General features: G+C 44.1%; 44 protein-coding genes and 1 tRNA gene (1 of these 45 cut by a window edge). 27 read left to right on the forward strand and 18 right to left on the reverse strand.

Annotation, left to right across the window (positions count from 1 at the left end; genetic code table 11):
* The 4 genes in view from trpS to V513_RS13505 are tightly spaced (at most 2 nt apart) and all read left to right on the forward strand, a layout consistent with a single transcriptional unit that may run on beyond the window.
* On the forward strand, positions 1 to 565 hold the 3' portion of the coding sequence (trpS, locus tag V513_RS13490; protein ID WP_099773137.1) for a tryptophan--tRNA ligase. The gene continues 419 nt to the left of window position 1, outside the view; 565 of the gene's 984 nt are visible here — the last part of the coding sequence; its start codon lies beyond the left edge, outside the window; the stop codon is at positions 563 to 565.
* Positions 566 to 567: 2 nt separating this feature from the next.
* Entirely contained in the window at positions 568 to 1260 is a 693-nt protein-coding gene (locus V513_RS13495; RefSeq protein WP_014731350.1) for a segregation and condensation protein A, read from the forward strand.
* Positions 1257 to 1895, forward strand: coding sequence for an SMC-Scp complex subunit ScpB (gene scpB / locus V513_RS13500; RefSeq protein WP_014731351.1), 639 nt, complete (start codon positions 1257 to 1259; stop codon positions 1893 to 1895). The genes V513_RS13495 and scpB overlap by 4 nt, the downstream gene beginning before the upstream one ends.
* Complete coding sequence (locus V513_RS13505; protein WP_257212153.1) at positions 1777 to 2553, forward strand: pseudouridine synthase; 777 nt, start codon at positions 1777 to 1779, stop codon at positions 2551 to 2553. Before scpB ends, V513_RS13505 begins: the two co-directional genes overlap by 119 nt.
* Before the next feature lie 9 nt (positions 2554 to 2562).
* On the opposite strand, the gene V513_RS13510 is transcribed toward V513_RS13505, so the two are convergent.
* Genes V513_RS13510 through V513_RS13535 form a run of 6 tightly spaced genes read right to left on the reverse strand, consistent with a single transcriptional unit; the run spans position 2563 to position 8369 of the window.
* Complete coding sequence (locus V513_RS13510) at positions 2563 to 3513, reverse strand: glycoside hydrolase family 130 protein (RefSeq protein WP_099773139.1); 951 nt, start codon at positions 3511 to 3513, stop codon at positions 2563 to 2565.
* Positions 3514 to 3517: 4 nt separating this feature from the next.
* Positions 3518 to 4399 (reverse strand): glycoside hydrolase family 130 protein, encoded by an 882-nt coding sequence (locus V513_RS13515; protein WP_099773140.1) that lies wholly within the window; start codon positions 4397 to 4399, stop codon positions 3518 to 3520.
* Positions 4400 to 4411: 12 nt separating this feature from the next.
* A complete protein-coding gene (locus tag V513_RS13520) occupies positions 4412 to 5230 on the reverse strand; it encodes a carbohydrate ABC transporter permease (RefSeq protein WP_099773141.1) in 819 nt (272 codons plus the stop codon).
* Positions 5227 to 6111 carry a carbohydrate ABC transporter permease gene (locus V513_RS13525; protein ID WP_014731356.1) on the reverse strand — a complete coding sequence of 295 codons (885 nt, stop codon included), beginning with the start codon at positions 6109 to 6111 and terminating at the stop codon, positions 5227 to 5229. Before V513_RS13525 ends, V513_RS13520 begins: the two co-directional genes overlap by 4 nt.
* 12 nt (positions 6112 to 6123) lie before the next feature.
* Positions 6124 to 7374 (reverse strand): extracellular solute-binding protein, encoded by a 1251-nt coding sequence (locus V513_RS13530; protein ID WP_014731357.1) that lies wholly within the window; start codon positions 7372 to 7374, stop codon positions 6124 to 6126.
* A 17-nt stretch (positions 7375 to 7391) separates the two neighbouring features.
* Positions 7392 to 8369, reverse strand: coding sequence for a LacI family DNA-binding transcriptional regulator (locus V513_RS13535; RefSeq protein WP_099773142.1), 978 nt, complete (start codon positions 8367 to 8369; stop codon positions 7392 to 7394).
* Positions 8370 to 8725: 356 nt separating this feature from the next.
* Here V513_RS13535 and V513_RS13540 point away from each other — a divergent pair, with 356 nt between their 5' ends.
* From V513_RS13540 to V513_RS13550, 3 genes are all read left to right on the forward strand, one after another.
* A complete protein-coding gene (locus V513_RS13540) occupies positions 8726 to 10051 on the forward strand; it encodes a hypothetical protein (protein WP_014731359.1) in 1326 nt (441 codons plus the stop codon).
* 57 nt (positions 10052 to 10108) lie between these two features.
* Positions 10109 to 12424, forward strand: a complete 2316-nt coding sequence (locus tag V513_RS13545; RefSeq protein WP_099773143.1) for a hypothetical protein — start codon at positions 10109 to 10111, stop codon at positions 12422 to 12424.
* Positions 12425 to 13030: 606 nt separating this feature from the next.
* Positions 13031 to 13105 (forward strand) — tRNA-Val (locus tag V513_RS13550).
* Between the two features lie 15 nt (positions 13106 to 13120).
* Here V513_RS13550 and V513_RS13555 read toward each other — a convergent pair.
* From V513_RS13555 to V513_RS13565, 3 genes are all read right to left on the reverse strand, one after another.
* A complete protein-coding gene (locus V513_RS13555) occupies positions 13121 to 14593 on the reverse strand; it encodes an Rne/Rng family ribonuclease (protein ID WP_014731361.1) in 1473 nt (490 codons plus the stop codon).
* 101 nt (positions 14594 to 14694) lie between these two features.
* On the reverse strand, positions 14695 to 15228 hold the full coding sequence (gene hpf / locus V513_RS13560; RefSeq protein WP_099773144.1) for a ribosome hibernation-promoting factor, HPF/YfiA family: 534 nt from the start codon (positions 15226 to 15228) through the stop codon (positions 14695 to 14697).
* A gap of 95 nt (positions 15229 to 15323) precedes the next feature.
* Positions 15324 to 15785 (reverse strand): NUDIX domain-containing protein, encoded by a 462-nt coding sequence (locus V513_RS13565; RefSeq protein ID WP_014731363.1) that lies wholly within the window; start codon positions 15783 to 15785, stop codon positions 15324 to 15326.
* 88 nt (positions 15786 to 15873) lie between these two features.
* Here V513_RS13565 and V513_RS13570 point away from each other — a divergent pair, with 88 nt between their 5' ends.
* Positions 15874 to 17385 carry a YifB family Mg chelatase-like AAA ATPase gene (locus V513_RS13570; RefSeq protein ID WP_014731364.1) on the forward strand — a complete coding sequence of 504 codons (1512 nt, stop codon included), beginning with the start codon at positions 15874 to 15876 and terminating at the stop codon, positions 17383 to 17385.
* Positions 17386 to 17416: 31 nt separating this feature from the next.
* Here the strand turns inward: V513_RS13570 and V513_RS13575 are convergent, their stop codons facing one another.
* Together V513_RS13575 and V513_RS13580 are read right to left on the reverse strand one after the other, a co-directional pair.
* Positions 17417 to 18082: a hypothetical protein gene (locus V513_RS13575; protein ID WP_143752439.1), complete on the reverse strand. Its 666-nt coding sequence runs from the start codon at positions 18080 to 18082 to the stop codon at positions 17417 to 17419.
* Between the two features lie 4 nt (positions 18083 to 18086).
* Positions 18087 to 18290, reverse strand: coding sequence for a helix-turn-helix transcriptional regulator (locus tag V513_RS13580; RefSeq protein WP_014731366.1), 204 nt, complete (start codon positions 18288 to 18290; stop codon positions 18087 to 18089).
* Positions 18291 to 18491: 201 nt separating this feature from the next.
* On the opposite strand from V513_RS13580, the gene V513_RS13585 reads away from it, so the two are divergent.
* Positions 18492 to 18794, forward strand: a complete 303-nt coding sequence (locus V513_RS13585; protein WP_014731367.1) for a hypothetical protein — start codon at positions 18492 to 18494, stop codon at positions 18792 to 18794.
* A gap of 448 nt (positions 18795 to 19242) precedes the next feature.
* Here V513_RS13585 and V513_RS13590 read toward each other — a convergent pair whose 3' ends face one another.
* The 3 genes from V513_RS13590 to V513_RS13600 all read right to left on the reverse strand — a co-directional run bounded on the left by V513_RS13590 (position 19243) and on the right by V513_RS13600 (position 22260).
* Entirely contained in the window at positions 19243 to 19713 is a 471-nt protein-coding gene (locus V513_RS13590) for a hypothetical protein (RefSeq protein ID WP_014731368.1), read from the reverse strand.
* A gap of 106 nt (positions 19714 to 19819) precedes the next feature.
* Positions 19820 to 21061: a hypothetical protein gene (locus tag V513_RS13595; protein WP_014731369.1), complete on the reverse strand. Its 1242-nt coding sequence runs from the start codon at positions 21059 to 21061 to the stop codon at positions 19820 to 19822.
* 305 nt (positions 21062 to 21366) lie between these two features.
* Entirely contained in the window at positions 21367 to 22260 is an 894-nt protein-coding gene (locus V513_RS13600; protein WP_014731370.1) for an RHS repeat domain-containing protein, read from the reverse strand.
* An 88-nt stretch (positions 22261 to 22348) separates the two neighbouring features.
* Here V513_RS13600 and V513_RS13605 point away from each other — a divergent pair, with 88 nt between their 5' ends.
* The 4 genes from V513_RS13605 to V513_RS13620 all read left to right on the forward strand — a co-directional run bounded on the left by V513_RS13605 (position 22349) and on the right by V513_RS13620 (position 25347).
* Positions 22349 to 23263 carry a GNAT family N-acetyltransferase gene (locus tag V513_RS13605; RefSeq protein WP_014731371.1) on the forward strand — a complete coding sequence of 305 codons (915 nt, stop codon included), beginning with the start codon at positions 22349 to 22351 and terminating at the stop codon, positions 23261 to 23263.
* 139 nt (positions 23264 to 23402) lie between these two features.
* Complete coding sequence (locus V513_RS13610; RefSeq protein ID WP_014731372.1) at positions 23403 to 24581, forward strand: MFS transporter; 1179 nt, start codon at positions 23403 to 23405, stop codon at positions 24579 to 24581.
* Positions 24582 to 24691: 110 nt separating this feature from the next.
* Positions 24692 to 25042: a DUF3147 family protein gene (locus tag V513_RS13615; protein ID WP_014731373.1), complete on the forward strand. Its 351-nt coding sequence runs from the start codon at positions 24692 to 24694 to the stop codon at positions 25040 to 25042.
* A gap of 56 nt (positions 25043 to 25098) precedes the next feature.
* Positions 25099 to 25347 (forward strand): hypothetical protein, encoded by a 249-nt coding sequence (locus V513_RS13620; RefSeq protein ID WP_143752440.1) that lies wholly within the window; start codon positions 25099 to 25101, stop codon positions 25345 to 25347.
* 600 nt (positions 25348 to 25947) lie between these two features.
* Here the strand turns inward: V513_RS13620 and V513_RS13630 are convergent.
* A complete protein-coding gene (locus tag V513_RS13630; protein ID WP_014731374.1) occupies positions 25948 to 26718 on the reverse strand; it encodes a metallophosphoesterase family protein in 771 nt (256 codons plus the stop codon).
* A gap of 134 nt (positions 26719 to 26852) precedes the next feature.
* Here V513_RS13630 and V513_RS13635 point away from each other — a divergent pair, with 134 nt between their 5' ends.
* The 7 genes from V513_RS13635 (at position 26853) to V513_RS13665 (ending at position 30931) form a co-directional block, all read left to right on the forward strand.
* Entirely contained in the window at positions 26853 to 27140 is a 288-nt protein-coding gene (locus V513_RS13635; RefSeq protein ID WP_014731375.1) for an ArsR/SmtB family transcription factor, read from the forward strand.
* Entirely contained in the window at positions 27141 to 27626 is a 486-nt protein-coding gene (locus V513_RS13640; protein WP_081484626.1) for a permease, read from the forward strand.
* On the forward strand, positions 27623 to 28156 hold the full coding sequence (locus tag V513_RS13645; RefSeq protein WP_014731377.1) for a permease: 534 nt from the start codon (positions 27623 to 27625) through the stop codon (positions 28154 to 28156). The genes V513_RS13640 and V513_RS13645 overlap by 4 nt, the downstream gene beginning before the upstream one ends.
* A 14-nt stretch (positions 28157 to 28170) precedes the next feature.
* The gene (locus V513_RS13650) at positions 28171 to 29286 is read left to right on the forward strand and encodes a permease (RefSeq protein ID WP_014731378.1); all 1116 of its coding nucleotides are present in this window, start codon (positions 28171 to 28173) and stop codon (positions 29284 to 29286) included.
* Positions 29287 to 29304: 18 nt separating this feature from the next.
* Positions 29305 to 29538 carry a thioredoxin family protein gene (locus V513_RS13655; protein WP_014731379.1) on the forward strand — a complete coding sequence of 78 codons (234 nt, stop codon included), beginning with the start codon at positions 29305 to 29307 and terminating at the stop codon, positions 29536 to 29538.
* 77 nt (positions 29539 to 29615) lie between these two features.
* The gene (locus V513_RS13660) at positions 29616 to 30191 is read left to right on the forward strand and encodes a flavodoxin family protein (protein ID WP_014731380.1); all 576 of its coding nucleotides are present in this window, start codon (positions 29616 to 29618) and stop codon (positions 30189 to 30191) included.
* Between the two features lie 320 nt (positions 30192 to 30511).
* Positions 30512 to 30931, forward strand: coding sequence for a hypothetical protein (locus tag V513_RS13665; protein ID WP_014731381.1), 420 nt, complete (start codon positions 30512 to 30514; stop codon positions 30929 to 30931).
* Here V513_RS13665 and V513_RS13670 read toward each other — a convergent pair.
* Complete coding sequence (locus V513_RS13670; protein ID WP_014731382.1) at positions 30928 to 31887, reverse strand: alpha/beta fold hydrolase; 960 nt, start codon at positions 31885 to 31887, stop codon at positions 30928 to 30930. The genes V513_RS13665 and V513_RS13670 overlap by 4 nt on opposite strands.
* Before the next feature lie 2 nt (positions 31888 to 31889).
* Positions 31890 to 32678: a GGDEF domain-containing protein gene (locus tag V513_RS13675; RefSeq protein ID WP_041928200.1), complete on the reverse strand. Its 789-nt coding sequence runs from the start codon at positions 32676 to 32678 to the stop codon at positions 31890 to 31892.
* A 166-nt stretch (positions 32679 to 32844) separates the two neighbouring features.
* On the opposite strand from V513_RS13675, the gene V513_RS13680 reads away from it, so the two are divergent.
* From V513_RS13680 to V513_RS13710, 7 genes are all read left to right on the forward strand, one after another.
* A complete protein-coding gene (locus V513_RS13680; protein ID WP_099773146.1) occupies positions 32845 to 33666 on the forward strand; it encodes a thermonuclease family protein in 822 nt (273 codons plus the stop codon).
* A 116-nt stretch (positions 33667 to 33782) separates the two neighbouring features.
* Positions 33783 to 34187, forward strand: coding sequence for a Fur family transcriptional regulator (locus tag V513_RS13685; RefSeq protein ID WP_014731384.1), 405 nt, complete (start codon positions 33783 to 33785; stop codon positions 34185 to 34187).
* Positions 34184 to 35068, forward strand: coding sequence for a metal ABC transporter substrate-binding protein (locus tag V513_RS13690; RefSeq protein WP_014731385.1), 885 nt, complete (start codon positions 34184 to 34186; stop codon positions 35066 to 35068). The genes V513_RS13685 and V513_RS13690 overlap by 4 nt, the downstream gene beginning before the upstream one ends.
* A complete protein-coding gene (locus V513_RS13695) occupies positions 35058 to 35798 on the forward strand; it encodes a metal ABC transporter ATP-binding protein (protein WP_014731386.1) in 741 nt (246 codons plus the stop codon). The genes V513_RS13690 and V513_RS13695 overlap by 11 nt, the downstream gene beginning before the upstream one ends.
* Entirely contained in the window at positions 35795 to 36622 is an 828-nt protein-coding gene (locus V513_RS13700) for a metal ABC transporter permease (RefSeq protein WP_014731387.1), read from the forward strand. The genes V513_RS13695 and V513_RS13700 overlap by 4 nt, the downstream gene beginning before the upstream one ends.
* Positions 36623 to 36769: 147 nt before the next feature.
* Entirely contained in the window at positions 36770 to 37570 is an 801-nt protein-coding gene (locus tag V513_RS13705) for an MBL fold metallo-hydrolase (RefSeq protein ID WP_041928464.1), read from the forward strand.
* Positions 37571 to 37636: 66 nt separating this feature from the next.
* Positions 37637 to 38809 carry an iron-containing alcohol dehydrogenase gene (locus V513_RS13710; RefSeq protein WP_014731389.1) on the forward strand — a complete coding sequence of 391 codons (1173 nt, stop codon included), beginning with the start codon at positions 37637 to 37639 and terminating at the stop codon, positions 38807 to 38809.
* A 1773-nt stretch (positions 38810 to 40582) separates the two neighbouring features.
* Here the strand turns inward: V513_RS13710 and V513_RS13720 are convergent.
* The coding region (locus V513_RS13720; RefSeq protein WP_099773149.1) for an ABC transporter ATP-binding protein at positions 40583 to 41553 on the reverse strand (971 nt) is incomplete at its 5' end.

The raw sequence follows: 41553 nt of genomic DNA on the forward strand, positions 1-41553 counted from the left end.
TGCCACAGGAGTTCCAGTCGGTGAGGATCAGATATATCACGTGGAGTTGACGAGGGAGATCGCCAGAAAATTCAACAATCAGTTTGCCGAGGTCTTCCCTGAGCCGGAACCGATTCTCGCAAAGGTTCCAAAGCTTCCCGGAACGGATGGCAGGAAGATGTCTAAGAGCTACGGAAACTATATCCTAATAGACACAGATGAGAAAGAGCTATGGAAAATGATAGCTCCAATGATGACCGATCCGGCAAGAATGAGAAGGACTGATCCGGGAGACCCTGAAAAATGCCCGGTCTGGGATTACCACAAAGCATTCACTACCTCTGATGAAGAAAAGAGATGGGTTGTTGAGGGTTGCAAGACGGCGGGAATCGGTTGCATCGAGTGCAAGAGACTTCTTCATAAGAATCTAGTTCAAAGGCTTTCTCCCGTCTGGGAAAAACTCGCTTATCTCAAAGAGAATTCAGATGAGCTTTTCGAAATAATCGAAAATGGCAATAAGAAAGCTAGAGAGGTTGCAAAAGGGACAATGAAAAGGGTTATTGAAGCAACGAAGTTGGGGTGGTGAAGATGGAACAACTCGAACTGGTCTTCAGTTTCCCGGAATTTGAAGGACCGCTTGATCTACTGGTTTTTCTTGTTAGAAAACATCGGGTGGATATACGCTCAATTCCAATCACTGTCATAGCAGATGAGTTCATAACACACGTCAACAAGATGAAATCTCTGGACATGGTCGTCACATCTGATTTCCTCGTCATGGCTTCAACCCTTATGGAAATGAAGTCTAAAGCGCTTCTCCCAAGAATGAGTGGCGGCGAAGCCGAAACATTTGACAATCAGAGAAAGGAACTTTACAGGAGAGTAGAAGAGTATAAAGCTCTCAAGGACCTTTCCAAAGAATTTCGGGTCAAGCTCTACGATGCTTACAGCTACGAAAGAGCTACGGCAAAACCGACGGTCGATCAGAAAAGGAAGGAAGATCTCCCCGAGGAACTGACGGAGGCCTTCAAGGCTATCCTCAAAGAGACGGTTCTGAGAGATAGAGTCTATACGATTGTCTCGGAAAGCATCAACGTCGAAGATCGAATGCTTCAGATAGAGCAGCTATACGAGACGATAGAGCTATACAAATTTCTAATGAGTCTCGAAAGCAGGTCGGAAATCATCGTCTCCTTTCTTGCAGTACTTGAGCTGTTGAAATTGAACAGATACTATCTTGACACGGTAGAACCTCTAACTCTCAGGAGGAAGGCTTCGTGAGCGAGGAACTGACAAAAAAGGCGATAATTGAAGCGCTGATATTCTCAGCAAGAAGCGGAATCGAGCCATCGAGAATCGCTGCGATCACGGGCATGAAACTAAACCAGGTAATGCTTCTCCTGGAGGAGCTGGAAAGAGAATACGGAGGTCATGAACACGGAGTTATGATCAAATCCGTCAACGGCAAACTCAGGTTCTATACTAAAGCCTCAATTCAGTCATTTGTAAGTCAGATATCTGTAAGACCTTTAGTAAGCATCACAGATACCCAGATGGAGTCCCTTGCGATAGTCGCGGTTAAGGGCCCGCTTACAAGAAACGATGTAGAACTTATAAGAGGTCGTTCCTCTCAGGGACAGCTCCTGGAGTTATCAAAAATGGGGCTCATAAGCAAGAGAAAATCTAGGCTACCTGGAAGGCCTTATCTCTACAAAGTTACCTCCCGTTTCTACGAGTTGTTCCAGGTCGATGATCTTAAGGAGATAGTAAACGGTTTGGCCTTCAGCAAGGAGGAAGATGATCTTGAAACTTCACGAGATAATCTCTCAGATAACGAACATGTCGAGGAGAAAGTCGACTCAAGCGATTCTGGACGGGAGAGTGAAAGTGAACGGCCGGATCGAGACTTACCCTAGGCTTGACGTCTTTCCCGAGAGTTCGGAGATTCTTCTTGACGGAAATAGACTGATTTTCTCTAGTGAAGAGAAAGTGGTTTATCTCGTCAATAAGCCAATAGGATACCTGAGTGCCATGAGTGATGATCGCGGAAGAAAGACGCTCTCCGATCTAGTCTCAGATCGAATAAAAGAAAGGGTATTTCATGTCGGAAGACTCGATCAGGACAGCTGCGGTCTGATACTCATGACGAATGACGGTGATCTTTCCAATCTTGTTTCCCATCCGGCATCGGAGATCGAGAAAACCTATGTAGTAGGAATAAAGGGAAAATTGACCGATCGCGATCTTGAAGCTGTGAAGGGTGGGTTAACGCTCGGGGATGGATTCAAGACGTCGCCTGCAAAGATAAGGCTTGTGAGAAGCGACGGCGACTTTTCGAAGTATGCGATTACCATTCATGAGGGTCATAAGAGAGAGATTCGGGAGATCTTTAGGGTATTAAACAAGTCTGTATCGAGCCTTGTTAGAGTATCCATAGGTCCTTTGAGCATATCTCTCGTTCCCAATCCCGGCGACATCAAACGTTTGAGCCGCAAAGAGATCGCATTACTGGAAAACGGGGCCCATCGCAAGGCCCCGAAGAAAGCTCAGAGAAAGAATAATTTTGGGAGTTAGAGTTAAAGACTAGTCGGTTAGATCGACGACGAAAGCCCCTATATATGTATCGGCCGCGCCGTAGTATAGTATGAGTCTATCTTCTTCAATCACAGCCCCTTCTATGAATATTACGTTTGGAACCTGCCCTTGTTTCTCCCAAGAAAGTTTCGGTTCTGCAAGAGGTTTGTCGGTTCTCTTGATAATCTTTCTGGGATTCTCGATATCAAACAACGCAGCTCCAGGTCTATAAATCGTGGAGAAATCAGCACTGTTATATATCAACAGAATCCCTTCGTCAGTAATGATTGGCGTTGGCCCCGGTTCAATCAACCTGCTATCGAAACTTCCTTGTCTTGGTTCCATGACGGGTCTGGGGAAAATTGTCCAGTTCTTCAGGTCTGTGGAGTAAGCGAGTTTTATTGAGGAATCACCAAAATACATGTAGTACTTGTTGTCGATCTTCGCAGGTACTATAGCACCGGACTTTGACCAAGTGTCATCTTTGAATACCGGTCCCAGCTTTTCCCATTCTGCAAAGTCCTTTGAAGTTGCGATGCAAAGCCTAGCCTTTCCTCCATCGTATCCCGTGTAAGTAAGGATGTACAGGTCGTCAATCTTAACGATACGGGGATCCTCGCATCCACCTGGGATTTCATATGGTTCTGTTGGGTATATAAGGGGGGAAGGCTCTCTTGTAAATTCAAGCCCATCTGTGGACTTCGCAAGGCCGATTCTGGATGTGCCGTTCCATCTACCCGTGCCACTCCAGTCTTCCGATCTGTAGAGAAGGTAAATTGTAGAGTCTATCATTATGGCGGCCGGATTAAAAACCGCTTTGCTTTCCCATTCGATCCCCTGTGGCATAAGAAGCGGAAAATCAGAAGCTCTCTCCATGGTGTATAGAGATTCGAAATCTATCGAAACGGCAACGCCAATTACACATGAGAAAAGCAGCACAATTACCAAAGATCTTTTCATCAAATCAACTCCTTATCCAGTTCACCACCGTCTCTTTGTCAATTGTGGCAAGAGCGATATGGTTATCGGCTGCGCCATAGTAGACAAAGTACTTTTCTTCATGTTCCACCATCGCATCGGAGAACACAACGTTGGGGACACCTCCGAAAATCTCCCACTCTTCTTCCGGTTCAAGGATCGGTTCATCACTCCTCTTTACAACTTTCTCGGGATTCTCCAGATCAAGGAGCATAAATCCAAGTCTATAAGTTGGACTTGCAGTATTCTCTACTCCGTGATAAAGGACTAGCCAACCATATTCAGTCTCTATTGGCGGGGCCCCCACGCCGATTTTAAGGTTGTCCCACTTACCAGATCTTGGACCGGCTATCGGGGTGAATTCCGTCCAGGTCCTCAGATCTTCCGAATACGCCAGATACATGTCGGGTTCGATCCTATGGAACATGAGATATCGACCTTTCACTTTCGCCGGGAATAGCGCAGCATCTTTGTTATCTACATCCGGGATTATCACTCCGTGACGTTCCCACCTGAGAAAGTCGGTAGTCGAAGCCATAGATATTCGTACGCCTTTTGGAGAGTAGGCCGTGTACTGCATATAGACTTTTCCTTCAATTTCTGTAAGCCTTGGATCTTCTACACCATAAAGCTCCCACTGACTCCCTGGAGTGAAGATCGGTTTTTCGAGGCGGTTGAATCTAACACCATCTAATGAAACGGCGTATCCCATTCTCGAAACCATATCTTCGCCCTGAGCCCTATAAATCATGTGAAACAATCCTTGGCGTTTTATAACGGCGCAGTTGAAAACATACTTGGATTCCCAATGATGTTGCGAGATCGGAGAAAATAGGGGATTTAACGGATGTCTTTCTAGTTTGATCACAACTCTCACTCCTCATTTCAATGACATAGAGATTCCCTGAAGAAAGTACTTTCTGAACACCAGAAATATTACGACCATCGGCATTGTTTGCAATACAGAACCGGCCAGGACTGGACCCAGATAACTCCCGTACTGCATATTAAAACTTGCAAGTAGTACAGAGAGAGGCATCTTCGAATAGTCGCTTACCACAATCAGTGGCCACATGAAATTATCCCATATTCCTATGAAAGTGAAGAGACCTACGATCGATACGGTTGAGCTTGTCAGTGGAACCAATACCTTGGTGATTATCCATAGATCATTGGCTCCATCCATTCTGGCCGCTTCCAGGTATTCGTTGGGAACTGCTCTGAACGACTGTGTAAACATGAAGACTCCCCAAGCAGAGACGAGTGAAGGTAGAATCAATGCCGTTCTAGTGTCTATAAGACCCAGATTTTTAATAAGAACGTACAGTGGAACTATGAATAAAAATCCCGGAAAGATCATCTGAAAGATTATGAAGTTGAATACGGCGTTTCTTCCCTTGAAGTTAAGCCTTGAAAGGGCGAAGCCAACAAGCGCTGAAGATACTAGGACACCGAGGGTAACTGTAACCGAAATGAAGATTGAATTGCCAAGAGCCTGAATAAATGGTCTCTCCATCTTGTCTGCGGCCTCAAGAATGAATCTGTAATTGTCCAGAGTAAACTGACTTGGAAGAAAACCTGAATAAATCTCATTGGTTGGTTTGAACGATGAGAGAAGCATCCATACATAAGGATAAATCCAAAGTAATGAGGCGGCAAAAAGAAATACATAAAGGATTATTGTCGGGACCTTCTTCATACGATCTCCACCTCCCTCTCGATCAGCTTCCTTGTAAGCAATACACAGCCATAGCTAAGTAATGCAACAACTATAGCCAGTGTTGAAGCGTACCCCGGGTTGATCTTCTGGAAGGCTGTCGTATAAATCAGCATTTGAAATGTGTATGTAGTTCTCATTGGTCCCCCTCCAGTAATCAAGAAAGGTTCCGTGAATATTCCGAAAGTCAGAGTAAGAGAGAGAACCAGTACCATGACAATCGATGGGTTTATCAAAGGTAGAGTTATCCTGAAGAACTTTGTCATCTTTCCGGCCCCATCAAGTTCTGCGGCCTCGTAAAGGCTCTCCGGGATTGCCTGAAGACCGGAAAAGAGTATTAGACCGTAGTATCCTATGAATTTCCATGTGACCATGATCGCTATTGAAAGAGTGGCCAGTTGAGGACTGCTGAACCAGGGAACCGTAATTCCAAAAATTGCTCTTGTTAATCCGTTCAAGGGGCCGTTTATCGCGAAGAGCTTCTGAAAAATTATGGAATATGCCACTCCCGATGAGACATTTGCTACAAGAAATGCGAGTATGAAAAACGTTCGGAATAGCTTGACTCTCTTCAATCCAAGGGCAAAGAGTAAGGAAAGACCGAGAACCATGGGGATGAAGTACAGCATGAAGTTAAATGTATTGAAGAAAACTCTCCAGAACATTTCGTCCTGAAATAGTTCTATGAAGTTGTCAAACCAGATGAACTTCCTTGGGGTGAAGTAGTTCCATTTTGACAAAGCAAGTATAACAAGCCACACAAATGGGTAACCCCAGAATATTGCCGTGTATACCAAATATCCCCCAGACAGAGACCAGCCCTTTATTGCATCGATGGTTTTCAGTCTCTTCCTCACTCTCAATCACCCCTTCTCCTAGAAGAGTTCTCTCCTTACTCTCGTAGCAGAGTCTTTAAGTGCATCTAGCGGAGTTGATTTTCCATACATTATTTGCTCTATCAAAAATGTTGTGAGAATTTCCTGAACTTCAACAGTCTTCGTAGTCAAAGCCGGTGGAACGGCGTAGGCAACGTGGCTCGCATAAGCAGCGAACTTCGGATTGTCCTCCATATACTCCTGGAAGATGGGATTCGTCAACAGGTCTTCCCTTGCCGGAGGAAGATTGGTGAACTCCATCCACTTTCTGTCTTTTTCAATATCCGAATAGACCCACTTAATGAATTTCCATGCAGCCTCTCTGTGCTTTGTGGTGGCGAACATTACAAGCCCCTTGGTATCTGCGAAAGTGTAGATCGGTTTGTCCTCCGGATAATCATCGGGAACCGGAGGGGGAACGATTGTTATATGATCGAAGACATCGGGGAAGAGATTTCTCGCCTGGTTTATCTCCCACGGGCCGAAGATCCCTCCAAGGACAACACCGAAATAGAAAGGATTGCTTCCTAGATCAACTGCCGTCCAGTTGTTTCTGAACATGGTATCCATGAATGTGACGACTTTCTCGCCAGTCTCATTGTTGAAAAGCGCTCTGGCTTTTTCAACATCTAGATATGGAGCTCCTTCACTCGCGGCATAGTAGTAGGTTATGAAGTCGTACCATCGGTCGTACCAGTTTCTTCCCATTACCACAAGTGCTCCGTACTTCTCGTACGGCACGGAATACTTCTCGCTTATCTCGTAGATCTCAGAGTAGGTTCTCGGCGGTCTGTCATACCCAAGTTCCTTCAAGATGTCTGATCTCCACCACATCATTATAGGGTTAGAATAGATCGGGAGTACGTAATAATTATCTCCGAACTTCCAGTTTTCAACGATGGAGGTCATCTTTCTTTGCTCCATGAGTTCCCAGAAATCAGGGAAAGAGTTGAGGGGAATAAGTATATCTGCTTCGATGAGTTGTGCGGCGAATCCCGAAAATATGTTCGTACAGATATCTGGCATTCTTCCGGAAGCGATTGAAGTAAGGATAGCCTCTTCTGAGGTTCCCGCAGCGGGAATAGTCGACCACTTGATCTGGATATCGGGGTTGTTTTCATTCCACTCAGCCACTACTTCCTTCCAGAAGCTTTCTTGGAGAGGATTGGGCGCTGTCCAGAAGACAAGTTCAACGGCGAACAATCCCACAAAGAGACACGAAAACAAAGTTAACAGAATCAATCTTTTCATGTGATTTACCTCCCTTTCTATAAAGTGCTTTCTCTCTGGACAAATTCAGTGAATAGGGAAATCTTTGTTGGACGCGGTTCATTACCAATTAGCAGACTTTGTAGCCTCCTAGATCCAACTACTCCCATCTCATGCTTGAATATCTTGAAAGTAGTCAGCGAAGGAGTAGTGGCCGAGGAGTTGACGATATCATCGAAACCCAAAATCGACACCTCCTCCGGTATCTTTATTCCTCTGGCTTGTAGCTCTTCCATCGCTCTTATCGCGGCTGTGTCGTTGCATCCAAATACGGCATCGGGAAGTCCATATCTAGAAAGCAACAGATCGATGATTGCGCTCATATTATCATTATCTTCATCGTATTCATAAGCTTTGGGAAGATATCCGGCGCCTTCCATTGCAGAAATGTAGCCATCAAAGCGATCCTTGAACCCAAAGTGCGAAAGTGGTCCGTGGATATTTACAATCTTCTTGAGTCCTTTTGAAATTAGTTTCTTCATTCCGTAAATTGCACCGTCATAACCGTCAGATACAACGCAGTCGACCTTTACGCCAGCGAGATACTGATCAATCAGAACAACCGGTTTCTTAGTCTCCTTTGCTTTTTTTATATCCTCTTCAGTAATCTCTCCACCTATCAGCAGGTATCCATCGTAGTCTTCCGAAAAATCATTTGAAGGAACAAGACTTCCTCGCATGTTGTTCCCCGCGAAAAACTCTTCTATTCCTTTGAGGACAATTGTGTAAAACTGATCGGATTGATCCGACAGGACGCGAAATAATCTCTTTCCTGCAACAATTCCAATATTGAACGCGAGCTTTCGACTTGCCAGAAAACTCGCGACTTTTGAAGGCTTGTATTCAAGTTCCTCGACGGCCAGCATAACCTTTTCTCTTGACTTCTTGGAGACATACCCACTTTTATTGAGCACTCGGGAGACGGTTGCTGTAGATACTTCGGCCAATTTAGCAACATCAGAAAGCTTAGCGGACAAAATTATCACCTCAGTATATGTAAACGCTTACATCTCTAGGATAAATATACCCTTATTTCGACTAGATAATCATGTCTATTCTAGATCCTTCTGGGACCTTTAGAAGCTTTTAAACATTGTAGAGCTTAAATTTCGCAATATTGCTTTTATTTTCCGCCTTGATGGCTGCCAGGTAGCAATTTTGGTCAAGAGATAAAGATAAACTTCACTAGAGGAAGATTAAATAATACAACAGCTTACTATAATATGTGGATGATCAAAGCAGCTCTAAAGACTTTTAGAACAAGAACGCAATTAGATTCTATAATTTGAACAATATGTAAGCGATTTCATATCGACCTTAGGGAGGTGTTAATATGAAAAGGTTCTTGGTTCTTTTCTTCATAGTATTCTCAGTTTTTTCTGTTGCTGAAACAGTGAGAGTTCCGGTGTCTGTCAGCTCCTTCACTGGAGAACCCATTGCGGTAACGATATCGATGAGCGAGATCCTTGATCTTGTTGGAGTTGACTTTGACGCTAACTGGGATTCGCTGAGAGTAGTTCAGGATGGGGAGGAGCTTCCTTATCAAATTGACGATACCGATCTTAATGGCAAACTGTCGTCCGGGGATGTTATGGCCTTTCTGATTACAGGACCGGCAGAAATCACGGTTACCGACGATTTCGATATTCTTCCACCGGAGTTCGATGCAGTGGGAAAGGTTGTGGAGGAAGAAGGACAGTGGCTTATCGAGATTGGAGAAATAACTGCAGTAGCGAATAGCAAGGGTCTAGTAAAGGTTACAGGCTTTGGAGATGTAGAGGGCACGATAGTAGACGAACTGGGAATTGTGAGAATGTCCGGCTACGTTGGATCTACATACTACGTAGATGGTGAATACGGGCGACATGAGGAAAAGACAAGTGGAGACTTCATAGTAAAGGAAGCTACAGTTCTTCCGGCAGGCCCCGTAGGAATAACAGTAGTCAGCACGCTTGAAGCCCAACCGTTCCTCGGAATAACCCAAAAGATAATCACAACATTATTCAGCAATGGAGATATCATTTCTCATAACACCTTCGAATTTGCGACATACGCCGAACTAATGAAACTGCAAATAATGGCAACAAGAGTATTGACTGACGCAGCCGAAGACACGGTCCATACACTCCCGGTATTCAGAAGACTTCTTTGGGCCGATCAGCTGAATATTACGCCGCTAGAATATTGGCTTGATAGAAATGCGATCATGTTTTCCGGAAACAAACCTTACATAGTTTTTCCGGCTGTCGATTCGATGAGACCTCTCTGGTGGGGTGCAACATACATTTTTGCCTCCCAGGAGAGCTGGAGAGCCAACTACTCGCAGTCGTTGAAGACTGGTGTAGCAGAGATAAATCCAGAGGTCCCAGTCGTGGTCGCCGACTATGAAGAGTGGATGGGTGGCCTTACCTGGGTATATGAGAGCAGAGAATTCAGAGACGGATACTTCGAATGGATGCCAGGTGAGATCGATATCTTCGAGAGTACGAAAGACTACGTATCATCGAATTGGGAAGACTATGTAAAGCACTTTGTGGCAGGAGATGTTGTCAGTTTCAAGAGGGTTTACTCGATATACAGTGCCGACTCGATAGAGGACTCAATAGAGTTCGTTGAAATGAAGAAGTCAGAGATTCAATCACTCAAAATCGGAGAATAACTGATCCTTAATGAAGGGTGAGAGGCTTCCTCTCACCCTTTTCTTTTGGAGGTGCTTATGAAGAGAGCGTTGATCATTCTAGTACTTCTTATTTCGTTGATGCTTTTAGGAATTGAAGTTCAGATTGATCTGGATCATCTTGAGTTTCTCAGAGATCATTTTGTCGTTGAGGGAGAAAGTGTAATCGGTTACTGGATCTATGCAGACAGGCTTCCTGACGGCAATTACAGGCATGCCGACGCTCAGGGCGAAGGAGTGACATGCGTCGACGATGTAGCAAGGGCTGCAGTTCTATATTTGAGGCTTTTTGAAATCTCTGGAATGGAACAACACTACGATCGCGCTAAAGAAGCTCTCGAATTTGTTCTTTCCATGCAGGACAGTGATGGAGATTTCTATAATTTTGTCTTCGAGGATGGTAGCATCAACAGAAACGGTCCCACATCAAGAAAAGGAGGCAACTGGTGGGCGGCGAGAGCTCTGTATGCTCTTGCGAAAGGGGCTCGGGTTTCTCAGAATCTTGATCCAGAGTTTTCGATGCGCTTGGCAGATGCGGCCCAACGTTGTTTTCGAAAAATCATCGGTTTTGAGCGCGACGGTCTTATCCAGGGATACACCGATCTTTCCTCAGTAGTTCTTCTTGGAGCGGCAGAGTTGTATTCCATGAGCAACGATGTGCTATTGGGAGGTTTCATAAAGAGATGCGCAGCCGCTCTGCAGAGCAAAGTCATTCAGAATGAGGACTCGATTTTCAATGGTCTTGTCGACGAATCATCGCCTTCAGAACCGAGATACTTCTGGCACGGGTGGGGTTCAAGACAGCTGGAAGCGTTGGCAGTGGCGGGAGAGATTCTGGGAGACGACAGCCTTCTTGAAATCTCGACAGAATCATTCAAGCAAAGCTCTTTGCTCCTTATAAACGCGGGGCCCCTTTACTCAATTTCGAGCTATTTACAGCTCTTCCCGCAGATCGCCTATGCAGCTGAATCGGCAATTTCAGCGGGCTTCAGACTATATCACTTAACCGGCGATAGGGATATTGCGGCCATAACGGCTCTTCTTGGGAGTTGGTTCCTTGGGGTCAACAAATTGAATCAGTCAATGGTAGGAAAGAACGGGGAGGGATTTGACGGACTTGAGTTCTCACATGTGAACAAAAATGCGGGAGCGGAATCAACAATTTCCATGCTTCTTTCTCTGGAAAGAATCAAGAGACTTCCCGAAGAGTACGGAGATCTGTTCTCAGCAGCGATAGAGGTTCTCACCCCGGTAGTGGTTTTGGAAGCTGAATCTATGAGGGCGGGCCTTTCAGAATCGGAGATTATTCAGAGTACTGGAGTCTCAGGAAGTGCGGTGACCAAAATTTCCGGAGCATTTAGCTTACGTCAACCAGTCACCCTCGTAGAGGCTTCCTATTCAGTCTTTGCAGCTATAAATGAAGCAAGAACGAATGAAGTGGTTTTCACCTTGAGACTCGGAGAATCAAAATCGGAAAAGACGGTAAAAATCGAAGAGAAAACAGTGCAGAAGCTAGGAGTCCTCAAGGGAAATGGAAAAGAGACAACGCTTACGGTCGGAGGAAAACTGAGCGAAGGAAGCTTTGACATCGATCAGATCATTCTAGTGCCAGACATCGTTGCAGTTTATCTCGTTGAAGATGACGTATCGATTGTTTTCAATTTCAAAGGGTGCAGTGAATTTGACGAGGGAGTATCCGTAATCGATGGCAGGGTGTTTGAGAGAGAAAAGAGCGTTTTACAAGTACCGGTGCTTCCAGTAAGCCTTATTGAGATGAATGGTTTTGTCCATCTAGATCTGCTCAAGTATTTCGATAACAACGGAATTGCTACCTCTGACGAAAGGAAAACAGCAAACTTCGATAATCCTCAGGGACTATTCGGAGCTTCCTACATATCCTCAGAGCTTGAGAAAGCTATCGATTCCGGTTCTCTTGCTGTAGAAGACACCGAATTCATGGTTAATGTAGACGGAAACGACAACTTCAGGCTTACAGGACAGGCGCTGACATTTTCGGCAGAAATGTTCGACAAGATCTGCATTCTTGGTGCGGCGAATCACGGTGATTACACAGGCGAAGCTCTTCTAATTTATGAAGACGACTCTCAGCAAGTGATTCCATTGTCTTTTTCCGACTGGTGTGGAGGTCCCTCTACAGGGGAGAAGATCGCCTTCGAGTTTTCAGGTAGATATGATAATACAGGCAACACGGAGAGAATAAAATGCATGTTGTATTACCGTTGTGTCGATCTTCTTGAGAAGCCTTTGAAGGGAATAGTATTACCTCAAATGCCTAATGTTCATGTTTTCGCAATTTCTCTTTCTAGAGCTGAACCCGGTTCTCAGGAAGAGTAACTGCGGATTTTAGAACATAAATTTTGATGTGGAAGACCGATTGCATGATAAGAACATATGCCCTTTAGAAAACTAGATCCCAAAATGAATTCGGGATGACACTGAACGAGATCCCGAAAGAGAAGTCTCAAACAGGAGAGCTTTGGGGCAGACTCCACGGGATGACAGCGAATGGTTATTCGAAAATTCGCTGAGGGTTGAATATGTAGAGATCTTTCAAAGGCCACTGTAGGGATTACATCCTCAGCAGCACTGAAAGCCGTGAATGGGTCAACTGCTTTCGTTATCGAGACCCCAGACCCTATACTCTATACCCTGCTCCTAATTCCATGCCGAACTTCTTTCAGCATCTTGATCTTGGCTTTTGAAATTGACCAAGAACGAAGAACAGATCCTCGCTCTTGAACGAATAACAGGTTTCCCTCGGCGAACGGCGAACCAATTTCTTTGCTCTTTCCAACGCCTTGACAGCAACCTCCGCCCCCGACTTTTTTGGCAACTTGGAACTGATCCTTTATTCTTTCAGACCATCAGCACCATATGCCACCACGAAGCCAGGTGTCAAACCTTGACACTGTATCTGGCCAGTGATAGAATCTACTATACGGATGCGTAGCTCAGCGGAAGAGCGCTTCCTTCACACGGAAGAGGCCACAGGTTCAATCCCTGTCGCATCCACCAGAATAGATAAGGGAGTCAACTGGACTCCTTTTTCGTTTTCCTTCGTGTTCTCTTTGGTTTGTCTTGCTTCTTTGCGAACTTGATCTCATATGAGGTAGGAATAGGCCACGTAAAGCCCACCGAGACTTCTCTTTTCAGAGATTTGGCAAGATTCTTCTGGTTTTCTGGAGTAAGGATTCCCGACATGTTCTGATAAACCTGAACGGTTGCCGAGCTGATAGTTTCATCTTCAAAGCCTCTCGCGAGATCCTTCAGCAACCTCTGATAAACTGCTCTCGGGGACTCGATTCTCCCGGTTCCCTTGCAAATCGGGCAAGAAGAGTATAACTTGGATCCAATGGCTGCAGACGATCTCTTCCTTGTCATTTCTAGAAGTCCCAACCTCGTGAATCCCATGATCATTGTCCTGGCCTTATCTTTCTTGAATTCACCTGTTAGACTTGAAATGATCTTTTGACGATCTTCATCGCTTTTCATGTCAATGAAGTCGATTACAACGATTCCGCCTATGTTCCGGAGTTTGAGCTGTCTTGCTATTTCTGAAGCTGCCTCCAGGTTTGTATTTAGAGAGGTTTCGGAAACGTCGTTGCCGGAAACATTGCTTGCCGAATTGACGTCGATTACCGTCATGGCTTCAGTTCTGTCTATGTAGATGTTTCCTCCGCCGGGTAGAGAGACCATTCTCGTGTAAAGGATCTTCATCTTCTCGTACACTTCTTCGCTTGCGAAGGCGTCGCCCTCGACATATCTTACGACTGGTTTGAAGCCCGATTTGAACTTGCTGATTCCGGCCACTACGTCGTGCCAAAGCTCTTCCGAGTCAACCACTATTTCTTTCGTGTTTTCTGTAAGTCTCTCTCTAAGAATGTACTCGACAAAGGATGGTTCCTCGTATAAAATCTTTGGTTTTCTGCTTCTCCTGAACGTCTCGCAGATCTGATTCCAGTTGGTACGCAGACTCTCAAGCTCTTCTTTTATTGTCTCGTCGCCAACACCGAAAGCGGCTGTGCGGAATATCACACCTTCCTTGTTTTCTAAAGTGGACTTCGCAACTGCGGTAAGTCTTTGTCTTTCTTGCTGGTCCGTAATCTTCTTAGAGATTCCGATATGTTTTGAAAAGGGAGTGTACACCAGACTCCTTCCGGGGATGCTGACTTTCAGAGTTATCTGAGGTCCCTTCGAGCCGATAGGATCCTTGCTGACCTGTACGAGAACCTTGTTATTCTTTTCAAGTTTTGGTTGTCCCGATGCATCCTTGAATCTTAGAAAAGCATTTCTTCCAATTCCAATATTTACAAAAGCCGCTTCCAGACTGGGAACAACATTCTCTACCTTACCCAGATAGATATTTCCAGTGACACTTTCGCTGTCCATATCTTCAAAGAATATCTCTTCGAGTTGATCACCGTCAAGCGAAGCAATTCTGACCTCGTCTTCGATTCGACTGAAGACTATAGTCTGTGTTCTGTTATTCTGTATTCTTGCCACCGCCCTTTCATTTCTATAGACAGAACTAGATTTCAGTTTTTCTACAACCAGTATATCTCATCGGATAATAAAAAAGCGGGCCACCTTCAGGTGGCCTTTCGCTATTCAGTCATTTCAATTATTCCTATGGATCCATTCTTTCTGGTATAGAGAACATTCACTTCATCTGTGTCAATATTTCTGTAAACGAAAAAAGTGTGGCCTAACATCTCCATTTGAAGCACGGCCTCTTCCTCGGTCATAGGTTTAATAGTGAACTTCTTGCGTCTTGTTATCATTGTGGAGTGGTCTTCCTCAAACTTGGAGGGAATTGAATCGAGGTTTTCCTTAAGGCCGTTTTTGTGTTTGTAGCGAGTTCTCTCCTTGAATCTCTTAATCCTTCTCTCAAAGGCATCCGATGATGAATCAACGACCGTATAGAAGTCACTGCCCTTCTCCTCGACACGAACCATGACACCTGGCAGGTGGGCGGTCGCTTCGATCTTGTAAAAAGCTCTTTCCTTCGAGAGCCTGAGATCCATCGAGATTAGCTTCTCCTCGTTGACAACTTTCGACACTTTCGAGAACCTCTTGTCGATGTAGTCTTTCATGGAGTCTGTTACAGTTACGTCTTTAGAGTAGATGTTGTAATCCATGATAACCCTCCTCTCGCGTGATGTGACTCAAGTTGCGTTATTACATGTTATCACAATATCAAAGACCGTTACAGTGCATGGGGATCATGGTCCTTCTAGGGAACCTCTCTCATGGTTTCGATCTGGAACAGTTCTACTGAGCACAGATTATCCCAGCTGTTCTTGAAAAGAGAAGCGAGTTGAACTGGAAGTATTTTGAACCTGTCAAGTTCATCAATTCTTACCCACTTCGCATCGACCAGAGTTGGGATTCCCGGATTATCTGGATCTGATCCCAGCTTCAACTTTCCTGAGACATAATCGCAGGAGAATATCACCTCCAGAAGGCTTTCTCTTTTGAATTCCTGAAGTGCAATGACAGAGCGTGGGGAAACCACTACTTCAGTCTCCTCCCTTATCTCTCTCTTGATTGCACTGAAAAGATCTTCGTCTGATTCGACAAAGCCGCCAGGGAAACACCAGAAGGGAGGTCTGTCGTGATGCTCATGACGAACAAGAAGGACAGATTCGTCTTTAACAATGAGAGCTCTCACTTTAATACGATGTGTATTCTTCATATGCACACCTCGACCATACCTCAACTTAAGTATATCACCTCTCCGCTCGTTGATTGATATAATGTGAGATGAGATAGGAGGTTATGGGATGCGCTATTCAAGAGTTAGAACGGTTACAACTGTTGGTTTGAAAGTTCTGGATGTTCTTGTTGAGCTGGATATTGACAGCAGGGCAGTCATCCAGGAAATGGATATTGTAGGTCTAGGAGACACCGTTATTAAGGAGAGCAAGAAGAGGGTGAAGAGTGCCGTCAAGAATTCTGGGATTGAGCTTCCAAATGGAAGGATAACTGTGAACCTCGCTCCTAGCGATGTGAAGAAGGAGGGTTCTTATCTTGATCTCCCGATAGCTGTAGGACTTCTAAAAGCCACTTCAAAGATTAACGCCGACCTATCAGACTTTGTCTTCTTTGGAGAGCTAGGTCTCGATGGAAGCTTGAGAAGAGTAAGGGGAGTATTGCCGATTTTGCTTTCACTTTCAAGAAGGGCAAAGGGTATGAAGATAGTGCTACCTGCTCCTAACAGACAGGAGGCTTCAATAGTAGACAATTTGACAATATTTACGGCCGATAATCTGAACGATCTGGTCGGTTTTCTAAACGGGTATATAGAGAAGTCTCCCATCGCTTATTCGCAGCCAGAACTTGGTAATGTTAGTGGGCCGGACATGTCTGAGATCAAAGGTCAGGAGTTTGCCAAAAGAGCTTCCGAAGTTGCTGCTGCAGGTGGTCACAACATCTCTCTTCGAGGTTCACCAGGATGCGGCAAGACAATGCTTGCACGCAGGATTCCGTCAATTCTTCCTCCTCTGACTATGGAAGAGGCTATTGAGACAACGATGATTTACAGTGTTGCGGGCCTCCTTGGAGAGAAAGGACTAATAAAGGAGAGGCCTTTTAGATCGCCGCATCATACTGCATCGACAACGTCCATTGTCGGAGGAGGCAATGACGCAAAGCCGGGCGAGATTAGTCTGGCTCATAATGGAGTATTGTTCATGGACGAGTTTCCGGAATTCAGAAGAGATGTTATCGAGGCTCTCAGACAGCCGCTAGAGGATGGAGTGATAACAGTGGCCAGGGCGAAGCTAACTGCGACATATCCAGCAAGGTTCATGATGGTTGCTGCTCAGAATCCCTGTCCCTGCGGGTGGTACGGAGATAAAACTAGAGAGTGTACATGCTCTTGGTATGACATACAGAGGTACAACAGAAAGATCTCGGGTCCAATGGAAGATAGAATAGACATCTTTGTGGATATGCCAAGACTAGATTTCGACAAGTATATGGAAAACTCGACGACAGAAAGCTCGGACGAAATTCGGAAGAGGGTCATTGCGGCAAGAAAGAGACAGTCGGAGAGATATGAGGGAATGAGCATATTTTCGAATAGTCAGCTCGGTCATGCCTTGCTGAAAGAATACGTCCCACTCGATACTGCATCGAGATCACTTCTTTCGGCGGCCATGGATAAGATGAAATTAACCGCAAGGGCCATTGATAGAGTTCTAAAAGTAGCACTTACAGTTGCCGATCTCGAAGAAAGCAAAGTCGAGGCCAGGCACATTGCAGAGGCTTTGCAGTATCGAAGAAAGACCTAGAGTTCATAGTTCAAGGTCTTCATAAGAGATCTTACCAGAAGAAAACTAAACGGAATGACGAACAATGAGTAAACAAGCACCGAAGAGATCTTACCAGAAGAACACTGAACGGAATCACGAACAATGAGTAGACAAGCACCGACGTGATTCTTCCAAAGTTTGGTAAATAGACCCATGTTGCAATACCTATTAAGAACAGATAACTGAGACCGAACCATCTGTATCTGGGAGAAAGCTCCGTGCAAATAATAATAACGATACCGGGCAGCATTTCTATCAAAGCGACCGTAGAAAAACCGTGGGAAAAAAGAGCGAATCCTACAAATATCAAGCCCACCGATCTTCCAATGATTGAAACCAACTGCCTTCTCTCAAGAGTGAATCCGGAGAAAAAGACGGCCTTTGCAACAAAAGGAATAAGGATGAAAGAGATCGCGGCGTCGATCGTAAGGGTGTAACTCATACCAATATAAAAGATGGCTAAAACGAAGCTTATTCCTAAAGCCATATTAGATGAAAGGCTGTCGATTGTCTTCTCCCTTTCGTCAAATCCGGGGATTAATCGGAGCATCCTCAGTGAAGGAAAGAGGTAGAGGCCCAGCAAGAGTAGAGAATACCAGCCTACCGCCGTCTTAATGAGAGAAACTGATAGGATAATTATGAAGACATCAAATATCAAGATACCCGTTTTAAGCAACAACCTAATCACCCTCTTCCAGTTCAAAGAGTTCTTCGACAGTACAGTGAAGAATATTTGCGAGCTTAAGAGCAAGTTTAACTGAAGGTTTGAATTTCCCTTTTTCGACCGCGATTATTGTCTGCCGGCTTACTCCGGCCATTCTTGCTATATTGTCCTGTGTCATTTCTCCATTCTTGAATCTAAATTCCTTCATTCTGTTCTTCATAGCCATCACCTGGGTCAAGTGTACATAATACTTTACATAATGTCAAGTATTATAAACATTTCATTTTTGTAGCTCAGCCTACTCAAGTAAAGATATAACGTTTGAAGAAAGGAGTAAAGAGTTTCTTTTGTCATAACGCATAAGTCACACTATAAGACTAAAAGACTAGATTGTTTTTGAGATGTTCCGGGAGGTGGATACATGAAATCGGGAATCTTAGAAAAGATTGATCTTGCTTTCAAGTCTGTGAATCCTCGTCTGTCGAAGGTCTTTCTGCCATGGACAGTGAGAAATCCAAGATACATTCGTGGTTCTGCCAAGCTCTTGGAAGCATTCAAAGAATCTGAATCGTTGAGAGACTCTCTCCTTAAGGAAGGATTAGTGGTTCCTCCAATAATGATACTGGGTATCACTAACAGGTGTAATCTCAAGTGCAAGGGATGCTTCGCAAGTGCTCTCGGCAACTCCGGAAGGGAAGGGCTACCTACGGTAAAGGGATTATAGACAGCGAAGATTGGGACAAAGTGATTGATCAGGGCAGAGGGCTCGGGATTTTTACTTTTCTTGTCGCGAGGGGCGAATTATTCGTGAATCCACACGGGTCACATTTTTTGAGTGGTTTGTTTCTTCGGTAATTCTGTCTTTCAGAAAATAGATAATCTCTAATGCGTAAAGAGGTTATGAATAGAGCTTTTGGTCGACATACTCTTTCTGATTGTGCTACGAAGGAGAACAGGACTGGAGATATTTATATCTAACTTCGTCACAGAAGAATTCTTCGAGTAATTCATCAGTCGATATTCTTTCGGCTACACCAGATAGGTGCTTGTCGTCCAAATTGTAGCTCTACTGATAAATCATGTCTAGCCATTCCAGTTTATCAGTTTCAGTCTCTAGAGAAGGAACTCAGTTGAAATACTCCTGATGGTTTATTGGTCCTTAAACGCTGGCTTCATTTACCATCTAAGCGCTTTCCACTGAAGAAAGCAACCTGTCTTTCAAGATGTGAGCATATTGCTTCTATGTCTTCTAGATCTACTCTGTTTTCATCTTCTCGCTCGGGATGAAAGGCAAAACGCGGATCCATGTGAACGATCACTCGATCACGACGATTCTTTAGTTTCTTAATTCGTTCTGCAAGGAGGGCTTCCTCTCTATCAAAATCGTCCATTATTCGATATAATTCGCGTCGAAAGTGTTTTGGGCAGCCTTGTCGGATATACTCTCGAAAAGTCTTCATGGTGAAGCCGCTGTTGCGTACCAGTTTGGACGCCCTTATTATAGAGGCATCGAAAAGTGAATCCCTTATCACGGGGTGGGTTGAAGTTTTGTAGAGCTCGATGTCGACCCTGAGAAGATCTGTCTCGTCTTTAAGAACCTTCAGTCTTACAAGGTAACCCTTTTGCTTTTCCGGTTTGACCATAGAAAGAACATCCATATTTCAATTATAGCTATTTGCGAAGAACAAAGCTAGGAGAAAAATAAAGAGCGGGAATCACCCGCTCTTCACTTACTTTTCAATAATAACCTTAAGGTGTCCACTTCGTGTATATCATAGGTTGCTGAACAGGGCCTGCCACAAAACGCTCTGTCAAAGTCCATGACGTAGTCGAAGGACTTCCACCCTTTATTGCCGTGTAACACTTGTACAACAATGCGGGCAGGGTGTCTATGGATTTGCTAGAGGCGTAGGATGTGACTTCTGACCAGCCTGTGCCGGTAAAGGAAGAGAGTTTCTGCAGGAAGTCACCCGACCACTCAACATACATGTCTGAAGGATTGTAATCCGCCGCGCCACCTGCGCTGTCCCAGTCGGGATAAGCCCCCTTGGTAGCGGTAGTTGTAGTTATTATTATTTCGACATTTGGAGGGATAACGCCGGCGGATTTCAGACCCTCAAGCCAGCTACCAGAATGGCAGGATTCGATGATTATGCAGAACTTCACGCCAGAGTGTTCGAGTATATAAGTTCTCAACTGATTTGCGAAGAAAGTCGTTCCCCCGAGATTCATGAGGTTCGTGTTTCCATGCGCAATAAAGTACAAAGTCATATAGTTTACCTTTTCAGTTGTCAGTAGCTCATCCATTGCGGCTAGAACGGCAATCCAGTTCGGAGCAGCTGCGCCCGAAACATACTTCACGTCACGCACTCTGTCAGTTCCCATTATTGTCTTGAAAGCGTTGGACATAAGATCCCGTACATCTCGAGCCTCCGCGTAAAGATTCTGTGTGGGAGTGAGTCCACTGGTAATTACGGCCCCCTTTATCCTGAAAAACACTTGTGTCCAGTCAACAACAGTTCCAGTGATTATTTCCCTGACATATTTCCACTTGTCCCAAATAACTGCTTTAGCATAGAGATTCCGATCGCTCAAAGGTGAAACAATGTTTCCGTTAATCGTTGGCCAGCCTTCGGTGTCTTCTTCGAAGATAATCTCGTTTGTCTTTGACACAACGACGAGTTTCCCAGGGTGATCGTAGAATGCACCGGGAGCTTCATCCAGATAGAAGAAATAACCTGATTCATTTATGCCTTGCAACTGATACTGGAGTTCCTGGCCTCCAGCCGACTCGGATCCGATGATATCGTCCTGATCGACTTCTCCCAGATATAGGCCGGTAAATGGGCCTTCCGGTTCTCCTTCCTCCTCTATGAACTGAATGAACTTTCTTGTGGCAGCTACAACAGGGTCTTTTGGAATACAGGAAGATATCATGAGCATTGCAACGAGAGCCGCAACAATAACTATTGATACTCTTTTCAGCCGCATAATATCACCTTCCCGTCATGCGGAGCTTTCCTGTTCATATTCGAGCTGTATGTCAATAAGTCATTGTGCACGCAGATTATAGTATTGAAAGAAAGATATTTAAGTTTATATTGACTCAACGATCGATTACGTTATAAATTCGATTGTTAGAGTTTTTAGCGTAAGATTCTGTGTTTAATGTGAGTATCGTAGTAATGGCACAACAAAAAGACAGAAGTAAATCGGCAGCGGTACTTTTAAGAGAAAGCAGATATTTCAAAATGAAAAAGAGGGTGTTTCCACCCTCTTATGATTATGCATTTTGATCAGTAATACTCAATCTCGCGAGTTTCTTCTTCTTCAACAGTTGCAGTCTCTTTCCAGGTTTCTTTTTCGAGATCAGCAGCGTTCATTACATAATAGCCTACTTTATGCATATAGTTTCCCATTGAATCATATTCATACTCGTATACAACGGCCTCTTTCTCTTCACCAAACGCGCTGTCGGATATTCTCAGAACAACATCGCCCATCTCGTTGTATTCAAGAATAGATTCAATAGGTTCCGGTTCGCTTCCGGGTTCTGCGAACATATACATGTACTCCAGTTCTCTAATGCTCTGATTCTTAGCGTTATATTCGAAGACTGTTTTTGTCATTACCATGCCCATCATTCCGAATGACTCTTCAATTAGATTTCCGTTGTCATCGTACTTCATCGAGATAGTCATTTCAATTTTCTGGCCTTCGCTCATTCCAGATATCTTCTGGGCGATCAGTCTTCCTGCCTCATCATATTCCATGATCAAATTAGAGTCGCCTTCGGAGTCTTCAACAACTATTCCAGCAATTCTTCCGTTTTCGACCTTTATTTCGTCGACGTTTTCCTCAACACCATTCTCTCTCCCCGATACAGAAAGAAGTTTCCCATTACTGTCGTAATTGAAGAGTATTGCACTCTGTTCATTACCGTCTTTGTCATATTCAATCTGCGAAACAAGACTGCCATTCTCGTTGAAGAAAAGAACACTGTATCCAGAGAGGACGAGCTCCTCGTCGACTCCCAGATCCATTTCGTTCTCCGGGTATAATATTTTTGCTGACTTAACGGGTCCCCTCAATCCGAAATCCTCGGTGCTCATAGGAATCATAAACTCCGATTGTCCAAGAGCAATCACAGAGAAAACGAGCAAAACCAAAAATAGAGAGATTCTTTTCACTGCTACACCTCCATGTGCAAAGTTACTATAATCATACAGGAGTTGGATAAAAACGGTATCATTTATCTCTCCTATAGGCGGTATTATGATGAAAGATTTCTATGTTGATAAGCCCTCTTTTGAGGAGTCAAGACGGATTATGGAGAAGATGTATCACTCGATTCCCGAATCGAGTAATGGTAGGTATTCGCTTTCAGAACTCAGGCCAATTGAGGAAGTCTACTTTGATTTTTTTAAGAGAGGCGATAAATTGCTTGTTTTGAGAGGCCAAGGAGAGATAATTGGGCATATCCACTTTGGGCCACAGAGGGACGAACGGTTTTCTTCCAATTTATCTGGACACATCTATGATCTATATGTCAAGAAAGGGTACAGAGGAGAAGGAGCAGGAAGGACTCTTCTTAGGTCTGCTTTGGAGGAAGTTAAGCCTATTTTTCAGACAATTACCGCCAATACCTATAGATTCGGAGCTGGATGGCATATGCTGAAAAGTGAGGGCTTCAATGAAAAGAGAATTACGTTCAGTACCGATAAACGACTTTCACACTCTAGGATAAATGCCTTCGAAATCTTCCGCGGTCTTCCTGATGATCTTGGAAAAGTCTTTGTCGAGATCTCTTCTTCTCCTACAATAGTAAAACGCCAGCTTCAAATGACGCCAAGTGAGCTGTTCTTCAATCTGAATGAAATCATGGACTCTGGAGGTAGAATTCTAATTTGCCGGCAAGATGAAGAAACGGCGGGAGTTCTAATCTATTCTGTCTTCGAAGATCTTATGACTTACAGTCTTCTCGGATTTATAGAATTTGTTTTTGTCAGCGAACGTTTTCGTCGAATGGGTATAGGAAGAAACCTACTTTCATTCCTAAGTGAGTATCTATTGATTAGGGGGGTTGAAGAATCCTTCTTTGAATGTGTATTTGAAAGTGATTATCACTTCTGGTCTAGAGCCATTGGTATGAAAGAATTTTCAGTTCTTCTCGAGAAGAAGGTGGAAAGTTAAGAAGAGAGAAGGATTTCTGAATGAACGTGATGGTCATCTGATCGAATTTGAGTCCTCATCACGATAATTCTGACCAATTTGAGGGATTGGAAGCTGATGCTATAATTAATAAGTCAATCAAACTAAAGGAGAATCTCCCTTGCATAACAAACGTCTTCCACTCTTGCTGACATCTCTGTTAGTGTTCTTTGTGATGTTCGGTTTTGGTTTGCTCTTGCAGCTGAAGCTAAGAGAGCTTGGGGCTTCACTTCTTATGGTCGGGCTTCTTACAACAGTGAGAGGCGCTGTAGAGACTTTTGGTTCTCCGGCCTGGGGAGCAATATCTGACGGACTTAAGAAACGAAAACTACTGATGATATTACTTGTACTCACGCCGGCCTTTCTCTACTTTGCCTATTCAGTAATTGAGACTCCCATAGTATTCATTCTCTTTTCTTCATTAATTGCTTTCTTTACCGCTGGATTCGAACCTATAGCAATGGCTCTGAGCACTGAGCATTCACGGGATTCGGTCAGGAATACTTCAAGAGAACTGTCGATATTGAATACTGCAAATTCAATCGGAATGCTAACTGGCAGAATTATGCTCTCGATTCTTCTAGTCTTTTTCACTGTGAGCCAGGCTATAAACTGGTATGCATTCGTTGCTCTGATTGCTGTCATACCTGTCCTTTTCTTGAAGGAAGAGAAACACCTCGTCTCTCGTAGAAAGGGCTTCTTGAACAGGTTGTTCCCCTTGAAAGAGGATTCTACGCCTCTCTGGGAAAATGGATTATGGGCTGTCTATGCTGGTACTTTCTTGAGACAACTTGGAACGGCTGGAGCCACTTCGATAATTGCAATATATATGACTGAAAGAATTGGTTTGTCAGGAGCGGCTACAGCAATCATTACTTCGATAAACCCCTTTATGCAGATCTTTTCTCATATATTCTTTGGAAGGGTGATATCTAAAACTGGACCAAGAAAGAGCACACTGATCGGCATAGGTCTAACAGTATTCACAATGGTTTTCTTTGCCGTGGCAAAGAACTGGGTCCTCATTGCGATTGGGTACTTCTGCCTTGGCATTGCCTTTGGAGCCTTCATAAACGGTGCCGGTACTATGGTATCTCTCTGTTCACCGCCGGGGAGAAGAGCCGAGTTTCTGGGACTTCTTAGGTCGGCCAGAGCCATTGGTTTTATGGTTGGGCCATTGCTGGCCGGAACTGTTGCGGAATATTCTTATTTCGGCATGTTCATTATGATGGCTTCACTCATTGCAACTGGAGGACTAATCGTAATTGCTTTTACGAAGGAACAATTCGTTACAGGCTGAGTTAAATCGGCGTATGATAATCTATTAGAATCTCAGGAATGATATGAGATCATTCAAAGTACTTGGGGCAGTTCGGGCAAGAAGAATAGTCAAAGCGGAGGTGAAGGAGTTTGCTGAGATACATCGTGAAAATCCTTGTGTCATCGGTAATAATCGCTCTTGTTTCTGAAGTCAGCAAGAAGTCTGGATACATTGGAGGACTTATAGCATCTTTACCTCTTACTTCCATGCTCGCGCTTTTCTGGCTCTACAACGATACAAAAAATTCAAGTAAAGTTGCAGAACTCTCAACCGGTATTCTAGTGTTTGTTCTTCCTTCTCTAATTTTCTTTGTCGCTATGCCATTGTTTCTCAGAAGAGGCATCAATTTCTACGTTGCACTTGCCTTGTCCAGTGGAGTCATGATGGCAGGCTATGCCTTCTTTTCGCTCATCCTTTCAAAGTTTGGAGTGAGATTATAATAGTTCTGACTTGAGTGAATTGCTTGACCTCTGTTCGAGAAGCGGTTTCTTGCTGAGTGTTTCACAAGAAAGTCCTCGTTATACTTATGGATTCCCAGGTCTATGAAACCTGCTCCTATAACTGTCCGAGCCCAGAATTTGAATTTGCTGATTCTCTTGAATATCTGCGCGACCAGCTTCGTGCTTATGGCAATTCCGATGGCAACAACGACAACAGGAAGGCCGGTTCCGATTCCTCAGATAGCAGGAATCAACAGCCTGGACTGTTCATTGATGGCGAGTGGTATTACGCTTCCAAAGAATAGTACAGCCAATACAGGGCAAAAGGTGAGGGCGAAGAGAGAACCGAGAATCAGGGCACCAAGCAGACCTTTGCTCTTGATCTTCTCTTGAGGCTCATTGCCTAGATCTTTCACCTTGTTTCTGAAACTCAACGGAACTCAAGAAGGAACATGCTTACGATGATCATTATCGGACTTTCTTCGCGTTTGCCCCCATTACTGGGCATGTTTTGCAACGGATGGTGCCACGAAAATAGTAAAGAACTGAATAATCTTCCGGAAGATAGGGGTCCTACATTTCCACAAGAACAGACTCCCTGGTCGTCGAAGATTTATGTAGGAGAATTATTTCGTCATAAGTAAAATAAGCAATACTGATCGAGGCAAATAGTACCAAACAGATTCTAATGATTCTCTTCAGTTTAGCGTTTTGCCTCCACAAAAAGCAATTGCGCAATTTCGGATTTCTTTCGCCGGCTTTTCGTACCCAAGAACCTCCACTTGTTTCTTTCCCAAAGATTTTCTGAGCCGTTATTCTTGTCTCAATCCTTTCATCAAAGCGCGTTAGTATCAGGCTCAATTAGCGTCTCTTATGGAACCCGCAAAAGATCAAACCAGAGAGCTTCAGATCTTGAAGTCAATTGTGTTCTTTGATTTCGACTGCCCCATTTCGTATCCTTTGCCAAGCACAAGAACTAGACCAAGTTCTGCAGGCAGGCCGACCTCAGTAATTTTCTCAACTGTAGATTTGACGTCATACTCAACTCTTCGAAATTCATATGAAATACTCTGCTGGACAACATCAATAATCAAATAGCAGGCCTTGGGATTTCCGTCCTTAGGCCTGCCGACGCTGCCGTCGTTGAAGACGAGTTTTCCCATCGCCCAGCGAACCATGGGAAGATGCGTATGACCGTTGACGACAACATCGGCTTTGACCCTCTCCAGCACTTTCTGTAGCCTTTCGCTTGAAGTATCTGGCCTTATGTACTCAAGTAAATGATCTACAGGGCTTCCATGAACAAGAAGAAATTTCACACCCTCTTCTTCGAATTCCAATGTGTGAGGAAGTGAACGTAGGAACTCCTTAGCTGCAGCTGAAGTATTTGTTATGCTCCAGTTTAAGGACTCGTCTCCAACTTCCGTTTCTCTGCCGGGATTATATGCGCAGCCGCAGCTTTTCTTTTCATAACCTATCGCATCATCATAATTTCCCATTATCGTAGGGATTTTAAGGTCGCGAATTCTTTGAACAACCTCTTGTGGCTGAGGGCCATACCCTACTAGATCTCCAAGACAGTAAATTCTTTCAATGTTTTGACTCTCAATATCTTTCAGCACTGCCTCAAGAGCCTCAAGATTTCCGTGTATATCCGAAAAGAATACGATTCTCATTTTTCTTGACCTCCAGTAGTGATCTCCAGACTAGATAGATATTACTCGATAAATATTGTCTCAGTATTCTTTCATTGTTGCACAACAATGCAACATGGATTATTCTATTAGTATATCCCGTTTGGAGGTGTCTGATGAACAAAAGGACAGTCATGCTTTTCAAGGCACTGGGTTGTAGCTGGCGATTAAAAATTCTTGAACAACTTTCAAAGGGTACCCTATGTATTTGCGAGCTGGATGATCTTTTTGCGATAGATAAAACAACTCTCTCAAGGCACGTTAAGGCATTGGTAGATGCGGGCCTCGTCAAAGAGAACAGGAATGGTGCGAGAAAGGAGCTCAGCATAGCAGATAGAAGAGTCCTGGAGATTGTCGAGCTTGCCAAGTCAATCACTGATGTGTCATCACAAGAATCGGAGTAGATGACTGTGTACAGCACTGTAATCTATTTCATAACTGGATCGCTTCTAGTTATCTCTCTCATTGTAAGTCGAAAAAAGACACTTATGGCGCTCGAGAAAGCGTGGAGATCATTTGAGGGAATTCTGCCTGAACTGATCGCTATTCTGCTTTTCGTTGGATTGCTTATCGCGCTGTTGAATCCCGAGACAATTTCGCAGCTGCTAGGAGAAAGTTCGGGAGTTTGGGGGTTGCTTATAGCTTCAGCTGTTGGATCAATCACTTTGATTCCCGGTTTTGTCGCTTTTCCCACGGCGGTCATGTTGCTCGATAATGGAGCCGGGATAACTCAGATAGCTCTTTTCATTTCCACTCTGATGATGGTTGGAGTTGTTACTTTTCCGGTTGAGAAGAAATATTTTGGAAGTAGACTGACGATTATGAGAAACGTGATGGCATTTGGATTCTCGTTTATAGTTGCCGGTCTTATGGGAGTGATTCTGGGATGAAGGCGAAAAGGTATGTCTTTCCGCTAGTAATGGCAGGGTTCGTTTCTGCAGTATTTGCCGCAAACAATCAAGTCGGGCGAAACGCACTGAGCATTACTGGAACGAGTTTTTTGGAAATGTTATCAGTTATTCCTCCGATATTTATTCTCTTGGGCCTTCTCGATGTCTGGATTCCGAGAGAGAAGATTACCAAACATCTGGGAGAGGAATCAGGTATCAAGGGAATATCACTATCCTTTCTTCTTGGAGCGGCTGCGGCGGGACCTTTATATGGCGCCTTTCCAATAGCAGCGGTCTTCATGAAGAAAGGAGTGAAGTTTTCGAACGTACTGATCTTCGTTGGAGCTTGGTCAACAACTAAGATTCCGATGTTCATGTTCGAAATGGGATCACTGGGTGCAGGGTTTGCTCTGCTCAGATTGGCAATAAACATTCCGGGAATACTACTTATGGCGATAATACTAGAAAGAATAACCGGTAAGGAAAGTATTGATGCGATATGTGCACAGGCTGCGAGCATTAGTGAATAGGAGACATAATTGAGATGGAGAAAGATTTGAAGAAAGAAGTTACGAAGTTCGTATTGTTGGCAGCTGGTTTTCTTGTTTTCTATTTTCTTCCTTTTGGAAGTCAATATGTACAGGATGCAATAATCAGCGGATTTACAATGCTTGGTTCATATGCAAGAGAACACGTACTTCTCTGTCTTGTGCCTGCCTTTTTCATTGCAGGCACTATCACTGTATTTATACGGAAGGATTCAATATTGAAACTACTGGGTCCCGACGCCCGAAAGATCATTTCATATCCAATCGCTGCCATTTCTGGTGGAATTCTGGCAGTTTGTTCTTGTACAATTCTTCCTCTTTTCGGAGGTATATACAAACGGGGCGCCGGCCTTGGACCGGCAGTTGCCTTCCTCTTTAGCGGTCCGGCGATAAACGTTGCTGCAATCTTCTTGACTGGAAGTGCTATTGGATGGGAGATGGCACTTGTGAGAATTCTTGGAGCCTCGACCTCGGCAATTTTTGTTGGTTTAACGATGCAGAGCATCTTTAGAGAAAAGGGATCAGGAGGTTTTGCGACCCAGGAATCGGATGATCATGTTTCCTGGCCTGAGGCGATTGGTTTTCTGGGTCTCCAGATGACCTTCTTAATTGTTGGCGGCCTGGCTATCGATCCGATAGTTAAGGCATCAATACTGATTATCTCCGCTATTGTGGTTTTTGTTATGGCTATACGTTTCAAGGGAGAACTGAGAAATCAATGGATAGGTGAGACTTGGGATTTTGCGAAGAAGATTCTTCCTTACCTTTTCTTCGGAGTCTTTGCCGCTGGAATAATATCCAGCGCGCTTCCCCAGAGCGTTGTCGAGTCACTTCTTGGGGGCAACAGATTTGTCTCAACTCTCTTTGCATCAGTCTTTGGAGCTTTCATGTATTTCGCGACTCTGACTGAAGTTCCTATCGTCCAGTCGCTAATGTTTCTAGGAATGGGAAAAGGTCCCGCCCTGGCGCTCTTTATGGCGGGTAATTCACTTAGTTTGCCTAGCATGATAGTTATAACTAAACTTCTGGGAAAGAAGAGAGCATTCACTTACTTTGGACTGGTAGTGTTATTCTCCACGCTGTGGGGATTCATATATGGAAGTCTATTTTAGGATTAAGGAGGTCGCACAATGAAGATCGAAATCTTTGGTTCGGGCTGTCCGAGGTGCAAACAGACAGAAAAGATTATGAAGATGGCCGTTGAAGAGTTGGATTCAGATGCGATAGTGGAGAAGGTAACAGACATGATGGTGATCATGGAGAAGGGAATAGTATCGACTCCCGCTGTCGCAGTCGATGGAAAGATCGTTATATCCGGGAAGATACCCTCACTAGATGAGGCGAAAAGACTCATCAAAGGTTGATAGAAGAAATGTTTAGGTGATAGATTAGTGGAGGGGGATGCCCTTCCATTTTTCAACCATGTAGATGGAGGTCAAGAATGAAAGTGGTAGCCTTTAATGGAAGTCCGCGTGTTGATGGAAACACCTCTAAGATGATTGAAGAAGTCTTCACTGTTCTAAATGATGGAGGAATAGATACCGAGATAGTACAAATTGGCGGGAACCCCGTAATGGGGTGCACTGCCTGCAATATCTGCTTCGAGACGAAAAACAGGAGATGCGCAATAGTTGATGACTATGTTAACGGTTGCATAGAAAAGATGCTTGAGGCAGACGGAATTATCTTCGGGACGCCGACTTATTTTGCGGATCTCTCGCCCGAGGTGAAGGCTCTGATTGACAGAGCAGGGATGGTGGCACTTGCCAACAACGCTATGTTTAAGAAAAAAGTAGGTGCGGCCGTAGTAGCGGTTCGAAGAGGAGGATCTGTTCACGCATTCGATTCTATCAATCACTTTTTCCTTATCTCTCAAATGATAATTCCCGGTTCATCATACTGGAATCTCTCTCTAGCCTGGCGAAAAGGGGATTTCGAGAAAGATAAAGAGGGAATACGAACGATGAGAGTTCTCGGTGAAAACATGGCCTGGTTGCTAAGGAAGATCAACCAATAGTCTGTTGTAATGAGCTTTCAACTTGATTTCTGCCGAACTAGAATAGATTGCGGCCTCCGAAATTGTATGCGGCTGGCAAGACTATAAATTGGAAAAAGTACCACTGTCTATCTTTTTGCAAGAAGGCACTTTCACCAAATGCCTTACGACAGTTCATGGTTCACTTCTGCGCGAAACTCGATAACAAATCTGATAGTTGTTCCATCTCTTCACAGCTAAGATATCCGGTTCTTGCCTCTTGTTTTGACACTTGATAAATGGGGTTTTCGAGAACTAAAACTGGTATCTTATTTGCATGTCATTGTGTTGGAGGTGCGAAAGTGTACACGTGGATGAAAACTCTTGGATGGATAAACTTCACTCTTCTTGTCATAAACACATCTCTTTTTCTGACAAGATGGTTCTACCGCACATTCAATAAAAGGCTTGAGCGTTTTCCCTGGAAGGGCTTTAAGAAACTGATGGTAGTCCTGGCCGCTGTTCATCCTTGGACTGGTTCAATTCTCTTGTTCACTGCCCTTTATCATGGTTATCTTGCAACAGGAGGTTTTGTCCTGTACAGTGGTAGTCTTGTTTTCATCGGGGTATTTGCACAGTTCATAGTATATTTGTTAGGAAAGTATGTTTCGGCTATGAAGAAGAAATGGAGACCCATACATAAAGGCCTGATGATAGCCACATGGGCGCTGTTTCTTTTCCATATTTTTGCGCCGTATTCTATTTGGATTCCAATTCTCTAGTCCATTGTTGCTAGCGATCTCAAGAATGGCAGTACAATTTCGAGGAATTCCCCGGGGCTTTCCTCATGTGGTAGGTGGCCCGTATCTGGAATGATTGACAGCTGGGCTAAGGGAAGCTCTTTCGCGAGCCTTACTGAGTCCTCAACGGGTACTATTCTGTCGTTATCTCCAGTGATAACTAATGACGGTACATAAATCACGGGAATTTTGGAATAGTCGTAAGGCTTTCTTGCAAGCGTCAGTTCCCACAAAGCTCTGTCCCAGTTTTCCGCCTTCAGTGGTTTTTCGTATCCTTCAAGAATATCTGGGGTCAGCTTGCTGGTATCGTACCAAGCCAGATCTAGAAGATTTCGTGAGTTTCCCAGAAAAATTCTCGATACAAGAGGACCTAGATGTCTACCCTGTGGTGTGTTTGTCAGTAAGTTGAAAAATGGGTTATCTGCATCGTTCGTATATACGGCAGCATCTACGAGTACGAGTCCTTTGACCTTTTGTGGGTACGATGCCGCTACTTCCAGTGCAGTAAGGCCGCCGGCAGAATTACCGATCAGGATAGCCTCTTCATATCCCAGATGCTCGATAAGTGATACTGTAAGTTCTACCTGACCTTCCATTGAATAAGGGTTGAAAACCTCAAGATCTTTACCCAACGGTCTTGAGGTAAAACCAAATCCAGGTCTGTCGAACGCGACTACGAAATACTCCTCAGCTAAAGGACCAATTACCTCGCGCCACGAAAAAGTGCTGGCCCCAAACCCATGAAGAAGAAGGACCAAAGTAGAACCTTCACCGGCGCTCTTGTAATGAATGTTTATGTTCTTTATGTTGACAAACATGCTATCTTCGTCTGCAAGTAGAAGAGGGTCCACAGTGCCCTCCAGATCTCTCACGGGGATGAGAAAGGGAGCAATTAAGACTACCGAGAGCAAAGAAACCACAATGACAATGAATTTCATGACTATTCGACTCCTTGCGATCTTATCGAAGCGAAGGCTTTGTTGACAAGCAACTCCGCTTCCACTCCGTCCCTTGGGAGCAAGACAGATCCCGCTTTGAGTTCCAGCGTTGAATCGCCTTGGTCCAATTTCCACTTCTCAAAGGAACTAAGGACTTTTCCAATTATCCTGGCGGCGGAATCAGGATTTTTAAGGTCCTCGGCAAGCAGAAGAAATTCTCTTCTAGAAAACCTACACAGCGTATCGCTCTTTCTTATGCCCTTGACAAGCTCTTCTGTTATCTCTACAAGCGTTGCTTCTTGGATGCTCTGAACTGCTTCTCTATTACTTAGTTCAAATGCAGCGACCATCGAAAACAGGTTGTTTCTTCTGCTTCTAAATATTGCCATGTTCAATCTGTCTCTGAAAAGCACGTAATTTGGGAGCCCAGTCTCGCCGTCAAAATGGGCAAGTTCAGAAATTGTTTGTTCGGCTAGCTTCAAGTCTGAGATATCTTCTACCACAAAGAGAAAGTACAATGCATTTGGTACCGATAATTTCTTCAAATAATACCTCAACCATCTCCCGTTCTTTCTTATGTGGTGGTATTCCAAAGCCTCTTCACTTCTACGTATCAAATCTCTCATCTTCTTCTTAATCTCTTCCCGCAACCCTTCTATCAGATTTGAGGCCCGGTTGTTTGCCACAAGCACGTTCGAGAATTCATCGAGCACAGCTACTCCGTCCTCAATAAGAGACAAAGCCTGCGTAAGAAGTTCTGAGAGCTGCTCTGAGGAAATGTTGTCTTTCATTGTTTCACCACCCTTTGCTTTTCAGTCGTTTCTATTCTACCTGTAAAGTACAAATTTACATATTTGCTCATTAAAGGATCATTCTTCCATCTGTGAAAGCCAAAGGTCAGAGTGCAATTGTATAATGGGCTTACACAGGTAGAAATCGATATAGAGGAGGCAAGAAGTGAAAAAGAGTGTTTTCATAGTTCTAAGCCTTGTTTTTTTCTTCTCATTCTTTTTTCTTCAAGGATGCGATCGTTCCAAACTAACGACAACAGTAACTTCTGTGATTGATGGTGACTCTATTACTGTAAAGGCTCTTCAAGGAACGGTTAGGCTCATTGGTATAGATGCACCAGAGGTCACTTCAGGAAGCAAGCCGGCCGGTCAATTTGCCGAAGAAGCAAGAGAGTTCTTGAAGCAGATGGTCCTGAACAATGGAAAGGTTACCCTTGAACTCCATGGAAAGGATTCTTACGGAAGGCATCTTGCTTACCTCTTCAACTCTGAAGGTGAATTTGTGAATGCAGAACTAGTCAGGCAGGGTCTGGCGAGACCTCTAACCTATGAAGATACCTCCCATAATTCAGCGAAAATCAGAGAAGCCTACAGACAGGCTTTCAATAACAGAAGTGGGATCTTCTCATCCTACAATGATTTTCAAGTTTATGATGCCTCTGAGGTTCGTGAAGCCCTTTATCCGTATCAATTGGGCGGTTTTCTCGGAAAGATAGTATGGGTCGAGTTCACTGTGATTGACGTAAATGGCCTTACGGTAGTTGGTGATGATATTGTCGTGAGAGTAAGGCCTGAGGAAGCGACACTTTTCGGTCAGGATTCCAAAGATTTGCAAAGACTGTACAGAAAGAAAATCAGGGTTTTCGGTGAGATCTGGCAGGATGATTCTGGCAAGGTCCTGATTCTATTGAGAGACCCGGCCATAGAGATCACCGGAATATCTCAATTTGCAAATTCCTCGCCTTTTCTTCTTCCAAAAGCTGCTTGAAATACTTCCAATGCGAAAGCAGTCTTAGAATCCAAGAGAATTGACAAGAAGAAAAGTATATGCAAAAATAGATTGCAATGAGTTTGCGCAAATGAATTGCAATACGGAGGTGTCAATTGAAAAGACTGACATCACTTAGAAGAGAAGTTTTGGATCTGATAAACAACTCTGAATCGCCTTTGAGTGCCGATGGTATTTATGGAGCGCTGAAGGAGAAACCAAACCTTTCAAGCGTTTATAGAAGCCTTGCCTTTTTGGAAGATGAGGGGCTAATACGGTCAATATCCTTCGAGTGCGAGACGAGATTTTATTTCAGTAGTGAAAGAGAACCGGTACATTTTTTGCACTGCAAAAAGTGCCACAAAACCGAACCATTTTATGAGTGTTTTGCAGATTCTTTTGCAAAGAAAGTTGCGGAAAGCCGTGATTTTACGATTACTAATCATGTATTTTACTTCATTGGAATTTGTGGAGAGTGCAAGAGAAAACTGCTCTCCGACATAGAGGATGGGAAGCTATGAAAAAACGGACTTTACTAACTATTACAGCGCTAATGATTCTGTTTTCAACAACCCTGTTGCCTCTCAGAATTGTGGCTACCATAAACCCTTACTATTTGATTGTTAAGGAGATAGCCGGTAAGAATGGCCAGGTCGATCTTCTGATTGGACCCGGTCAGAACCCACATATATTCTCTCCCAAGATATCGGACGTGAGAAAGCTAAATGAAGCGGACTTAGTCATTGCGAATGGTTTAAATTTGGAGAGTTTCCTAGAGAGTTATCTTGAAGATCTGGCAGCGCAGGGAAAGCGCGTGTTATACATGGGGAATCAGTTGCCGGATGACTTTCTTGTATCTGAAGATGAAATTGGTGAAGCGAACACCGACTTACACCATTTCAACCCTCACATCTGGCTTGATCCAGTAATTCTGTCCGACTACTTGATTCCCGTTATCGTGGAAGAACTGTCCAATATTGATCCGGTTAACTCGGTGTTTTACAAAGTAAACGCAGAAAAACTAATTTCCGAGCTTCATGATTTCGATGAAAAGGCCAGCTCTTATTTGGAGAGATTTCGAGGGTCGATTGTAATAGTTGCTCATCCAAGTTTCACTTACTTCTTTAGAAGATATGGAATAGAGCTTGAGCCTGTTCTTGAAGGAGTTGGCGATGAGCCCAGTATAGGGGAAATAAAGGAACTCGTTGACTTTGTAAGAGAAAAGGATGTCATTGGAATATTTGCTGAGTACCAGCATTCAAAGAGAGCCATAGATATACTGAAAAGCGAAACAGCGGTCGGTCATGGCGAACTGGATAGTTTAGGTCTCTCAATGGAAAGCATTATTGAGCTTCTACAGTGGAATCTCGACGAAATGATGAGGGTATTTGATGGAAAATAAAATTCTGAGTGTCGAAAATTTGAGCTATAGAATTGGAAGTCATTGGATTCTGAGGGACGTTTCTTTCAGTATCTCAAGAAAGGAATTCGTTGGGATAATAGGGCCGAATGGTGCAGGGAAAACAACCCTCATAAAAGCGATAGTTGGAGATCTTGAAGTCTATTCGGGAAAGATCGTTGTTTCCGGGAAGATTGGATATCTATCTCAGAATCCAGACAGGAAGAGAGATTTCCCTATAAAGGTAAGAGAAGTGGCTGCGATGGGGCTATACGGTGATCGTGGAATCTTGAGGCCCTTCAGAAAGAGCGACTGGATTAGAGTGGATGATCTCCTCAGGACGGTAGGTATTTTAGATCTGAGAGATAGAAAGGCCGGCACGCTTTCGGGCGGTGAGTATCAGAGACTGATGTTGGCAAGGGCGTTGGCCTCCGATCCCGACTTGCTTATACTCGATGAACCGGAAGCTGGAGTCGATGAGATGGGTAAAGCTTCTTTTTACAGGTTACTCGAGTCTCTCAAGAATGAAAAGAGTATAGGCATACTAATGGTAAGCCATGACATTGGAATGGTTTTTGACGCTTGTGATACTGTGATGTGCATTAACAAGACTCTACATTGCTATAATGATGCGGATAGTATTACTCCAGAGGAACTGCAGTCCGCGTTCTCTAGCGATCTTGATTTCTTCATAAGATCAAGAGATCATTTCGAAAGGGAGCATCATTTATGATTCAGGATTTTATAAGTGATATCATATCATACAGTTTCTTGCGTAATGCTATTTTAGCCGCAGTTCTTGTAAGTGCACTTACGGGTATCTTTTCAAGCGTGGTTGTTCTTAGAAAGATTGAATTCATTGGTGATGGTGCAGCTCACGCGACGTTCGGCGGTATTGCATTTGGTCTGCTGCTCGGAACGAACTATATTCTCATGGCTGCGATTACGGCCGTGATTTTTGCAGTTGCCGTCAGTTATTTTACGAGAAAGAACAAACTGTCCGAGAGTAGTGTTATTGGAATGCTTCTCCCTCTTTCGATGTCGCTGGGCGTAATTGCTCTCTCATTTATACGGGGCTATACTCCTGATGTTATGGGTCTTTTCTTCGGTAATATACTTATGGTTACTTCTGAAGACGTTTGGATGCTATTGGTAGCTAACGTTATTGCCTGGGTCTTCTTCGCGGTGTTTTACCGAGAACTGCTTTATTACTCTTACGATGAGGGGATGGCAAAACACTACGGTGTACCTATTGGATTTATACATTATGCAGTGCTAATAGGAATAAGTCTGAGCGTAGTAGGCTCGGTGAAAATTGCAGGAATAATTCTTGTCACTGCCTTTTTGGTCATTCCTGCAGTTACTTCAAAGACCATTGCCCGTTCATTCAGAGGTATGATTCTGATTTCACTAGGTATGGCAGTAGTGGCAAGCGTGATGGGCATCTTTGTATCATACGTGCTTGACATGCCTCCAGGGCCCGTGATTGTTGTAATGTTATTCATGGAATTTCTGATAACTTTCTCTTTGAAAGCACTATTTAGAGTCAGATTTTGATCAACCGGTAAATTCCAGAATGGATCTTGATTGATAAGTGAGATTCGTGTTGATTGGTTTTTTCCGCTTGTTAGGACTTCGGAAGTGTGGATAAACTTGTGGCTCGGGGAAGAGATTAAACCCCCGATCGCAGAGAGGAGAATTAACGTGAAAATAACTGTTCTTTGCAATGACAAAGGTCTCGAAGGTTTTGAATCTGAACATGGAATTTCATTCTTTATCGAACTGAATGGAAAGAAGTTCCTTTTCGATACCGGATCTACCGACGTTGCAGTTAAGAATGCCGGAAAATTGGGTATAGATCTTTCCGAGGTTGAGTCGATTATTATCAGTCATGGTCACTATGATCATCTTGGTGGGCTAGGAAATGTCTTGAAAAAAACAGGCGCAAAAAAAGTCATGGTCGGCGAAGGATGTCTTGAGAGGAAATTCAGCGGTTCAACGGAATCCAGTCCAGAAGGTTTTGGGAGTGAATATGAGCGGCTCGGAGCTTCTATCGAAACTGTACGCGCTTCGAGAGAGATCACAAACGGCCTACACGTAATGACTGCCGCTCCGTTCGTAACCGAAGAAAGACCTGGAGATAAGCACAACAGAATCAAAGGGGGTACAAGAATTCGAGATTTCTTTGAGGACGAGCTTTCTCTTGCTGTTGTCCAAAATGGTGTTGTGACAGTTATAACCGGCTGCTCTCACAGGGGGATTGGTAACATCGTAAAACAAGCATCGGGGTTTGGAAAAGTAAAGAACGTAGTTGGAGGCCTGCACTTGTTGCACAAGACTGAAGATGAGCTTGAAGAGATCTTTGAATATCTATTGGGTTTCGATATAGATAAGTTCCATATTGGTCACTGTACAGGTGACAATGTAGTGAAGAAGATCGCAGAAAGATTTCCTGCCGAAGTCCGGGAGCTTATGGCCGGCGATAGTTTTGAGTTTCATGGTTGAAACACTGTAATGTGAGTTAAATCAACAATTTGTTTTCGATTTATAGACATTGAGGAGGTTAATGAAGTGGATAGGATTTCGAATTTCGAGTATTTTTTGCCGACAAGGCTAGTGTTCGGTGTTGGATCATTAAACAGAGTTGGAGAGTTTGCAAAGTCCTTGGGCAAGAAGGCACTAATTGTAACGGGTAAGAGCAGTACGAAAAAGACTGGCCTTCTTGACAAGGTAATAGCTATTCTAGAGAAGAATGGAGTAGAAACGGCCGTATTTGATGAGATAGTCCCAAATCCCCTTTCATCTACGGTTGATAAAGGCGCTGAGTTTGCAAACAATGAAAGATGCGATCTGATCATCGGTCTCGGTGGGGGAAGCCCCGTAGACTCGGCAAAACTAATAGCCGTGGTCGCTAAGGATGGCGGTAAATGCTGGGATTACACTGGATCTGGGGGAGGAAGAATTCCCAAATCGGCGCTACCTGTTATCGCTATTCCCACTACTCACGGTACCGGAACCGAGTCAGACCCCTTTGCAGTGGTAACCAATACTGAAACTGACGAGAAGATAGGTGTCGGATTTGACCAAACTTTTCCTACTGTCTCTATTGTCGATCCCGAGGTTATGAAGACTCTTCCGCCCTATCAAACAGCGGCAACCGGAATGGATGCTTTCTATCATGCAATCGAGTCCTACATAAATACAAATCATCAACCAACGTCAGACCTTCTTGCTCTGGAAGCCATGTCGCTCATAAATCATTATCTACCCATAGCTTACAGGGATGGCAACAACATCGAAGCTAGAACAGCCCTCGCATGGGCAAGTACAGCCGCAGGAATTTGCGAAACACTTTCGGGCTGCATCGCAAATCATTCCATTGAGCATCCTATAAGCGCCCATTATAACGCTACCCATGGAGCTGGACTTTGCGCAACCGGCCCTGCATTCTTTGATTACATAAGGCCTCATACAAAAGAGAGATTGGCCAGAGTAGCTCAAATTATGGGAGCTCCTGAAAGTGAAGTAGATATCGATAAGCTCTCGAAAATGTCAATAGAACTAATTCACAGGCTTCAGAAAAGCGTGGATATAGACATTACGCTTAAGGATCTTGGAGTCGAGAAGTCTATGCTTGGTAGACTTGCTGAGGATGCTATGAGAACAATGGGAGCTCTTGTCGAAGTGACACCTGGTAACCTGAAAACCAAAGATCTGGAAAGGATATTGGAAATGTCTTATTGATTTGTAGCTGCCAAATGGAATCCAGATTGGAGAGAACATTGATCTTTTAGGATCTCTCGCTAAATACCGAAGAACGGGGGGATTGAATCAGTCTGCCCCTCGTTTTTTCTTCCTTACGAGGACCGTTTAGAACATTTCCAGAATCAGAGCGGTAAGGATAATGAAGAAGAAAACGTCCTTGGTTCTTCGGGAAGATCAGTTGTAAGTTATCTGTTCCAAGTTGCAAGGATAAGAACCGCTGTAAGCTAAAAGATCAGTTGCAAGTTCTCAGTTCCAAGTTGAAAGCATAAGAGACTCTGAGCGCTGTGAAAAGCAGTCCTTGGTCCTTCGTCCAAGAGCAAGGACCCATCCTTCGAGAAGAACGGTTCTTCGTTCCGACGCTACGCGTCCAGGTTGTTCGTTCTTAAAACCAGATCCCGAAACAAGTTCGGGATGACAGTGTTTGATAATTCTGAGAACGTCACATCAGGTCATTCTGAACTTGATTCAGAATCTCGGCCTCAAGTTTTTTCAACCAGCAACATCGAACTCGCATCTTCAATTGGTTCAAGAGCAGATCCCGAAACAAGTTAGGGATGACAGAGTGAGGGGCTTCTTGAAGCCGCTGTCTGGATAATTTTTTCAGTGCCAGTGAGCCCCTGAAATGATTGCCGTTTCTGTTAACGAGACCCCGACCCTGTAATCGAACCCCCGTTCTCGGCGTCATGCTGAACTTGTTTCAGCATCTCTATCCTAAGACCCGCTGTACGCTAAAAGATCAGTTGCAAGTTCTCAGTTCCAAGTTGAAAGCATGAGAGACTCTGAGCGCTGTGAAGAGCCGTCCTTGGTCCTTCTTCCAAGAGCAAGGACCCGTCCTTCGAGAAGAACGGTTCTTCGTTCCGACGCTACGCGTCCAGGTTGTTCGTTCTTAAAACCAGATCCCGAAACAAGTTCGGGATGACAGTGTTTGATAATTCTGAGAACGTCACATCAGGTCATTCTGAACTTGATTCAGAATCTCGGCCTCAAGTTTTTTCAACCAGCAACATCGAACTCGCATCTTCGATTGATTCAAGAGCAGATCCCGAAACAAGTTCGGGATGACACAGTGAGGAACTTCGAAAAGCCGATGTCGGGACAACTTTCTCAGTTGCATTGAAACCTGAATTGATTGTTGGTTCTCTTCACGAGACCCCATACCCTGTAATCGATACCCTGCACTTCGCGTCATCTGAACTTGATTCAGAATCTCTCGTTTTTTCACTTTGATCAGGAATGAAAAACAGGTTTTATTCGATTAACGGAGAACCGTCCAACGGTAATCCGGCTTTCGTTGCTCTTCCAACCTCTGATTACTAACCTCTACCCTCAGTCTTTCGAAGCCCAGATCCTGAACAGGAGCACTTCAGGATGACAAAATAAGTTGGTCTTGATCAAATTACTTTAATCTGCTTTCTTCTCGGTCTCTTGTTCTTCTTACAACTCACAACTTGGAACTTGAGACTGATTCTTTGCTCTTCCTTCAACGAACCCGAAACGCCGGTCTCCCTTCACAAGATCAGATCCCGAAACAAGTTCGGGATGACAGCAAATGGTTTTTCCGAAAGGGCCAGATTCTGTCATTCCGACAAAGCTACTGGTCGGAATCTGGATGCTCTTGCTTCATTGCTCTAACCAAGAACGAAGAACTGATCTTCGCTCTGGAACGAAGAACAGGTTTTTTATTCGGAGAACGGTGAACCGTCCAACGGAGAACCGGTTTCTCTTGATCTTCCGACCCCCAACCACCAACCTCTACCCTCGGTTTTCATCAGCTACTTCCTTCCATCTTCTGCAGGCGTGGAAGTGACCATTTTCTATCTCCTGAAGCTGAGGTTCTTCCTTCTCCCAGCATTCTTCTTTTGCATAAGGACATCTGGGATGGAATCTGCAGCCCTTTGGAATATTGGCGGCAGATGGGATCTCTCCCTTTATCGGTACTATCTTCGGTTTGTTTACCTTTCCCGCTACCGGTTCGCATACGGCAGCGATGAGAGCCCTTGTGTATGGATGAACTGGATTGTCTATAACATCATCTGGATCTCCTATCTCTATTATCTTTCCAAGGTACATCACGGCTATCCTGTCGGTGAAGTATCTCGCAGTGGAGAGATCGTGTGTTATGTAGAGATAGGTAAGGCCAAGGTCTCTCTGCACTTCCTTCATCATGTGGAGTATTTCGGCCCTGGTGGAAAGGTCAATCATGGATACCGGTTCATCCGCAACGAGAAGCTCGGGGTTTAGAAGAAGAGTCCTCGCGGTAGCTGCCCTCTGTCTCTGACCCCCGGATAACATATGGGGATATCTCACAAGGAATTCATCTGGAGGATTGAGCTTGACTTCCCTTAAAGCCTTCTCGATCATCTTCATTCTCTCATCCCTGTCTTCTCCGAGTTTGTGTATTATTAGAGGTTCCTCCATGACATCCCTTATCTTGAATCGAGGGTTCATTGAAGCGTATGGGTCCTGAAAGATCATCTGTACGTTCCTTCTGTAAATCTTCAGTTCATCTTTCTCTATATGAGTTACATCCTTTCCGTTTAGGAACATTGTCCCGCCTGTGGGTTCTAGGAGTTTCATGATTAGTTTTCCCGTAGTGGTCTTTCCACAACCGGACTCTCCAACTAGACCGAATATCTCGCCCCTCTTTATCGAGAAGGATACTCCGTCAACGGCTTTGACGTAGTTGTGTTCTCCCTTGAAGAACTGGGATATGTTTCTTCTTA

The organism is Mesotoga sp. H07.pep.5.3, from assembly GCF_002752615.1.
Classification (GTDB): Bacteria; Thermotogota; Thermotogae; order Petrotogales; family Kosmotogaceae; genus Mesotoga; species Mesotoga prima.

Bases quoted from the DNA above. Each gene is read 5' to 3' on its own strand.
- V513_RS13690 (WP_014731385.1), top strand. From the start codon at position 34,184: ATGAAAAAACGGACTTTACTAACTATTACAGCGCTAATGATTCTGTTT.
- V513_RS13510 (WP_099773139.1), bottom strand. From the start codon at position 3,513: ATGAAAAGATCTTTGGTAATTGTGCTGCTTTTCTCATGTGTAATTGGC.
- V513_RS13645 (WP_014731377.1), top strand. From the start codon at position 27,623: ATGAAGGCGAAAAGGTATGTCTTTCCGCTAGTAATGGCAGGGTTCGTT.
- V513_RS13590 (WP_014731368.1), bottom strand. From the start codon at position 19,713: ATGGTCAAACCGGAAAAGCAAAAGGGTTACCTTGTAAGACTGAAGGTT.
- V513_RS13570 (WP_014731364.1), top strand. From the start codon at position 15,874: ATGCGCTATTCAAGAGTTAGAACGGTTACAACTGTTGGTTTGAAAGTT.
- V513_RS13580 (WP_014731366.1), bottom strand. From the start codon at position 18,290: ATGAAGAACAGAATGAAGGAATTTAGATTCAAGAATGGAGAAATGACA.
- V513_RS13565 (WP_014731363.1), bottom strand. From the start codon at position 15,785: ATGAAGAATACACATCGTATTAAAGTGAGAGCTCTCATTGTTAAAGAC.
- hpf (WP_099773144.1), bottom strand. From the start codon at position 15,228: ATGGATTACAACATCTACTCTAAAGACGTAACTGTAACAGACTCCATG.
- V513_RS13595 (WP_014731369.1), bottom strand. From the start codon at position 21,061: ATGCGGCTGAAAAGAGTATCAATAGTTATTGTTGCGGCTCTCGTTGCA.
- V513_RS13585 (WP_014731367.1), top strand. From the start codon at position 18,492: ATGAAATCGGGAATCTTAGAAAAGATTGATCTTGCTTTCAAGTCTGTG.
- V513_RS13545 (WP_099773143.1), top strand. From the start codon at position 10,109: ATGAAGAGAGCGTTGATCATTCTAGTACTTCTTATTTCGTTGATGCTT.
- V513_RS13640 (WP_081484626.1), top strand. From the start codon at position 27,141: ATGACTGTGTACAGCACTGTAATCTATTTCATAACTGGATCGCTTCTA.
- V513_RS13650 (WP_014731378.1), top strand. From the start codon at position 28,171: ATGGAGAAAGATTTGAAGAAAGAAGTTACGAAGTTCGTATTGTTGGCA.
- V513_RS13660 (WP_014731380.1), top strand. From the start codon at position 29,616: ATGAAAGTGGTAGCCTTTAATGGAAGTCCGCGTGTTGATGGAAACACC.
- V513_RS13670 (WP_014731382.1), bottom strand. From the start codon at position 31,887: ATGAAATTCATTGTCATTGTGGTTTCTTTGCTCTCGGTAGTCTTAATT.
- V513_RS13520 (WP_099773141.1), bottom strand. From the start codon at position 5,230: ATGAAGAAGGTCCCGACAATAATCCTTTATGTATTTCTTTTTGCCGCC.
- V513_RS13635 (WP_014731375.1), top strand. From the start codon at position 26,853: ATGAACAAAAGGACAGTCATGCTTTTCAAGGCACTGGGTTGTAGCTGG.
- V513_RS13540 (WP_014731359.1), top strand. From the start codon at position 8,726: ATGAAAAGGTTCTTGGTTCTTTTCTTCATAGTATTCTCAGTTTTTTCT.
- V513_RS13605 (WP_014731371.1), top strand. From the start codon at position 22,349: ATGAAAGATTTCTATGTTGATAAGCCCTCTTTTGAGGAGTCAAGACGG.
- V513_RS13655 (WP_014731379.1), top strand. From the start codon at position 29,305: ATGAAGATCGAAATCTTTGGTTCGGGCTGTCCGAGGTGCAAACAGACA.
- V513_RS13700 (WP_014731387.1), top strand. From the start codon at position 35,795: ATGATTCAGGATTTTATAAGTGATATCATATCATACAGTTTCTTGCGT.
- V513_RS13630 (WP_014731374.1), bottom strand. From the start codon at position 26,718: ATGAGAATCGTATTCTTTTCGGATATACACGGAAATCTTGAGGCTCTT.
- V513_RS13675 (WP_041928200.1), bottom strand. From the start codon at position 32,678: ATGAAAGACAACATTTCCTCAGAGCAGCTCTCAGAACTTCTTACGCAG.
- V513_RS13495 (WP_014731350.1), top strand. From the start codon at position 568: ATGGAACAACTCGAACTGGTCTTCAGTTTCCCGGAATTTGAAGGACCG.
- V513_RS13695 (WP_014731386.1), top strand. From the start codon at position 35,058: ATGGAAAATAAAATTCTGAGTGTCGAAAATTTGAGCTATAGAATTGGA.
- V513_RS13505 (WP_257212153.1), top strand. From the start codon at position 1,777: ATGATCTTGAAACTTCACGAGATAATCTCTCAGATAACGAACATGTCG.
- V513_RS13530 (WP_014731357.1), bottom strand. From the start codon at position 7,374: ATGAAAAGATTGATTCTGTTAACTTTGTTTTCGTGTCTCTTTGTGGGA.